Source organism: Snodgrassella sp. ESL0323, from assembly GCF_013346865.1.
GTDB lineage: Bacteria > Pseudomonadota > Gammaproteobacteria > Burkholderiales > Neisseriaceae > Snodgrassella > Snodgrassella alvi.
Genome location: NZ_JAAEDT010000028.1, coordinates 115,343 through 171,658, shown reverse-complemented (window position 1 = coordinate 171,658; position 56,316 = coordinate 115,343). Strand labels below are relative to the sequence as shown.

At 41.4% G+C, this 56,316-nt stretch carries 67 protein-coding genes, 1 tRNA gene and 1 pseudogene (2 of these 69 only partly in view); 56 read left to right on the top strand and 13 right to left on the bottom strand.

Annotated elements, in window-relative coordinates; genetic code table 11:
- Positions 1-1,129, top strand: the 3' portion of a protein-coding gene (gene dld / locus GY065_RS12215) for a D-lactate dehydrogenase (RefSeq protein WP_100115734.1). 572 nt of this gene lie to the left of the window's left edge; 1,129 of the gene's 1,701 nt are visible here — the last part of the coding sequence; the start codon falls outside the window, past its left edge; its stop codon occupies positions 1,127-1,129.
- Positions 1,130-1,375: 246 nt separating this feature from the next.
- Positions 1,376-2,365 carry an aldo/keto reductase gene (locus GY065_RS12210; protein WP_084548633.1) on the top strand — a complete coding sequence of 330 codons (990 nt, stop codon included), beginning with the start codon at positions 1,376-1,378 and terminating at the stop codon, positions 2,363-2,365.
- A 35-nt stretch (positions 2,366-2,400) separates the two neighbouring features.
- Here GY065_RS12210 and GY065_RS12205 read toward each other — a convergent pair whose 3' ends face one another.
- Positions 2,401-3,294, bottom strand: coding sequence for a LysR family transcriptional regulator (locus tag GY065_RS12205; protein WP_078475196.1), 894 nt, complete (start codon positions 3,292-3,294; stop codon positions 2,401-2,403).
- Positions 3,295-3,640: 346 nt separating this feature from the next.
- Between GY065_RS12205 and mgtE the strand changes: the two genes are divergently transcribed.
- Both mgtE and prmC read left to right on the top strand, forming a co-directional pair.
- On the top strand, positions 3,641-5,074 hold the full coding sequence (gene mgtE / locus GY065_RS12200) for a magnesium transporter (protein ID WP_025331738.1): 1,434 nt from the start codon (positions 3,641-3,643) through the stop codon (positions 5,072-5,074).
- Positions 5,075-5,113: 39 nt separating this feature from the next.
- On the top strand, positions 5,114-5,926 hold the full coding sequence (gene prmC, locus GY065_RS12195) for a peptide chain release factor N(5)-glutamine methyltransferase (RefSeq protein WP_371731968.1): 813 nt from the start codon (positions 5,114-5,116) through the stop codon (positions 5,924-5,926).
- A 149-nt stretch (positions 5,927-6,075) separates the two neighbouring features.
- On the opposite strand, the gene GY065_RS12190 is transcribed toward prmC, so the two are convergent.
- From GY065_RS12190 to GY065_RS12180, 3 genes are all read right to left on the bottom strand, one after another.
- Positions 6,076-6,726, bottom strand: a complete 651-nt coding sequence (locus GY065_RS12190) for a site-2 protease family protein (protein WP_174834293.1) — start codon at positions 6,724-6,726, stop codon at positions 6,076-6,078.
- Positions 6,727-6,791: 65 nt separating this feature from the next.
- The gene (locus tag GY065_RS12185; RefSeq protein WP_084551647.1) at positions 6,792-7,412 is read right to left on the bottom strand and encodes an L-threonylcarbamoyladenylate synthase; all 621 of its coding nucleotides are present in this window, start codon (positions 7,410-7,412) and stop codon (positions 6,792-6,794) included.
- Positions 7,413-7,585: 173 nt separating this feature from the next.
- On the bottom strand, positions 7,586-7,729 hold the full coding sequence (locus GY065_RS12180) for a hypothetical protein (protein ID WP_174834292.1): 144 nt from the start codon (positions 7,727-7,729) through the stop codon (positions 7,586-7,588).
- 497 nt (positions 7,730-8,226) lie between these two features.
- Here GY065_RS12180 and GY065_RS12175 point away from each other — a divergent pair, with 497 nt between their 5' ends.
- From GY065_RS12175 to GY065_RS12155, 5 genes are all read left to right on the top strand, one after another.
- The gene (locus GY065_RS12175) at positions 8,227-9,363 is read left to right on the top strand and encodes an RNA ligase RtcB family protein (RefSeq protein WP_174834290.1); all 1,137 of its coding nucleotides are present in this window, start codon (positions 8,227-8,229) and stop codon (positions 9,361-9,363) included.
- Positions 9,363-9,971, top strand: coding sequence for a peptide chain release factor H (gene prfH, locus GY065_RS12170; RefSeq protein WP_100115739.1), 609 nt, complete (start codon positions 9,363-9,365; stop codon positions 9,969-9,971). The genes GY065_RS12175 and prfH overlap by 1 nt, the downstream gene beginning before the upstream one ends.
- A 371-nt stretch (positions 9,972-10,342) precedes the next feature.
- Complete coding sequence (locus GY065_RS12165; RefSeq protein ID WP_174834289.1) at positions 10,343-10,780, top strand: hypothetical protein; 438 nt, start codon at positions 10,343-10,345, stop codon at positions 10,778-10,780.
- Positions 10,781-11,286: 506 nt separating this feature from the next.
- Positions 11,287-11,937 (top strand): DUF421 domain-containing protein, encoded by a 651-nt coding sequence (locus GY065_RS12160; RefSeq protein ID WP_025331730.1) that lies wholly within the window; start codon positions 11,287-11,289, stop codon positions 11,935-11,937.
- Between the two features lie 202 nt (positions 11,938-12,139).
- The gene (locus GY065_RS12155) at positions 12,140-12,640 is read left to right on the top strand and encodes a GNAT family N-acetyltransferase (RefSeq protein ID WP_174834287.1); all 501 of its coding nucleotides are present in this window, start codon (positions 12,140-12,142) and stop codon (positions 12,638-12,640) included.
- A gap of 359 nt (positions 12,641-12,999) precedes the next feature.
- Here GY065_RS12155 and GY065_RS12150 read toward each other — a convergent pair whose 3' ends face one another.
- The 3 genes from GY065_RS12150 to mutS all read right to left on the bottom strand — a co-directional run bounded on the left by GY065_RS12150 (position 13,000) and on the right by mutS (position 17,141).
- Positions 13,000-13,692, bottom strand: coding sequence for a DUF2461 domain-containing protein (locus GY065_RS12150; protein ID WP_174834285.1), 693 nt, complete (start codon positions 13,690-13,692; stop codon positions 13,000-13,002).
- 689 nt (positions 13,693-14,381) lie between these two features.
- Positions 14,382-14,458: transfer RNA gene (locus GY065_RS12145), tRNA-Met, on the bottom strand.
- Between the two features lie 70 nt (positions 14,459-14,528).
- A complete protein-coding gene (gene mutS, locus GY065_RS12140; RefSeq protein ID WP_174834278.1) occupies positions 14,529-17,141 on the bottom strand; it encodes a DNA mismatch repair protein MutS in 2,613 nt (870 codons plus the stop codon).
- 194 nt (positions 17,142-17,335) lie between these two features.
- Between mutS and GY065_RS12135 the strand changes: the two genes are divergently transcribed.
- The 9 genes and pseudogenes from GY065_RS12135 to GY065_RS13425 all read left to right on the top strand — a co-directional run bounded on the left by GY065_RS12135 (position 17,336) and on the right by GY065_RS13425 (position 25,878).
- The gene (locus tag GY065_RS12135) at positions 17,336-18,664 is read left to right on the top strand and encodes a murein transglycosylase A (protein ID WP_174834277.1); all 1,329 of its coding nucleotides are present in this window, start codon (positions 17,336-17,338) and stop codon (positions 18,662-18,664) included.
- Between the two features lie 140 nt (positions 18,665-18,804).
- Complete coding sequence (locus GY065_RS12130; protein WP_174834276.1) at positions 18,805-20,256, top strand: hypothetical protein; 1,452 nt, start codon at positions 18,805-18,807, stop codon at positions 20,254-20,256.
- Complete coding sequence (locus GY065_RS12125; protein ID WP_174834275.1) at positions 20,253-21,401, top strand: alpha-glucan phosphorylase; 1,149 nt, start codon at positions 20,253-20,255, stop codon at positions 21,399-21,401. Before GY065_RS12130 ends, GY065_RS12125 begins: the two co-directional genes overlap by 4 nt.
- A 20-nt stretch (positions 21,402-21,421) precedes the next feature.
- Positions 21,422-21,958 carry an ATP/GTP-binding protein gene (locus GY065_RS12120; RefSeq protein ID WP_100116584.1) on the top strand — a complete coding sequence of 179 codons (537 nt, stop codon included), beginning with the start codon at positions 21,422-21,424 and terminating at the stop codon, positions 21,956-21,958.
- 5 nt (positions 21,959-21,963) lie between these two features.
- Positions 21,964-22,623, top strand: a complete 660-nt coding sequence (locus GY065_RS12115) for a peptidase M23 (protein WP_174834274.1) — start codon at positions 21,964-21,966, stop codon at positions 22,621-22,623.
- Between the two features lie 21 nt (positions 22,624-22,644).
- A complete protein-coding gene (locus tag GY065_RS12110; protein ID WP_100091176.1) occupies positions 22,645-23,010 on the top strand; it encodes a roadblock/LC7 domain-containing protein in 366 nt (121 codons plus the stop codon).
- Between the two features lie 628 nt (positions 23,011-23,638).
- Positions 23,639-24,010, top strand: coding sequence for a hypothetical protein (locus GY065_RS12105; RefSeq protein ID WP_174834273.1), 372 nt, complete (start codon positions 23,639-23,641; stop codon positions 24,008-24,010).
- A 1,023-nt stretch (positions 24,011-25,033) separates the two neighbouring features.
- A pseudogene (locus GY065_RS13430) lies at positions 25,034-25,360 on the top strand (gamma-glutamyltransferase); the annotation flags it as partial.
- The gene (locus GY065_RS13425; protein ID WP_198218774.1) at positions 25,324-25,878 is read left to right on the top strand and encodes a gamma-glutamyltransferase; all 555 of its coding nucleotides are present in this window, start codon (positions 25,324-25,326) and stop codon (positions 25,876-25,878) included. The pseudogene GY065_RS13430 and the gene GY065_RS13425, both read left to right, overlap by 37 nt.
- A 358-nt stretch (positions 25,879-26,236) precedes the next feature.
- Here the strand turns inward: GY065_RS13425 and GY065_RS12095 are convergent, their stop codons facing one another.
- Complete coding sequence (locus tag GY065_RS12095; protein ID WP_174834272.1) at positions 26,237-27,634, bottom strand: RtcB family protein; 1,398 nt, start codon at positions 27,632-27,634, stop codon at positions 26,237-26,239.
- A 205-nt stretch (positions 27,635-27,839) separates the two neighbouring features.
- Positions 27,840-28,061: a hypothetical protein gene (locus GY065_RS12090; protein ID WP_174834271.1), complete on the bottom strand. Its 222-nt coding sequence runs from the start codon at positions 28,059-28,061 to the stop codon at positions 27,840-27,842.
- A gap of 650 nt (positions 28,062-28,711) precedes the next feature.
- Here GY065_RS12090 and ybeY point away from each other — a divergent pair.
- From ybeY to rpoH, 4 genes are all read left to right on the top strand, one after another.
- Positions 28,712-29,227, top strand: a complete 516-nt coding sequence (ybeY, locus tag GY065_RS12085) for an rRNA maturation RNase YbeY (RefSeq protein WP_037473570.1) — start codon at positions 28,712-28,714, stop codon at positions 29,225-29,227.
- A gap of 2 nt (positions 29,228-29,229) precedes the next feature.
- Positions 29,230-30,066: an HlyC/CorC family transporter gene (locus tag GY065_RS12080; protein WP_174834270.1), complete on the top strand. Its 837-nt coding sequence runs from the start codon at positions 29,230-29,232 to the stop codon at positions 30,064-30,066.
- 252 nt (positions 30,067-30,318) lie between these two features.
- Positions 30,319-31,860 (top strand): apolipoprotein N-acyltransferase, encoded by a 1,542-nt coding sequence (gene lnt / locus GY065_RS12075; protein WP_244621539.1) that lies wholly within the window; start codon positions 30,319-30,321, stop codon positions 31,858-31,860.
- A 230-nt stretch (positions 31,861-32,090) separates the two neighbouring features.
- Complete coding sequence (gene rpoH, locus GY065_RS12070) at positions 32,091-32,939, top strand: RNA polymerase sigma factor RpoH (protein ID WP_174834269.1); 849 nt, start codon at positions 32,091-32,093, stop codon at positions 32,937-32,939.
- Between the two features lie 102 nt (positions 32,940-33,041).
- Here the strand turns inward: rpoH and GY065_RS12065 are convergent, their stop codons facing one another.
- Complete coding sequence (locus GY065_RS12065) at positions 33,042-33,884, bottom strand: DUF3579 domain-containing protein (protein ID WP_174834268.1); 843 nt, start codon at positions 33,882-33,884, stop codon at positions 33,042-33,044.
- A 539-nt stretch (positions 33,885-34,423) separates the two neighbouring features.
- Here GY065_RS12065 and GY065_RS12060 point away from each other — a divergent pair.
- Both GY065_RS12060 and GY065_RS12055 read left to right on the top strand, forming a co-directional pair.
- Positions 34,424-34,762 (top strand): P-II family nitrogen regulator, encoded by a 339-nt coding sequence (locus GY065_RS12060; RefSeq protein WP_100116898.1) that lies wholly within the window; start codon positions 34,424-34,426, stop codon positions 34,760-34,762.
- A gap of 31 nt (positions 34,763-34,793) precedes the next feature.
- Positions 34,794-36,119 (top strand): ammonium transporter, encoded by a 1,326-nt coding sequence (locus GY065_RS12055; RefSeq protein ID WP_174834267.1) that lies wholly within the window; start codon positions 34,794-34,796, stop codon positions 36,117-36,119.
- A 104-nt stretch (positions 36,120-36,223) separates the two neighbouring features.
- Here the strand turns inward: GY065_RS12055 and GY065_RS12050 are convergent, their stop codons facing one another.
- Genes GY065_RS12050 through orn form a run of 3 tightly spaced genes read right to left on the bottom strand, consistent with a single transcriptional unit; the run spans position 36,224 to position 38,933 of the window.
- Positions 36,224-36,697 (bottom strand): CinA family protein, encoded by a 474-nt coding sequence (locus GY065_RS12050; RefSeq protein WP_096766391.1) that lies wholly within the window; start codon positions 36,695-36,697, stop codon positions 36,224-36,226.
- Positions 36,678-38,339, bottom strand: coding sequence for a glucose-6-phosphate isomerase (gene pgi, locus GY065_RS12045; RefSeq protein WP_174834266.1), 1,662 nt, complete (start codon positions 38,337-38,339; stop codon positions 36,678-36,680). Before pgi ends, GY065_RS12050 begins: the two co-directional genes overlap by 20 nt.
- Positions 38,340-38,384: 45 nt before the next feature.
- Positions 38,385-38,933, bottom strand: coding sequence for an oligoribonuclease (orn, locus tag GY065_RS12040; protein WP_037473631.1), 549 nt, complete (start codon positions 38,931-38,933; stop codon positions 38,385-38,387).
- 356 nt (positions 38,934-39,289) lie between these two features.
- Between orn and GY065_RS12035 the strand changes: the two genes are divergently transcribed.
- The 32 genes from GY065_RS12035 to miaB all read left to right on the top strand — a co-directional run.
- Positions 39,290-40,576, top strand: coding sequence for a M48 family metallopeptidase (locus tag GY065_RS12035; RefSeq protein ID WP_174834265.1), 1,287 nt, complete (start codon positions 39,290-39,292; stop codon positions 40,574-40,576).
- A 2-nt stretch (positions 40,577-40,578) separates the two neighbouring features.
- Positions 40,579-41,463, top strand: coding sequence for a ribosome small subunit-dependent GTPase A (rsgA, locus tag GY065_RS12030; protein WP_174834264.1), 885 nt, complete (start codon positions 40,579-40,581; stop codon positions 41,461-41,463).
- Positions 41,464-41,691: 228 nt separating this feature from the next.
- Positions 41,692-42,336: a 50S ribosomal protein L3 gene (rplC, locus tag GY065_RS12025; protein ID WP_174834263.1), complete on the top strand. Its 645-nt coding sequence runs from the start codon at positions 41,692-41,694 to the stop codon at positions 42,334-42,336.
- Complete coding sequence (rplD, locus tag GY065_RS12020; RefSeq protein ID WP_025331819.1) at positions 42,336-42,956, top strand: 50S ribosomal protein L4; 621 nt, start codon at positions 42,336-42,338, stop codon at positions 42,954-42,956. Before rplC ends, rplD begins: the two co-directional genes overlap by 1 nt.
- Positions 42,953-43,267 (top strand): 50S ribosomal protein L23, encoded by a 315-nt coding sequence (gene rplW / locus GY065_RS12015; protein WP_025331706.1) that lies wholly within the window; start codon positions 42,953-42,955, stop codon positions 43,265-43,267. The genes rplD and rplW overlap by 4 nt, the downstream gene beginning before the upstream one ends.
- A 5-nt stretch (positions 43,268-43,272) precedes the next feature.
- Positions 43,273-44,109: a 50S ribosomal protein L2 gene (gene rplB, locus GY065_RS12010; protein WP_174834262.1), complete on the top strand. Its 837-nt coding sequence runs from the start codon at positions 43,273-43,275 to the stop codon at positions 44,107-44,109.
- Positions 44,110-44,114: 5 nt separating this feature from the next.
- Positions 44,115-44,390 (top strand): 30S ribosomal protein S19, encoded by a 276-nt coding sequence (gene rpsS / locus GY065_RS12005; RefSeq protein ID WP_025331704.1) that lies wholly within the window; start codon positions 44,115-44,117, stop codon positions 44,388-44,390.
- A 10-nt stretch (positions 44,391-44,400) separates the two neighbouring features.
- On the top strand, positions 44,401-44,730 hold the full coding sequence (gene rplV, locus GY065_RS12000) for a 50S ribosomal protein L22 (protein ID WP_037394611.1): 330 nt from the start codon (positions 44,401-44,403) through the stop codon (positions 44,728-44,730).
- A gap of 9 nt (positions 44,731-44,739) precedes the next feature.
- Positions 44,740-45,444, top strand: coding sequence for a 30S ribosomal protein S3 (gene rpsC / locus GY065_RS11995; protein ID WP_037394614.1), 705 nt, complete (start codon positions 44,740-44,742; stop codon positions 45,442-45,444).
- Positions 45,428-45,844, top strand: a complete 417-nt coding sequence (gene rplP / locus GY065_RS11990) for a 50S ribosomal protein L16 (protein ID WP_037394618.1) — start codon at positions 45,428-45,430, stop codon at positions 45,842-45,844. Before rpsC ends, rplP begins: the two co-directional genes overlap by 17 nt.
- Positions 45,844-46,035, top strand: coding sequence for a 50S ribosomal protein L29 (gene rpmC, locus GY065_RS11985; protein WP_025331702.1), 192 nt, complete (start codon positions 45,844-45,846; stop codon positions 46,033-46,035). The genes rplP and rpmC overlap by 1 nt, the downstream gene beginning before the upstream one ends.
- Entirely contained in the window at positions 46,035-46,298 is a 264-nt protein-coding gene (gene rpsQ / locus GY065_RS11980; protein ID WP_025331701.1) for a 30S ribosomal protein S17, read from the top strand. Before rpmC ends, rpsQ begins: the two co-directional genes overlap by 1 nt.
- Positions 46,299-46,530: 232 nt before the next feature.
- Complete coding sequence (gene rplN, locus GY065_RS11975) at positions 46,531-46,899, top strand: 50S ribosomal protein L14 (protein WP_025331700.1); 369 nt, start codon at positions 46,531-46,533, stop codon at positions 46,897-46,899.
- Between the two features lie 11 nt (positions 46,900-46,910).
- Positions 46,911-47,234 carry a 50S ribosomal protein L24 gene (gene rplX, locus GY065_RS11970; protein ID WP_025331699.1) on the top strand — a complete coding sequence of 108 codons (324 nt, stop codon included), beginning with the start codon at positions 46,911-46,913 and terminating at the stop codon, positions 47,232-47,234.
- A 10-nt stretch (positions 47,235-47,244) separates the two neighbouring features.
- Positions 47,245-47,784, top strand: a complete 540-nt coding sequence (gene rplE / locus GY065_RS11965) for a 50S ribosomal protein L5 (protein WP_025331698.1) — start codon at positions 47,245-47,247, stop codon at positions 47,782-47,784.
- Positions 47,785-47,786: 2 nt separating this feature from the next.
- Entirely contained in the window at positions 47,787-48,092 is a 306-nt protein-coding gene (gene rpsN, locus GY065_RS11960; protein ID WP_025331697.1) for a 30S ribosomal protein S14, read from the top strand.
- Positions 48,093-48,106: 14 nt separating this feature from the next.
- A complete protein-coding gene (rpsH, locus tag GY065_RS11955; protein ID WP_037474546.1) occupies positions 48,107-48,499 on the top strand; it encodes a 30S ribosomal protein S8 in 393 nt (130 codons plus the stop codon).
- 9 nt (positions 48,500-48,508) lie between these two features.
- The gene (gene rplF / locus GY065_RS11950) at positions 48,509-49,042 is read left to right on the top strand and encodes a 50S ribosomal protein L6 (RefSeq protein ID WP_037474543.1); all 534 of its coding nucleotides are present in this window, start codon (positions 48,509-48,511) and stop codon (positions 49,040-49,042) included.
- A 13-nt stretch (positions 49,043-49,055) separates the two neighbouring features.
- On the top strand, positions 49,056-49,409 hold the full coding sequence (gene rplR, locus GY065_RS11945) for a 50S ribosomal protein L18 (protein ID WP_025331694.1): 354 nt from the start codon (positions 49,056-49,058) through the stop codon (positions 49,407-49,409).
- Between the two features lie 19 nt (positions 49,410-49,428).
- Positions 49,429-49,947 (top strand): 30S ribosomal protein S5, encoded by a 519-nt coding sequence (rpsE, locus tag GY065_RS11940; RefSeq protein ID WP_025331693.1) that lies wholly within the window; start codon positions 49,429-49,431, stop codon positions 49,945-49,947.
- A complete protein-coding gene (gene rpmD, locus GY065_RS11935; RefSeq protein ID WP_025331692.1) occupies positions 49,940-50,125 on the top strand; it encodes a 50S ribosomal protein L30 in 186 nt (61 codons plus the stop codon). The genes rpsE and rpmD overlap by 8 nt, the downstream gene beginning before the upstream one ends.
- Before the next feature lies 1 nt (position 50,126).
- Positions 50,127-50,561 carry a 50S ribosomal protein L15 gene (gene rplO, locus GY065_RS11930; RefSeq protein ID WP_037474011.1) on the top strand — a complete coding sequence of 145 codons (435 nt, stop codon included), beginning with the start codon at positions 50,127-50,129 and terminating at the stop codon, positions 50,559-50,561.
- Between the two features lie 13 nt (positions 50,562-50,574).
- The gene (secY, locus tag GY065_RS11925) at positions 50,575-51,891 is read left to right on the top strand and encodes a preprotein translocase subunit SecY (RefSeq protein ID WP_100116885.1); all 1,317 of its coding nucleotides are present in this window, start codon (positions 50,575-50,577) and stop codon (positions 51,889-51,891) included.
- Positions 51,892-51,896: 5 nt separating this feature from the next.
- On the top strand, positions 51,897-52,115 hold the full coding sequence (gene infA / locus GY065_RS11920; protein WP_003684714.1) for a translation initiation factor IF-1: 219 nt from the start codon (positions 51,897-51,899) through the stop codon (positions 52,113-52,115).
- An 18-nt stretch (positions 52,116-52,133) separates the two neighbouring features.
- Positions 52,134-52,247: a 50S ribosomal protein L36 gene (rpmJ, locus tag GY065_RS11915; protein WP_003697674.1), complete on the top strand. Its 114-nt coding sequence runs from the start codon at positions 52,134-52,136 to the stop codon at positions 52,245-52,247.
- 57 nt (positions 52,248-52,304) lie between these two features.
- Positions 52,305-52,667: a 30S ribosomal protein S13 gene (gene rpsM / locus GY065_RS11910; RefSeq protein WP_037475048.1), complete on the top strand. Its 363-nt coding sequence runs from the start codon at positions 52,305-52,307 to the stop codon at positions 52,665-52,667.
- Positions 52,668-52,683: 16 nt separating this feature from the next.
- The gene (gene rpsK / locus GY065_RS11905; RefSeq protein WP_025331688.1) at positions 52,684-53,076 is read left to right on the top strand and encodes a 30S ribosomal protein S11; all 393 of its coding nucleotides are present in this window, start codon (positions 52,684-52,686) and stop codon (positions 53,074-53,076) included.
- Between the two features lie 15 nt (positions 53,077-53,091).
- Positions 53,092-53,712, top strand: a complete 621-nt coding sequence (gene rpsD, locus GY065_RS11900) for a 30S ribosomal protein S4 (protein WP_037475045.1) — start codon at positions 53,092-53,094, stop codon at positions 53,710-53,712.
- A gap of 24 nt (positions 53,713-53,736) precedes the next feature.
- Positions 53,737-54,723, top strand: coding sequence for a DNA-directed RNA polymerase subunit alpha (gene rpoA / locus GY065_RS11895; RefSeq protein WP_025331686.1), 987 nt, complete (start codon positions 53,737-53,739; stop codon positions 54,721-54,723).
- Between the two features lie 18 nt (positions 54,724-54,741).
- Positions 54,742-55,125 (top strand): 50S ribosomal protein L17, encoded by a 384-nt coding sequence (gene rplQ, locus GY065_RS11890; protein WP_025331685.1) that lies wholly within the window; start codon positions 54,742-54,744, stop codon positions 55,123-55,125.
- A gap of 448 nt (positions 55,126-55,573) precedes the next feature.
- Entirely contained in the window at positions 55,574-55,960 is a 387-nt protein-coding gene (locus tag GY065_RS11885; RefSeq protein ID WP_174834261.1) for a hypothetical protein, read from the top strand.
- Between the two features lie 14 nt (positions 55,961-55,974).
- Positions 55,975-56,316: the beginning of a tRNA (N6-isopentenyl adenosine(37)-C2)-methylthiotransferase MiaB gene (miaB, locus tag GY065_RS11880; protein ID WP_037394635.1), read on the top strand. It continues 987 nt past the right edge of the window; 342 of the gene's 1,329 nt are visible here — the first part of the coding sequence; the start codon lies at positions 55,975-55,977; the stop codon falls past the right edge of the window.

Genomic DNA, 56,316 nt, shown 5'->3' with positions numbered 1-56,316 from the left:
ACTGGGCGATGAACCGGAAACTATTTTACAGAATCTGCAAAATCATAAATACAGCGATCAAGATATCAAACATGATGCCGGTATGGGACATGACCACGAATACCGCAACCATGTACGCGAAATAGATGCAGATACGCCGGCACGTTTTAATGCCGATCCGGCACGGCATTATGAAGCTTCCGGCAGCGCCGGACGTTTAATGGTCTTTGCTGTTCGTCTGGATACTTTCCCGCTGGAGAAAAAATCTGCGGTTTTCTATATCGGCAGTAATGATACCCACGAGCTGGATGATATTCGCCGCCATATTCTCAGCAAGTTTAAAAATCTGCCGGTTTCCGGTGAGTACATGCACCGTGAGGCTTTTGATATTGCTGCGGCATATGGTAAAGATACTTTTGTTGCCATTCAGAAATTCGGTACGGATGCCATGCCGCGTCTGTTTGCCTTTAAGAATTTTGTTGATCGTATCATGGCGAAAATTCCGTTTTTTCCGAAGAATTTTTCTGACCATTTTGCGGTATTTATGTGTAAATTTTTGCCGCAGCATTTACCTCAGTCCATTCGTGATTACCGCGACCGTTACGAACACCATCTGATTCTGAAAATGGCTGATGACGGTATTGAGGAGGCAGAAGCATTTCTGAATACTTTTTTCCAGCAGAAAACCGGTAGTTATTTCCGCTGTAATGAAAAAGAGGCCGAAGCGGCAATGCTGCATCGTTTTGCCGCAGCCGGCGCAGCGACTACCTATCGTAATGTGCATAGCGATACGGTAGAAAATATTGTTGCACTGGATGTGGCTTTACGGCGTAATGACAGCGAATGGTTTGAAACCCTGCCTGACAGTATTAATCAGCATTTCATCCATAAAATGTATTATGGCCACTTTTTCTGTCATGTTTTCCATCAGGATTATATTGCCCGTAAAGGTACCGATTGCAACAAAGTTGAAGATGAGATGCTGGTATTGCTTGATCAGCGTGGAGCCCAGTATCCGGCTGAGCACAATGTTGGTCACTTGTATCATGCCAAACCGGCTTTAAAGCAATTTTACCGGCAGCTGGATCCTACCAATAGCTTTAATCCGGGTATTGGTAAAACTTCAAAGAAAAAATACTGGGCTGATTAAGCTGACAAATAAATCAGTATTTTCTGAAAATCATTGCTGATAAAGGTATTTGGAAAAAATAGTATTTACGTCTGAAATATACCGCTGAGCGCCTGCTGATTTGTCAGGCGCTTTTTTTTGACTGATGAAAAGGCTGGTTGATTATTTATGAATAGTATTAATTAACCTTAGTAATTCAGACCTCTTAATCCTGTTGCCTGCAAAGACTATGCTGTTTCTGCGATTAATCACAAAAGGAATAGTACGATGCAACAACGTTATTTAGGCAGTAGCCGTCTGGCTGTTTCTGCTTTGGGGCTGGGATGTATGGGGCTGAGTTTCGGATATGGTGCGGCAACAGAAACTGGAAAAGCCATTGAGCTGATTCGTTCTGCAGTGGCACAAGGTGTGACTTTTTTTGATACGGCAGAAGTCTATGGTCCTTATCTGAACGAAGAATTAGTCGGTGAGGCTTTGAAACCTTACCGGCAACAGGTAGTGATTGCCACTAAGTTTGGTTTTACGTTTGGTGATGATAATAAGCAGCAGATTTTAAACAGCCGTCCGGAGCATATTCGCCAGGCAGTCGAAGGTTCATTGCGACGGCTGCAAACAGATGTGATTGATTTATTGTATCAGCATCGGGTCGATCCTGATGTACCGATTGAAGATGTTGCCGGTACGGTTAAGGATTTGATTGCTGAGGGAAAGGTAAAACATTTCGGTTTGTCTGAAGCCGGTGCTGCTACCATTCGCCGGGCTCATGCAGTACAGCCTCTGACTGCGTTGCAAAGTGAATACTCAATGTGGTGGCGCGAACCGGAAAAAGAAATTTTGCCATTGCTGCAAGAGCTGGGAATTGGTCTGGTACCGTTCAGCCCGCTGGGTAAAGGCTTTTTAACCGGTACCATTAATTCATCTACCGTATTTACTGCCGATGATTTCCGCCGGCGTGTACCGCGCTTTACTCCTGAAGCGCGGGCAGCAAATGAAAATCTGACCACTCTGATCAATAAACTGGCTCAGGCTCATCAGGTTACTCCGGCTCAGATTGCTCTGGCATGGCTGCTGGCACAAAAACCATGGATTGTTCCGATTCCGGGCACTACCAGACCAGACAGACTTCAGGAAAATCTGGCTGCGGCCGATATTCAGCTAACCGCCAGTGATGTTGCTGAAATTAATCAGGCTCTGGAGCGTATTTCTATTGTGGGTGAGCGTTATCCTGCTGACCAGCAGGCACGTGTAGGGCGTTAATCAGGAAAGGATAAGGGAGGCTTATATGGTTTCCCTTATTCAACTAGTCGTAAAGCATCAATCATCATAGCAAAGGCACGGGGGTGCTGTTTGCGGCTGGGATAATAAAGGTAATAGCCCGGAAAAGCAGGGCACCATTCTTTCAGTACTTGTACCAGCTGACCGGATGCCACCAGTGCTGTGACCATATCCTCGGGCACGTAGCCAATACCAAAACCAGATAACACGGCGTCTATGCGCTCAGGCAACTGATTGAAAGTGAGTTGTCCGTTTACTTTAATGCGCAGTGGTTTGCCGTCTTTTTCAAACTCCCACTGGTAAAGTGCGTTGGCACTGGGTAAGCGTACATTGATACACTGATGATGCTGTAAATCATATGGGGTGGCTGGTATAGCATGAGTCTTGAAATAATCTGCTGATGCCACAACGGCCAGACGTATTTCAGAACTCAGTTTAATAGCTACCATGTCTTGTTCGAGGCTCTCTCCAAGGCGTACTCCGGCATCAAAACCATCCTGCACGATATCTACAAAATGGTTATCGATAAATAACTCAACATTAATTTTCGGATGTTCTTTCAGAAATGGTTTCAGTTTTGGCCAAAGTACCGTATTTGCCGCATGTTCACTAACAGACAGCCGAATATTGCCGCTGGCCGTACCATTTTGTTCAACCAGATTCTGTAATGTAAATTCAAGCTCATTTAATCGTGGTTCCAGATAAGCAATAATCTGTTCACCTATATCAGTAGGCGCCACACTGCGTGTTGTCCGGGTCAGTAAACGTGTTTGCAGTTTTTGCTCCAGAACTTTAATCGCGTGGCTGAGCGCAGACTGTGTCATTCCCAGTTTACGGGCTGCTCTGGTAAAACTTCGCTCTTTGGCTATTGTCAGTAAATACTGAAATTCATTGAAATTTTCTCTGAGCATGTTGCTATTCCCCCTGCTGAATTTAAGCATGATTTGCAGCAGTAATGTAATTTATACATTAAAACAATGTGGTGTTATCAGCAACCTTCTTCTGTGACAGAGAATATATAAACCTTGCCGTGAAATACACTGATTATGCAGCTTAGCAATATAGTTTGTGGTGATAAACGCAAAGAAGGAGAGGCGCGAACAGGTAAAATCCGTGTACAATATTATTAAAGACAGCCTGCTCAAGCAGGCTTTAATTTATCATAACAGGCAAAATGCTGTTTTATCAGGATATACTGCTGGCATTGCAGCGGTAACATTCCGGTTTGGATGATGCAACACACAGGATAACAATACAATGGATAGCCACAGCAATCTCAGCGAACTGGAACGCCTGCATCTGGATACCGATCACATATGTGAGCTGGTTGCTATTCTTTTGCCGGTTGCCGAGCATATCCATTCGCATACTCAGTCATACCTGCAAACACCGGAGCAGGAACAGGCACTGACTGAACTGATTGCTGCTCTGCACGAGCTGCATCCTGCCGATATGGCTACCCTGCTGGAGTCACTGCCGCTACAGGAACGTATGCTGGTGTGGAAGCTGGCTACACCTACTGAAGATGGTGAGGTATTACTGGAGGTTTCTGATCCGGTACGTGAAACTCTGATTGAAAGCATGGCGCAGCAGGAACTGCTGGCCGCTGTGGATAATCTGGATGCAGACGAACTGGCCGAGCTGGCTCCGGATTTGCCCAAAGAAGTTGTTTATGAAGCCATCAGCAGCCGTGATGAAGAAGAGCGGGCACAAATTACTGCGGCAATGTCATTTGAAGACAATCAGGTTGGCGCACTGATGGATTTTGAGCTGGTGAGTATTCGGGCAGATGTAACCTGTGAGGTGGTCTTGCGTTATTTACGCCGCTTTGAACGTTTGCCCGACCATACCGATAAAATCTTTGTAGTCGATAATTACGATGTTCTGCAAGGCGTTTTACCTATACGCAGTCTGCTGGTTGCCGATCCGGATTTACTGGTCTCGACAGTTATGGCCGATGATGTGGTTACCTTCCGTCCTGAAGACGATGCTGAAGAAGCAGCAGCGGCATTTGAGCGCTATGATCTGGTCACTGCACCAGTAGTAGACAGTAACCGCAAACTGATCGGACGTATTACCGTTGATGAAATGGTGGATGTGATTCGTGAAGAATCAGAAACCGATATGCTGAATATGGCCGGTTTACGTGAAGAGGAAGACCTGTTTGCGCCGGTAGTGGATTCAGTAAAAAACCGCTGGATATGGCTGGCTGTCAATTTGTGTACGGCTTTTGTTGCCAGCCGTGTAATTGGTATGTTTGAAAACTCAATTGAAAAAATTGTTGCGCTGGCAACACTGATGCCGATTGTGGCCGGTATTGGCGGTAATTCCGGTAATCAGACCATTACCATGATTGTGCGCGCCATGACCTCCGGACAAATCAGTAACAGTCAGGCATGGCGGTTACTGCGCAAAGAAGAGGGTGTTGCTCTTGTAAATGGTATTATCTGGGGTTCTGTGATGGGGCTAGTTTCCTATTTCCTGTATCACAGCGTAGGTATTGGTCTGGTTATGGTGGCTGCAATGACACTGAATCTGTTACTGGCTGCCACGGTCGGCGTACTGATACCGGTAATTATGCAAAAATCCGGCCGCGATCCGGCACTTGGCAGCAGTGTGCTGATTACTGCTGTTACAGATTCCGGCGGCTTTTTTATTTTTCTTGGTCTGGCCACCCTGTTTTTGTTATAAACCTGTCTTAAAGAATAGATAATGAATACAGATACGCCAATCACTCTTGATAGCTGGTTACACAACTGCGGTTTGCCGCGACTGGAAGCACGAATGCTGCTTCAGCAGGTACTGGATATCAGTCATGGCTATATTATCGCCCATGGTCAGCAGCTAATCAGCAGCAGTGATCAGACCAGACTGAATCAACTGGCACAACGGCGGCTGGCTGGTGAGCCATTGGCCTATCTGCTCGGATGGCGTGAATTTTACAGCAGGCGTTTTCAAGTTACAGAAGCGGTACTGATTCCGCGTCCGGAAACGGAACATCTCGTAGAAGCGGTTTTAGCACATTTACCTGAGCACGGAGTTGTGTGGGATTTAGGTACAGGCAGCGGAGCCATTGCGATTACCGTAGCCTGTGAACGTCCTGATGCACAGGTATGGGCAGCTGATATCAGTGCAGAAGCACTGGCAGTTGCGCGTACCAATGCTGCTGCCCTGCAGTCAGACGTATCTTTCGGACAAGGTTCATGGTATCAGGCTCAGCCGCAGCCGGCAGGTAACAGTGTGGACGTAATTGTATCCAATCCTCCTTATATTGCCGTACATGATCAACACTTGCAGCGGGGGGATTTGCGCTTTGAACCGCAGCATGCGCTCACCGATAATCACAACGGTCTGACTGCATTTCAAACCATTATTACCGGCGCTGCACATTTTCTGCGTCCTGATGGCTGGTTATTACTGGAACATGGCTTTGATCAGGGAGAAGCAGTCCGCACAATGTTAGCGCAGAATAATTTCAGTCAGATTCACACACAGCCTGATCTGGCTGGTCTGGAAAGAGTAACACTGGGACAGAGAAAATAATTTTCAGGTAAATCAATGAGCCAATCATTTATTCACCAGAATTAATTTTAAATTGATGTAATCAGTATAATTCGGCAAGAATATAAAAATATTCTTGCCGAATTAAATATTTCAATTGAATTTTCTAATAATGAAAACTACATCTGATCTCAGAAGAGATTAATTATTAAAAACATCAGTGACGTAACCATTTCAAGAAATGGTCGCAAAATAAACGAGAATATGCCGCTTACAATCAGAAGCAGAATAATCCATGTTCCATATGGTTCCAGCTTACGATACTCCATCGAAGCTTTTGGTGACAGAAAACTGTCAATAAAGCGTGCACCCGGTTGCGGAGGAATCGGCAGAAGACTGAAAAAACAGAACATGGCATTAACACGGACACCTATGATTCCCATCATCGCCAGTGGTTCCTGAAAATATTCCGGCACCCACCGACTGATAATCACAACAATGGTCCAGCACAGACACATGAGCAGGTTAGCCAGGGGGCTGGCAATGGCTACCAGACGCTCTCCCTGACGTCTGTTTTTAAAATTTCGCGGGTCAATTGGTACTGGTTTGGCCCAGCCAACCATAAGAAAGCCTGACAAAAGAATCATGGTTGCCAGCGGGATAATAATTGTTCCGACAATATCAATGTATTTAGCCGGATTCAAACTCAGCCGACCCATCGTTTCAGCTGTACGGTCACCGCAAAAGCGTGCCATATAACCACAAACTGCTGCCGGGAGGGTAATCCCAAGTAGAATCGGCAAGATTGCCAGAAGTAAGTAAGCCAGATCAAATTTCAGCAAAGTAAAATCCTTAAAATACAAATAGAAGATTCTAAATCAAAACAGTTATGATACCAGTGAAAATTTTACAAACCAAATAGTGCAGTATCCCCTTTACCCTGCCGTATCAGCGTAATATCCTCGGTCATATCAATGACGGTTGTAGGCTCAGTACCGCACCAGCCACCGTCTATCACCAGATCCACTTCATGTTCGAGCTGATCCCGGATATCATAAGGGTCAGTTAACGGTTCATCATCATGAGGCAGCATCAGTGTACATGACAGCATGGGTTCATTCAGATTCTGCAATAAAGCCAGAGCTATACGATTGTCTGGAACACGTAAACCGATGGTTTTGCGTTTAGGGTGAAGAGTACGTGCTGGTACTTCTTTGGTGGCCTGCAAAATAAATGTATAACTTCCGGGCGTTGCTGCTTTGAGCAGCCGGAACTGGCTATTATCTACACGCGCATAAACACCCAGCTGGCTGAGATCATGACACATCAGGGTTAGATGATGTTTCTGATCAATGCCGCGTATACGTAAAATTCGCTCCATTGCCTGTTTATTGCCCGGCAGGCAGCCCAGTGCATAACAGGAATCCGTCGGATAAACAATCACTCCGCCACCACGAACAATATCTGCTGCCTGATTAATCAGTCGTTCCTGAGGATCAGTAGGATGGATAGCAAAAAACTGTGCCATAAAAATTCCTCATTTTGTATTTATCAATCTAACCAGTTATTGTAAACATAAGCCTGCCACACCAACAGTGAATAATATGTCCGACTAACTATTTATTTAGAAGTATTACCAGCAGTAAACATCCAGCACATATTCAGACAGATATCAGCACAAATAGAAAATTACTGAAAAATTCAGCATTCAGCCTGAAATTCGCTACCAGTGTCGGTAAACTGTCTTATCAGAGCACATAATTTCTGTACGGCATCAATATATTGCGGCGTTACCGTTCCATTCCTGCCTGAGTTACTGCGACCATAAATATCGTTAATCCCCATCACTATGTTTCTACTGCGGTTCCGCTGACGGGCAGCAGTTCTGGAAGTTTTAACCCGGCGCAGATTTTTAAATTAATGCAGGAAATGTGGTTACCGATTAATATCAGAGTATGAATTATTATTAATGATTAATTTTTATTATTTTCAATTGAAAATAATTGTGTACAAAAGTACCGGATTAGTGTATTAGTGGTGAAATAACTACAGAACACTAATTATAATCAGCTCATTGACATAAAAATCGCTGATTATTTTTGACTACCTGTAAAACCTGATTTACAGTACGCCACTCTGTCAAATTATCAACATTGCAACGGAAAGGAATAATTATGTTTGTACTACCTATCCCTTGCAGGTCAATCCAGGGCTGATTACATCCTGATCCTTGGCTACGGCCTGCCAATTTATTACTCAGCATGCAAATCCTGTTCATTTATGATGAACATGGCTGACTATTGCTTGCTTATTACCAAATAAAATAATTGGAATGGATCAGAATGGGCAATTCTATTCAGCAGCTGGCGGACAATATTACCCTGATAACATCACCAGAACTCTGGTTAGAGGGCGAAGCCATCCGGCAGCTAGAGACAACTGCAAAACTTCCCGATATTAAATACGTTGCCGGTATGCCGGATTTACATCCCGGCCGTGGTTATCCGGTAGGTGCAGCTTTTTTTACTACCCAATATCTTTATCCGGCACTGATTGGCGGGGATATTGGCTGCGGAATGGCATTATGGCAAACCACAGTCAAAATCCGGGCAATGAATCAGGCAAAGCTGATTAAGCGTCTGGATAATATTGACCAGCCGCTATCAAGCACAGAATGTACAGATTTATGGCCGGAAATTCTGCCATTAAATAATCATACCTATGCTTCAGGAACCATTGGCAGCGGTAACCATTTTGCAGAACTGCAAATGCTGGAAACAGTTTATGCACCGGAAATCGCCCGGGAGACCGGACTGGATAAACATTACCTGCAACTGATGGTACATAGCGGTTCACGCGGGTTGGGCGGCATGATTCTGGATAAACATACCCGCCAGTACGGGCATCAAGGATTAATCGCCGATAGTCCTGCCGGTAAAGAATATCTGATGCAACACAATCTGGCTCTGGATTATGCACAGCAGAACCGCGAGCTGATTGGCAGACGTATTCTGGCTAACCTGCGTGAGCAGGGGCAAAAACTGCTGGATATCAGCCATAACTTTATAGAACCGGTAACAATCAATAAGGAGTATGGCTGGTTGCACCGGAAAGGTGCTGCGCCTGCCAACAGGGGATTAGTGATTATTCCCGGTTCACGTGGTGATTTCAGCTATCTGGTACAGCCACTGGAGACCGTTTCCTCACTATATTCACTGGCACACGGTGCAGGGCGTAAATGGCAGCGCTCTGCCTGTAAGGGCAGGCTGGCAGAACGCTATACAGCAGAACAGCTAACCCGTACAGCACATGGCAGCAGAGTAATCTGTGGTGATCGTGAACTGCTATATGAAGAAGCCCCTCAGGCATATAAATCAATTGAAAGTGTAATCGCAGCCATGGTTCAGGCTCAGCTAATCAGACCGGTAGCACGCCTTAAACCAGTGATTACTTATAAAGTTCAGACGGAGAAGAAATAATGCAACTTTTGCAATTATCTGCTGCTTACGGACCGGCTGAATGTTGTCTTGCCGTTGTCAAAGCATTAGCACGTTTACAATATGAAGCTAAACAGAAACAGGTTGAAGTACAAGTTCTGGAACAGGAACCGGCTAAACACGGGCTGCATTCAGTACTGGTGAGTTTAGAGGGCACTCAGGCCAAAGCACTGGCTGATATGTGGCAGGGTACTATTCAATGGGTTTGTACCAGCCCTTATCGCCCGCAGCACAAACGAAAAAACTGGTTTATCGGAGCGAGTTGTTTTAATCCGGTTGTTCAGCAGTACTCTGATGAAATTGTATTTGAAACCATGCGTTCATCCGGAGCAGGCGGACAGCACGTTAATAAAACAGAATCAGCTGTCAGAGCAACACATACAGCCAGTGGTATTAGTGTTAAAGTGCAATCAGAGCGTAGCCAGCATGCTAATAAAAAACTAGCTGTGCTGTTGCTTCAGCATAAGCTGTTACAGCAGGAACAGCGATTGCAGGCAAGAAATAAGGCAGCTCATCATAAACACCACCATCAGATAGCCCGCGGTAATCCGGTACGAATATTTACCGGCATGGATTTCAAAGCTTTGTAGTAGTAAGCAGGCAACCAGATATCTTCATAGTTGCCTGTTTTATTTTCAACATTAATCTACCGAGTATCCGTTTAGAATAAATTTACCAAAAAAGTGAATATTGAAATATGTCATATAAATAAATCTGGTTTTTGATAAAATAAATTAATTTACATAATTAATTAAATGTCATAATAAAAAAATATATATTAGAGCCTTATGTTGCTTTCGATCCTGATACGGCAACATATTTATTTACCAAGAATATTAAATTAGAAGAAAATCAATCACCGGCGCCTCAAATATCCCGGGAGATATTTAAAATATATTTTCCTAAAAAAATTTTTTTTAGCGGCGTAATTATTTATATCATCTATATTGCATGTTTTTATTTGCAAAAATTTTTTTTAGAGGAAAATACAATACCTAGAACAGCTATAGAATCTATTCAGATACTCGCGGTTATATTTTTACTGATATCTATAGCACAAATTGTCGGAATAATTCGTGAAATCAGAAGATTAAAAAAATTATACCAAGAAATTAACTGGCCTGCTGAATATCATTATGTGTTTTTTGAAGAAGGAATCTTAATCAAATCAGTTGACATGGAAGGTATTTTTTATTGGGATGATTTTATGAGCATTATTTTAACGTCGAATACATTAGCGTTTAATTTATGCCCGGCCGGAACCCAAAAAGGCAATATATTTATCAAACACTATCCGCGTTTACATAATTTCTATCTTTTTACTGATATAGATGAGCAAATAAAAACATTAATTACTTCAATAAGTCAGAGATATAAAAAATTAGTTGTATTTATATAGCATTTGTTTCATTAACTGATAATGAAAACTTTTCCGTAAATTCTTAGCTGCTTTAATGCCATGATAGCTATTGGTAATCTTATCAGTGCCGTTATATAACATGATGCGGGTAACTAAGTCTGGTTTTCTCCGCATCAGAATTCAAATTTTTAAAACCTTCGTCTGAAAATATCTGGCAAGAACGATAAAAATATAACTAAAATAATCCAGCCAAAAACAATATTGCCTTATCAAGACCAAATTTCAACCAAAAACATTCTTAATTAATTACATAATTTTAAACAAATTAAAAATTGAAATTTACCTTAAAATTACAATATAAATCATTGATAATAAATATATATTTTATTATTGTGTTTCTAATATTATAAATATTAATTACTTTAGGATATTGAGCGATATTCAGAATAATATCTTTTATTGATTTCATGATACATTTATTAAAATCAATAATTTATATTTATTTATCTGAAGCTGCGGTTATTATTGTTTAAAAGGAACCGTTAATGAATCCCATCTATCTCAATATCATTTTCAAAATGCTGGTCGCATTTTGTATTCTGTTAGTGTACATCAACTTATCCGGTAAAGGGTCTCTGGCGCCCATTTCTGCTATTGATCAGGTAGGTAACGTGGTTTTAGGGGCAATTATTGGCGGTCCGCTATATAACCCGTCCATAAGTATCACCCTACTTATGAGTGCTTCCATTTTTTGGGCAGGATTACTGTTACTGGTACGTTACACCACATTTAAGCGCAATATTGCTAAAGATTTTGTTGACGGTACCTCTATACGCTTAATGGAAAATGGAATCGTGCTTTCACAGAATTTTCGTAAAGCAAAACTGTCTATCCGTGATTTTATTATGTTACTGCATCAGCGTGGCTACAACAGTCTGGAAGCGCTCAGTGATGTCTGGTTTGAATATAATGGTCAGATGACCGTAGTAAAAAAAGGTGATCCCTCCATGGCCGTTGTTGTAGTAGAAAATGGAGTAGTGAATTACCCAAGTTTAAAATCTCTGGGGCATGACGAAAAATGGCTGGAAAATGAACTGAACCGGTTAGGAGAAAAACTGGATGATGTTTTTCTGGCAGAAGTGCATGATAATAAGCTTTGGGTTTATCCAGATGTGCAAAAAAGTAGCGGAAACTAGTTTGATTAAACTTAGTTTGTAAATTTTATGCCATTTATCATGTGGCATCGTATTAAGATAAAAAGTTTTTCTGATTTTTAGCTGGCTGTTACCGGCAGCAATACCCGGTATTTTGCAGTGATAATGAATTTCTCAGCAAATATGCGATAACATATCAATGTTGGTGATAATGAAGTGCAAAGTCTTGCTGGAGCAAATCATAATGAAAATAGAAAACAAGTTGGGTAATGCTGCATCTGAAATCGAAGTAAAACCATACTCTCCACTCTATGCCAATGAAATATGCGATTTGTTTCATTCGACTATTCATGCTATTGATACCGATATTTATAGCAAAGCAGAGCAAGAAGCATGGTGCCCAACACCACCAGATTATCAGATGTGGTTAAAACGTTTAGATAACACTCAGCCTTGGATGGCTATCTTTGGCTCACGCCTTGCGGGGTTTATTGAACTTAAAGATGATGGTTACATAGACTGTTTTTACGTGCATCCTGATTTTCAAAAGCGTGGCATAGCCAGAAAACTCTATGACCATGTGCTTGACTTAGCCTACCAGAAAAAGCTTTCACAATTAAGTGTAGATGCTTCAAAAGTAGCCATGCCAATTTTCAAAAAATGGGGTTTTAAAATAAAGCGGGCTAACAAAATATCCCGAAAAAATCAGATACTGATAAATTACCATATGTATAAACAACTTTGATTTTTATTCAGACCTTTGTTAAGTAGAAAACTTTATAAAGATAACAGAAAAGGAAATACACATCTGGTTTACCTTTGATGAGGAAATAAATCTCGATTTTGCTTTGACCAGATACGTCCAATTTTTGAATCATCAGGAATTGGAGCGTGGTAGAAATTATGCTTTGACAAGTATAAACATCAATATTGGGTAACCCGAATGTTAGTGCGTGATGTTATGAGCAGATATCTACAAGGTATTCCTGCCGAAAATATAGAATTCATAACTAATGATTATAAGAAGCCCTATAGCTATATTGTTTCAGAAATTAAAAGCTATAACGGGAAATAATAAAAATCATTTTATATTGATGAGAATATTTATAACTTGGAAATATTCTTAATGAATTCTACATCCATTAAAAAATCATAAAGTGGTAATAACTGTTTAAAGCCTTGGGTCAGTTTATTTGGTAAATCCCTGTCAAGTATATCTTCGATATGATGATTGGTTGCCATTACAGCAATACTTTTCCGGTTGTACCATGTTGCAATCTTTTTATCCTGCTCTTTAACTAAAGGACGTTTATAACTATCACCAACAAGCTCAAACGGTTTCTTCACACACCTCATCACTTTTAAAAACACTTCTGGTTTATTCAGTATTTCTTCACGGAAAATATCCATGGTTTGTTTGGGTGCACAATAATAACCAAGCCCATATCGATAAGTATCTGGACTAATTTCAAAAAAATAGGTAGGTGCCTCTTTCCAGTCGCGGCTTGGACGTTTGAATGTCAGCCATAAACGGCTGCGATAAAGAGATTTATCTTTTGAGAAACGGGTATCACGATGAATACGTGATATCGTTTTACCAATAGCCGGGCGAGTTTCAAATTCTTTGTCGATTTTCAACATTTCAGGGGTTAACTGTTCAACCAGTGCCCGAAATGGCTGTATCAATTCATGATCATAAACTGAACGATGCTCATCAAACCACGGCTTACTATTATTAATCCGGATATCTTGTAAAAAATTGAGTCCAGCCTGCGTAAATCCGTTGAATTTATACATTAATCACCCTTTAAATATTCCAGAAAACGCACGGAATTTTCGGATTACTTACTTCATTTTTATCTTACCTAAGTAATTAGAGTTAATCCAGTATTCAGGCAGAGTAAATAAACTGGTTGAAAATTAATTTTTAATGTAATTTCTGATTACCGAGCACATCAGAATATAACACTGCTGATTACATTCCAGTGTTTTCGTGTCGAGTCTCATATAATTAATCGTAAGTTTTGCGGATATCTGATATTAATCATGGAAGCTTTGAACCGGTAACCAATATTACTAAAACTTTGAAAGCTTTAATAAATATCTATACCGTGCAGTGATGCATGTGAAAATAATATTGTTAATTTTACAGGTTTACATGTGATTGATATGCTTAATTAAAATATTTTTCAATATCTGAAAATATTCTCAGTACAGAAAGATTTTGCATATTTTTCTGCCTTTATATATTCAAAGCCATTAAACCTGCGTTTTTGATATTGTCGCTTTACATTTATTAGTCAGATATTAAATCTGGTTGTATCAATCAGCTTGTTATGAAATGGATAATTAAGATAAATCGCAACGACTAATAAAAAAAATAAGTAAAATCGGCAATCGAAAACCAGAAATATCTATTTTTGAAAAGATGTTCAGAGAATGAATAAAACAAAATGTCCTGTTTAAAACAGGACATTTTAGAAATCTGGATGCGGGGGCAGGATTCGAACCTACGACCTTCGGGTTATGAGCCCGACGAGCTACCGTGCTGCTCCACCCCGCGTCTGGTAAGGGAGCTATTATACGGATAATCAGCCTTATGTCAACTAAAAAACCGATTTTCTATGCATTTTTTATGATGACTGATGATTTTGCCAGCAGTTCACCAGATCATAAATAGCAGCCAGTGCTGCTTTAGGTGTCAGTTCATCAGGCTTTAGTGCATTTAGCTGAGCGCATAAATCAGCAGGAATTGCCGATATAGCAACATGATTAATATCAGTATCCATCATGGTTTCTTCTTCGCTGTCTGCTGCCTGAGCCTGAAACATATCCAGTTGCGGCTGCTCGGAAGCTGCATGCTGTTCAAGTGTTTGTAAATGGCGGTAGGCGGCATTTAGTGCCCGCGCCGGCAGTCCGGCCAGTTTCGCTACTGCTATCCCATAACTTTTACTTGCTGGTCCGGATTCAATATGATGCAGAAAAACAATATCCTGTCCTTGTTCCAAAGCCGCAAGATGCATATTGAATGCGTGTGCATGCTGCTCAGGTAAGCGGGTTAACTCAAAATAATGGGTAGCAAAAAGAGTGTAACTGCGATTTCTTTGCAGTAAATGTTCTGCAATGGCCTGCGCCAGAGCCAGACCATCAAAGGTAGATGTGCCACGGCCAACTTCATCCATTAATACCAGCGATTGTTCCGTTGCATGATGCAGAATATAAGCCGTTTCCGACATTTCTACCATAAAAGTAGAGCGGTTACCTGCCAGATCATCCGAAGCACCAATACGGGTAAATATCTGGTCAAATTCTCCCAGTGTACAGTTGTCTGCAGGTACCGGAGCACCAATATGCGCCAGTAACACAATTAAGGCTACTTGTCGCATATAAGTAGATTTACCCCCCATATTCGGGCCGGTTAAGAGCATCAGGCGCCGTTTTTCATCAAGACGCGTATCATTAGCTGTAAACTGTTTAACTTGTGCAGCCACTACCGGATGACGGCCATTTTTAATCTGTAAACATGGATAGTTTACCAATTCCGGAAAACAATAATGTTCGGTGCATGCATATCTGGCCAGTGTATTTAATACATCCAGACTGGCTGCCGCACGGGCACAGCGCTGTAATACCGGCAGTTCACTTTGTAATTGCAGTAACAGCTTGTCATATATCTGTTTTTCCCGTTCCAGTGCATTTTGCTGTGCACTTAATACTTTTTCTTCGAAATCTTTTAATTCAGGCGTGATATAACGTTCTGCATTTTTCAGAGTCTGACGTCGCTGATAGTCTGCCGGAGCCTGTTCAGACTGCACCTTACTCAATTCAATATAAAAACCATGCACACGGTTGAATTCAACTTTCAAACTGGATAAACCTGTGCGTTCCCGCTCCCGGTTTTCCAATTGCAACAAAAACTCATCTGCATGATTCTGTAAACGGCGTAATTCATCCAGTTCCTCATCAAAGCCATCATTAATCACTCCACCGTCGCGCAACCATATCGATGGTTCAGGCATAATCGCCATATTTAACTGTTCGGCAATAGGTGCGGCAGGAGGAAACTGTTCCAGTAGAGTTTGTATCAGGCTGCTACTCTGGCCGGATTCTTCTAAACGAAATTCTGCCAGAATAGTCAAACTATCCCGTAAAGCAGATAAATCACGAGGGCGGGCACTGCCAATAGCAATTCGTGCGGCAATACGTTCAATATCTGCTACCTGATTTAGCATGGATGTTACTTGTGCCTGCTGAGAGGCCAGCTCTGCAACGGCCTGTTGCCGGGCTATAATTTGCTGACGCTGACGCAATGGTTGATGTAACCATTGTGCCAGCAGACGACTGCCCATATGAGTTGCACACTGGTCTAAAACAGAAAATAGTGTCGGAGCTTTTAAACCGCTTAAAGTCTGAGTTAGTTCCAGATTGCGGCGGGTTGCCGCATCCATACCAATATAAGCAGACTCCTGTTCCAGTGACAGGCTGTCTAAATGTTTAGGTAACTGCATTTGAGTTTGCTGCACATAGTTCAGCAAAGCACCCGCTGCACCGATTGCTGCATCATGTACTCCTGGTTGTAAACCGAAAGCACGTAAGTCCTGACTGCCAAAATAACGCTCAATCATACGGGCACCAGTATCAGCAGCAAATTGCCATGCGTGTAACCGGGTTAGTTGCCGGTCATAGCCACTAAGATTCAATTTTTCCTGAGTCTGATCAGAAAGCAGTATTTCTGCAGCCTGCAAACGTGCCAGCTCATTAGGCAATGCTTCAGGAGTAATGATTTTGCATCTGAATTCTCCGCTTTGCAGCGAAAGCCACGCTATGCCAAGCTGTTTTTTCAATAAAGAAACGGCCGCAATACGGTTGGTCTCTTTATCTTCAAGTAATGCCGTATCAGTCACCGTACCCGGTGTAACTATACGCACAACCTGCCGTTCTACCGGTCCCTTATTTGCCCCTACTTCACCCGTTTGTTCACAAATAGCTACACTTTTACCCAGTTTTACTAGCTTTGCCAGATATTGTTCGGCTGCATGATAAGGTACACCGGCCATTCTGACCGGTTCCCCGTTAATCTGTCCGCGAGTAGTCAGCGTTATATCCAGCAGACGGGCTGCTTCAACGGCATCTTCCAGAAACAGTTCATAGAAATCCCCCATCCGGTAAAACAGTAATTTGTCCTGATGTTCAGCCTTAATAGACAGGTATTGCGTCATCATCGGTGTGAGGGTGGGTTTACTCATAATGTGGAGAATATTTGAATTGATTAAAAAAAAGCTATTGTAACAGAGTGTTTACATTCAGTTGATACAACGCCAGATATCACTGCCTAAAATCAGTTATTCAGTAGTTCATTGTTTAAAAGCGTGACTGACTGTCATAATGGTGTAAAAATATAGTTTATATTTTCTGTATCGATCTCAATTCCTATTAAAAAATGTCAAAAATCTTGCCATCAAAGAAATTCAGCCTAATTCGCTGCTGGATACTGTGCTTCTGTGTTTTATTTCTGAGTGCCTGTCCTCATGTCCGTAAACCTACAGATAAAATTCCTCCGAGCGAAACCGGTTCAGTAACACCGGGTAAACCGTTACCCCAGAATTATGTCTTTACCCCAGGGAAAGGCGGCGTCAGCTACCGAGCTGTTTCTTATCAGGAATTGCCGCAATGGCCGATTCAGTCATTTGTTGATAGTCTGGATGCATTCAAAACCAGTTGTAGCAAACTACAAATGCAGCCAGCCTGGCAGCCAATATGTCAGCAGGCAGCACGCACATCCAGACACAACCAGCATGCCAGAGTATTTTTTGAAACTTATTTCACGCCATGGGAAGTCAGCCAGAACGGACAGCTGGCCGGTACTGTAACCGGCTACTATGAACCAATGCTGCCGGGCGATACCAGACAGACTGCACAGGCGCGCTTTCCTATTTATGGTATTCCCAGCGATTTTATCGTCGTTCCTCTTAATGCCGGACAGCGTCAGGGTGTTGTACGTATCCGACTTACCGGAGCAAATAGCGGCGTCATTACACCTAACGGAGATTACACCGCTAATCTGGCCTCCTTTCCCCTGAATGAGAAAACACGGGCACTAAAAGGCCGCATCAGTGGTAACCAATTGATTCCATATTACACCCGTGCCCAGATTAATGCAGGCGCACTTAATGGCAAAGCCCCTGTTCTGGGTTATGCTAATGATCCGGTAGAATTATTTTTTCTGCATGTACAGGGGTCAGGGCAGTTAAGAACACCTGACGGTCGGATGCTGCGCCTCAGTTTTGCCGATAAAAATGACTACCCTTATGTATCAATTGGAAAATATATGGCTAACAAAGGTTATCTGCCACTTGCACAAACTTCAATGCAGGGTATTAAAGCCTGGTTACAGCAACATCCGCAGCAATTGGCTGAAGTCTTAGGACAAAATCCAAGCTATGTCTTTTTTCGCGCATCTGCAGAGCCGGCCAGCGGACCAACCGGTGCATTGGGTGTACCGCTTACCAAAGGATATTCTGCTGCTGTCGACAGCCACTTTATGAATCTGGGTGCCCCGTTATTTGTTGCCACTACCCATCCCGCTAATGGTTTTGGTTTAAACCGGTTAATGATGGCTCAGGATACCGGCAGTGCCATTAACGGTGCAGTAAGAGTAGATTATTTCTGGGGTTATGGCGATGAAGCCGGTGCTTTGGCGGGTAAAATGAAATACCCCGGATACGTCTGGCAACTATTACCTAACGGAATGTTGCCCCAGGTTAAATAAAAATCTGGCGAACAAATGCAAGCTAAGGTAAAATAGTTACAGTATTGACAATTGTATGTGAAGCGTTACCGTAAATGAAAAACATGCATTTAACCATGCGCTCATGCATCTGGCAGCTAATTATAAAAGGGATGTAAATTATGGAATTATATTTACCTATTGCCCTTTTGGTTATCTTGCTGGCTGTATTGCTCGTGCTGAAAAAGCGGCAGAAAGCGGCTGGACATGCCAAAAGCAAAAAATCAGCCCGCAGAAAACAATCTGCATCTAAGCGTAATACAAAGACAGAAAAGAAAGCTACTGAGACTCAGGAAGCATCTGAAACTGAGGAGGCTGCTCCGCAGGCAGATGAGGATTGGGACTGGCAGCCGGCAACACCAGACAAAACCACTGTTTCTGTTGCTACAGTAGATCATCTCACTGAATATAAAGTTTATAAACAGTTTGGTTACTTCCAGAAAGCTGCAGATTCACTTGGTGCATATCTGGAACAGAATATTGCTCAGCAGAGTCCTGCTATGGCAAATACTCTGGTCAATGAACTGGCTGAATTATGTCTGGATGCTAAAAATACCGATAAACTTGCGGAAATAATCGATCAGTATCGTAATTATTTTCAACGGCCTGAACTGGAGAACCTGATTCGGCAAGGTCTGGCACTGGATGAAAATCATCTGGGGCTGCGCGTGCTTGCAGAAGATCTGCTGCAATGGGATGTTAAGGAAACGGAAAAAGAAGTTGGTATTAATCCGGATAAAAAACCTGAAGATACCCAGTCTGAATCTCAGTCTGATATTAATGCCCAGGATATTACTGAGCAGCCACATGAATTGCTGGTAGAAGGTAATGTAGGTAGTAATTTTAAAATTCATGGCGATGAGCGTGATGTTCTGCTGAGTTTTTCCAAACCCGAAAACAGCTATGTTTTATTAAAAGAACAGTTGCCCTATGATGCTGCTATTCGTTGTCTGAATAAGGCTATTAAGACATCCAGAAAACCGGCAAGTATGATTATTGATGCTCTGGCATTAGACTACCGGAACAATAATATCAATGTATTTGCACAGCATTTATGGCGGTTGTATTATACTTTGGGAAAATATGGCAATGTCGTAAAAGAGCGTATGTTAGGCTGGGGATACAGTCTTGGCGAACATCCAATGTTTGAGCAGCTGGAGACTAAACCCAGTGAAACGATATTACGTGATATTGGCGTAGCTCAGGGCTATCTGCCTGTGAATAGTAGTGCACTTAAGGCCAAACGTCTGTCATTGGTCGATAAAGCTTCCTCGGAAAATGATGTGGCTGAAACGCCGGCAGATCATGTATTGCGTGATGTGGAATCGCTGCTTACCTTTGGTCAGTTTGATGAAGCAATGGATTTACTGGAAAAATCAGTTCTGCTTTATCCGCAAGAGTCACAACTTTATATTACTTTATTTGACTTATATGAACGTGCAGAAGAATGGTCACGTCTGGAAAAAATGTTACAGGTAATTCGTGCTGAAATTCAGACGCCACCTGAAGAAGTTGTACTTGCTATGAGTCAATTATTGAAACGTATTAACCACGGTGGTGTGCAAAATCAATGATGAACAATTCAATACCCAAAGTAAAAACTGCCTATGTTTTGCTCGTCAATGTGGATGATCGCCAGACAGCCATGTTGCGCATGGCATTTAAGATGTACAATAGTGTAAATTACCAGTTGGTTCAGCCTGAAGATAATTTACAGCCCGAACTAATTTTGGTAGATGGTGATGCTGACGACGGCGAAGAGCTCTGGCATAAGGCAAAAAAGAAATTTCCTGATGCTGTAGTAGTCTTTTTTGGTCGTAATGCACCATCTTTTACAGCACCCTACCTGATGAAACCTATCCGATTCGATACGCTGTTTCAGCATCTGCGTAATTTGCAGCAGGGGAACGGGGTCTGGCTTGCTGATAAAGCAGCTGCACAAAAAGAATCAGTTAGTGAAAAAATTGAATCAAATGCTGAACATAAGGCAGACAAAATTGCTGAGCATGCACATCAGTCGGTAACTGTAGTGCGCTTTCATACTCAGGGAACCTTACTGGGTACGGTACAAAAGCTTGCTCAGCAAACTGAAGATACAGCAATTCTGTTTGATAATAAGCCTGTATTAATTGTATTTCCCAGTATTGAAAGAGTATTACTGGCAGCTGAAAGTGATGCTTTGCAACAATTGTGTATGCAAACTGATGCAGAATGGCAGACTAAAACTGTACCTGCATCCGCATCAACGGCACAGTTGCATGATAAGGCTAAGCTAACCTTACAATCCTGTATTTGGCAGTTATCAATCTGGACAGCACGCGGTCGTCTGATTGAGCCTATTACGCCGGATACGGTGATCAGACTGAAAGCATGGCCAAATATGACTCGTCTGGCTTATTTGCCTGAAGCTATGCGTCTGTCAGCTTTTTTGGTGCGTACACCTGTGGCACTGAATACTCTATATAAGTTATTACCAGTTTCTTTAGAAGATGTTTTAAACTATATAGCAGCTACATATTCAATTGGTGCCCTGATTATTGAGCAGCAGTTGACTCCTCCTACTGCACAACAGGAGAAAGAAATGGTTCTGACAAGAAAAGCACCACAAGCTGCTAAACCAGCAAGTGGTACACAAGAGGCAGAATATGATGAGAGCGATGAAGACAAGCCGAAAGGTGGTTTACTGGCACGTTTGATGGGTCGCTTGCGTGGCAATTAATACCTAAGTAGGGAGTAATCATGGTTGAAAATAAAATTATATTTACCGGCCCGGTTGGGGTGGGAAAAACGACTGCCATTGCTGCATTATCGGATGATCCTCCGGTACAGACTGATGCCAGTGCGTCGGATATGACACAGGATAGAAAAGGTCATACTACTGTAGCCATGGATTATGGTGTTATTCGGCTTGATGAACATACAAAAGTTCATTTATATGGTACACCTGGTCAAGAACGTTTTGACTTCATGTGGAGTATTTTAAGTAAGGGGAGTATGGGTTTAATTCTGCTGCTGGATAATACCCGCCAGAATCCATTAAAAGATTTGAAATTTTTCCTTACCTCTTTTCATGATTTACTGGAAGAGGCTCCGGTTGTCGTTGGTGTAACTAAAATGGATATCAATCCTCAGCCGGGCGTGGATGTTTATCAGCAGTATCTGGCGCAGCATAAACTTAATGTACCTGTTTTTGAGGTGGATGCCCGTAATGAAGATGATGTAAAACAACTGGTTACTGCTATGCTGTACTCAATTGATCCAGGTTTAGAAGGGTAGTTAGTATGGAATCTACATTACAGCTACATCATGATTTGTATCCTAAAGTGATGCCAGCCGGTGCATTTTATGCGGTATCCAGCCCCAGCCAGAGTGCCAGTCGTATGTTGCTGGCCAATATTCTGCAGGCGGATATTAATGCGAAGTTAACCGAAGAGCGTTTGAAACGATGGGCTGAAACAGATGATGTTCACACAGCGTTGAATTTGTTATATCGCTTACAACGTCTGGAATTCTTATACGGAGAGGCTAAACCCAGTTCTCAGCTGGTTAAGGTTACCTCTGATGAATTTGAAAACATTCTGGGGCAGCTATCAGACAGCCATAAAGCACTGTTGGTTGATCAGGATGGTTTTTATTTTGCTAACGTCGGTTTTAATCATGAAACTGCCGAAGAGGTAGCTAATCTGGCTAGTGAGGCAACACGTCTGACAGAAAAACACAGTTTACTGATTAAAAATAACCTTAATATCTACAACAACGCTATCGGGATATGTGATCCTGCCGGTCAGAGTGAATTAACATTCTTCCCTCTGTATATAGGCAATACCAAAAATATTTTGGTAACAGCAGGATTGCCGCTACTAAATGGTGAAGCTTTTGTCACGATGGTACGTGGTTTGTACGTATTGGCGGGTGAAGACATTCATGTGGTAAATGAATAACATCAATAGAAAGACATCAAGATGCAAGAACAATTACTGGTTTCGGTATTAAGTGATTTAAACAGCTCTTCGGCTGATATTACCGCATCTGCTGTAATTTCCTCCGATGGTCTGCCGGTAGCAACCTTGTTACCGAATGGTGTTGATCCAGACCGCGTTGGTGCAATGGCAGCAGCTCTGCTTGCTTTGGGAAACCGTACCTCCCGTGAGTTACAATGTGATGAACTGGAGCAGGTTATGGTTAAGGGTAAGCATGGTTATATTCTGCTGATTCAGGCAGGTGATACCAATGTACTGGCTGTTACAGCTAATGAGGGTGCCAAACTCGGTCTGATTTTACTGGATGCCCGTCGCGCAGCCCGTAGTATCGTAGATATCTTACGCTAATTCATCATACACAATGAAAACCCTGTTTTTAAATAGCTAGGCAGGGTGAATAATTTGTTGTACCAAAGAGGTAGGTTGATAAATAGTTTGAAATCGCAATATGGTTCAAAACTATTTAGAACAGATCAATTTACCAGATGTCTTTTGCCATAAATAAACTCAATATTTAGAATAAATACTGAGTTTATTTATGGATTTTGTTTGTATTAAAGAAACAGCTATTTTAATTATTATTGAATTAGCTTAATCAGTTTCACAAAGAATCAGAATCTTGTTTTTAAATATTTGTATTTAATTTATACAATTTAAATAATAAATATATTAAAAAAATAAAATAATTTTATATAAAAATAGTGAATCAGTAATTTATACTTTTGGCAAAGAACAAGCAAATTATTGAAACGATAAATATTGGAAAGATGTTTAATTCTATTTTTTTTCTTAGGGTTACAATGAAATTTAAATTAGTAATGTTTATATTATTAGGTTTAATTTTTACCCTGCAAAATGTTTATGCTAATTCTGATGTGGATTTAGATACCATTCCGGAAGAATATCGATTTCCCAATATAATAACATTGCTCATCCGCCCATTAATGTTGAATATAAAGGCCATAAAGGAACAGCGATGTTTCTTAGTAATACTTTTGAAGACGGAAGGCGTAATTTAGAGGTGTATTTTTTAACAAATAATAATAAAGAATTGAATAAAGCATTAGAACTTTATACATATCAATATGGTGATGAAGAACTAGTAAGTGCTTTTGAATATACTGATAAAAAAACAGGTGACAAATACATTTACATTTTACTTAAAGATACTTTAGAGCTAAACATATCATACAGTTATGGCTTTATTGAATTACCTTTATATATAGAAGATGATGGTATATTAAGAGCATTATTTTTTTTGGGGATAATAGAGTCATATCAAAAACGATTTGTATCGATAATTTTCAAACCGACGAACGCTGTGAATTTTCAACGAAAGAGGGATTGATAAAATATCTTAATAAAGTGAATGAATGATAAATGGGACTGAATTATTATTTTTTATTAATCAATTAAGTAAAAGATTAAAAAATGGGATGAAGTAAATTTACTGAATTGTATTAAATCTTAAAAGATAAATCGGTTAATCAAGAATAATATATTGATTAAATTTAGATTAATACATTTATTTGTTTTGCTTAGAATCTTAAACAGACATAAATGTACACCACCAAAAATAATTCTTCAAAATTCATAATTAAATTACTTTATTGTTGATAAAAGGTAGAATTAAATGGTAATAAAGTTTATTATGAAAAAACAATAAAAGTGCTTGTGTTATTGAAAGGAAAGACAATAAATTTTTATTCATCACATTGATTTATATGCTATAAATTTCAGGGTAATATCTATTTGTATGTTATTCGTGATGATATTTTGGAAATCTTGCATAATAAAGAATTATTATAACAAATTTCATTATGTTCATTAATCGTAGTAGGGCTAAGTTTTTTATTAACTTTGTTCCTTACATTGGCGGTTTTGTATTACTCATTTTATGTACCTGAAAGGAACACTTGGCAGTGATCGTTTTGGCGAAGATTAACTCGCAAGTTCTAACAGCAGTTTAATGTAATATTTTAGTTATATCGTCTAATCAAAAGAAAGGTTTAATTAATAAAGCAGGCTCTTTTTTATATTCAACACACACTATATAAATAAATTATACTTATCTGTATCACGATGCAGATATTTGATGAGCCGGCAAATTTTCTCCAGCTATTTGAAAAAAGATAACTGATAACTAATTATATCTTCTTTATTTTCAGGAATATAAAATTGAACTTCACACGGATACTCAGGAAACTGTAATATTAGCTTTGCAGTATAAATTTCTTTAAGTACTTTACCTAAAGCAACTACTTTGTCACTCGTTATTTGTTCATTTCACTGAATATCGGCGATGTGAAGGTGGTTAACAAGACACTTACCGAGTAACGCGTAGCCCCTTCCTTAAAACGATGGTGACGTCTATCAAATCGACGAAATTCTCAAACAACCTGATTTAGCAACTTCATTAAAGTCTATTGCCAATGACGGTGCAACGGTATTTTATTGTGGTCATATTGCTCAGAAAATCGTTGATGATTTAAAGCGTCACGGTGGTCTGTTGACCTTAGATGATTTTGCTAACCATAAAGCAACATGGGTTTCTCCTATTCATGCTAACTATCAGCGATATACTGCTTATAATTTGCCTCTTAACACACAAGGGATGGCTTCTTTAGAGATTTTTAATATATTAAATAATTTTGATGTTAAATCATTAGGGAAGGTAGTGCTGATTATTATCATTTAATTATTGAGGCCACCAAGCAAGCGTTTGCCGATCGTGATAAATATTTGACGGATCCTGATTTTAATCCTATCCCGCTTGAGTTCTTATTATCCTCTCAACATGGTCAACAACAAGCTAAACAAATTGATGTGCAAACTGCACGCATCTATATTAAGCCATTAGATCCGAAAGGGGATACAGTTTGGTTTGGCGTTGTTGATGCAGAAGGGAATGCGGTTTCTATCATTCAAAGTATTTGTCATAATTTTGGTTCAGGAATTGTAGCCAAAGATACCGGGATTTTGCTGCAAAATAGGGGAAGCTTTTTTTCACTCGACCCCAATCATATTAATCGTTTAGAGCCGAATAAACGAACCTTTCATACCTTAAATCCAGCTATGTTATTTAAAGAGGGTGCATCGTATCTGGTTTATGGCACCATGGGCGGAGAAGGTCAGCCACAAACTCAAGCGACCATTGTCACGCAAATTGTCGATCTTAATATGTCCCCTCAAAATGCCATTAATGCACCACGATAGTTACATGGGCGAACTTGGGGAGCATCGTCCAATGATCTTAAAATAGAAGGGCGAGTCGCTAAGAATATAACCGATACTCTTAAATCAAGTGGACATAATGTGAAAGTCGTTGACAATTATACCGATACAATGGGACATGCAGGGTGCTATTTTAATTGATGCCGATAATCATAGATTAATGGGTGCAACCGATCCTCGTGGTGATAGCTTAGCTGCGGGGTATTGATGATTTATTAAAATAACAAATCAAATCAGAAATGATAAAACTAATATAATAAAGATAATGACATCAATCATTATCTTTATTAACTCGCTATATAGATGTCATTTTTTTTTAAAAACTGACATCTTTTTTACATCATACTTTAAAGGTTATCCACGGTTTAAGTCTCACAGCGGTTTGGATTAAACCGGCATTCTCTTGTGCTTGAATGACTGGCGTAATCGGTTTATATGCTGCAGGCGCTTCCTCAAATAGTCGCTCTTGTTTTAAAGTAACGCATTGCCATGGCAATAAGGCGTTATCAGAGGCCAATTTTTTACTGCGCATCGTTTGCCTTTTTTCAGCTCGTCCAGCACCATGCGAACAAGACCATAACCAATCAGGATGACCTTTTCCTATTGCAACATAAGAATAATCACCCATAGAGCCTGGTATCAATGCTATTTCACCTAAATGTGCGGGTGTTGCACCTTTCCGATGAATATTCATGCCATTCTCAGGAAAAATGACATTGTGTGAGATATCAACCAATAATTGACTAGCATCTTGCTTAAAGAGTGTACTAAACGTTTTACGCACTAGCTCTGTGATCACAATACGATTTATCCAAGCATAACGAGCAGCAACGCCCATCGCTTGCAAATACTCTTGAACATAATTGTCTGTCAAAGCAAATAAACCTGATTTAGGGTATTTTTGATCGACCGGCCATAATGCTTTAGCTTTATCTTGCCAACGCTTGCCAATATAAAAACCGACATCACGTGATCCGGTATGAATCATCACCACAATAGCATCTTTCTTTAAACCTAATTGATAAGCAACATGGCGATCAATAATTTCATCAACAATTTGTAATTCAACAAAATGGTTACCTGAACCTACTGTGCCTAGACTTGCCGGACGAATAATCGCTCGTTTTTCAAAAAAGGCTTCGGGAGCATACTGACTATCTGCTGAAAGTAAATTATTGCCAGAAATTTTACTAATTTCATGCGATAGCCGATTAAAATCGACACTATTCCATAAACCTTGTTGCGGTAAGGCTTCTAACCAAGCTGCAAGACCTTCATCAAAAAGAGCCTGAAAAGAAGTGGGGGTAACTGGCACATCGCGCTTATCGTGCAATAACACCTGTTTCAATTGTTCAATGAGAATTGATTTTTGTTCATCCACCTCATTAAGACTTAAGCCTGTAGTAAACAGGCGCATCCCACAATTAATATCCGTGCCTATCGCCGCAGGAATAATTAAATCAGGAGTCGTGGCAACAATACTTCCAACTGGTGCAATCGTACCGGGATGAAAGTCTGGCGTAGCCCTTGCAGCGCAAACTTTGCCATCACTATTGGGCTTTGTTACCGATGCAAAATCAAGTAATTGCTCAACCGCTTTTTCTTCTAAAGGTAACGGATTAGGTAACAGTACTTGTGCCGTAATATCTTGTTTATTAAATGTGTAAATATCATTATTAAAATGAGTTTCAATCCCACTTCGGGATAAACGTTTTTGTAAACGGGTAAATGTAGACATAATAGCCACCTAGAAAACAATAAAATACCGTCCTCTCAATTTGAGAAGATAATTACTGTTTCCTGCAGCAGCACTATTCAGGAAAGTGGCCGTATTCTAGACTAAAGTTTATTAAAATGTAAATTGATAAATCATTTTTTTATTGGATTATCAATTATTACTATGTATTATTTCCCAACTCAGGCCAAATTTAGCTAAGTATTTTTTAGGCGATCAGCATCGTTACTGCGTTGCTTTTTGGTTCGGGATATGGCAAATAATTATCGGCTTGCTTCTGATAAACTACTACTTTTTTGCAGATTTCTATCACTTTTTCCAGTTGATAACGATCAAATTCATCAATTTCATCAGGTATCAGGTCATCATAACTATTTTGTGTAGAAATCACCCAACTATTGAGATAATTTGCTGTGAGCCCTTCTCGCACAATATAGTCATCAATTCATTGAAACGTTGGCCAAAATAATGTGCAATAACTCATGGCTAAATCATAACTCCCCATATAGTCAATGCAACTTTCTAAATCAATGCCTGTTCCATTATTTCATGTGCCTAGCTCTTGCTGTATACTTTCAGGAATGTCCATTATGAGCCCCATCTACTAGTAAAATAATATAATCATATCATAGCAAAGTGCTTGTTTAATTAAAGGTGCTCTTAGTACTTTCTCAAAAAAGACATTAACCACATTAATAGTCGGTGGCTTTTTGGTTAATAACACATCAAATCTTAAGAGAACAGTGGATTAATGAAGATTAATTTAAAAATAAAATTTTAGCATTTTAAAATGCTGGATAATAAAATTTGTACAGTTAAAATTATATGTAAGAAATTGATGAAAAAGTATGATGTTAAAATGGAAAATAACAAACAGGATAATGGGTGATGATACAAAAAATGAACGATTATGTGCAATATAGCTGTATAGATCAAAATTTTAATATAAATATTATCAAATTGAAATTTAAACTTTAATAGTAAAATCCTGATAAAAGCATTATTTCCAGAATCAGTGATGTAGTGCATTTATCAATAGTACTTGTTAAAATATACCTATTAGGATCAAAAATAAATTAGATGAAAATTGCCAAAAAAAAGCCGGTTTTACAGCATTTGAATCAAATATTCAGTTTAAATGTCGATAATCGCAGTAACGCTAGCCTCGTTCCGACTTACAGGCAGTGGCGGCAATGGATATGGCAAACGTGTAAAAATAGTTATAAACAAGCCAATATTGCCATATTACTGTGTAATGAAGATGAGGCAGCCCAATTTAATCATGATTATCGAAACAAAAATTATGCAACTAACGTTCTGAGTTTCGCACTCAACGAAGGCGAAAGCATGTATTTGCCTGATTGTTCAGAACTCAATGGCGATCTGATTTTTTGTCCTTCGGTGATAGAAAAAGAAGCTGCTGACCAACATAAATCAGTGATAGCGCATTACGCTCATCTGACTGTGCACGGTGCTTTACATTTAATGGGTTTTGATCATATTGATGATAATGAGGCTGAAATTATGGAGGCGCTTGAAATTCGTATCCTGCATCAGTTAGGATATGCAAATCCCTATACACAGGATGAATATTGATCATGGACGAAAGTTCATCGAAACCCGGATTTTTTGAGCGATTTGTAAATCGCATATCCGGAGAGACGCCGGATACTGAAGAAGATGTATTGCAAACCCTGCGGGAAGCACATGAACGGCAGGTTTTTGATGCAGATACCTTACAATGTCTGGAAAATGTACTGGATTTTGCTGATCTGGAAGTGCGTGATGCGATGATAACGCGCAGCCAGATGGATGTAATTAAGATTGATGATTCTTTAGACAAAATTATTGCTTATATCATTGATACTACTCATTCACGCTTTCCGGTGATTGGTGAGGATAAAGATGAAATTCTGGGTATTCTGCATGCTAAAGATTTACTTAAATACTGGGGCAGAACAGAACATTTTCAGTTAGAACAGATATTACGTCCGGCTGTATTCGTTCCTGAAGGTAAGTCACTGAATACATTGTTAAAAGAATTTCGTGAGCAACGCAATCATATGGCTATTGTCGTTGATGAATATGGCGGTACTTCAGGACTGGTAACATTTGAAGATGTAATTGAGCCTATCATTGGTGATATCGAAGATGAATTTGATGAAGATGATAGTGCTGATAATATTTTTGCTGTGTCTGCAGAGAGATTTCGCGTTAATGCGGTGACCGAAATAGAAGATATCAATGCATTCTTTGGTACCGATTATTCTGATGAAGAAGTCGACACTATTGGTGGTCTGGTTATTCAGGAAATTGGCCATATGCCAGTACGAGGTGAAAAAATTACCATTGGTAAGTTGAATTTTACGGTAGCCCGGGCTGATGCACGGCGTTTACAGACGCTAATGGTTACTGTTAAGCATAATATAGATTAATATATTGGATATTGCTTAATATTGACAATTATCTGTTTAATTTATTCGTACAACATATTATTTCTTCATTAACATAGAAAATATGTTTGTTTAATGTGGCTTTAAATAGAGTACGTAGTATTTACGGTAAATAATAATATGTTGTGTTAAAAATATTAATATAATAGATGCTTATGTTTGCCTTTAATGGCGGTTGTAATTGTCGAATTTTAATGTAGTTGTCTGAAAGCTGCGGAGATTTATGTGACTCAAATGGAGATAGCTGCATCGCATTCTTCTGTTATGAAATATTTAGCCAAGCCCTGGCTGTACTGGCCATTATTATTTATATCTGCAGCCCTGGTACCATTTACTTTTGCTCCTTATTATCATTACTGGCTGTTACCGGTTTTGCTGGCAGTATTGCTGATTTTGCAGAGTGTACGACCACAATGGCGTATTAGAACGGCTTATCTGTGGGCATTAACCGCATATACATCATTATTATACTGGATAGATATTGCTTTACATGATATTGCCGGATTAGCACAAATTTGGGCCTGGCCGCTGACCATACTATTACCTGCTTATCTGGCTATTTATCCGGCTGTAGTATTCTGGTTGCTAGGTAAATTCAGGTTGTCAGGTACTATTTGTCATGCTGTGATATTACCTTTGTTATGGTGTCTGGCTGAATTTGTTCGTGAACGTGCACTAACAGGTTTTGGCTGGGGCATCTGGGGTTATAGTCAGATAGCAGATTCGGCTTTAGCCGGTTTTGCACCAGTGGGTGGTATTTTTCTGGTTACACTGGTTACTGTAGCCAGTGGTGCCTGGCTGGCTGAGTTAGTACTGGCTAAAAGCCGGAGAGCAAAGATTGGCTGTGGTGTTGCTTTAACAGGTGTATGGTTGCTTGGGGCAATATTATTACAGTTTCACTTTACACAGCCAGATGGAACCCATGCCAGAATTGCTTTGGCACAAGGCAATATTCCACAGTCACTCAAATGGGATGAGCAGTCATTACAGCCAACCTTGCAACGTTATCTGGAGCAGATAGCCAGTACTCATGCTGATATTGTTATTTTGCCAGAGACAGCTATTCCGGTAATGAGACAGGATATGCCTGCAGCACAATTAGATGAATTTACTCAGCTTGCCCGTAGCCATGGTTCAGCATTAGCTGCTGGTATTCCGCAATATACGGCAGACGGAAACAATTATCAAAATGCAGTGATTAATTTTACTGCTGCTCCTGAAGCAACCGGGTTGCCTTTCTATGCTAAAAATCATCTGGTTCCGTTTGGTGAGTATGTTCCTTTGCCGGCTTTACTAGGCTGGTTGTATCTCAATATGGATATGCCATTGTCGGGTTTTTCCAGTGGAGGCATGGCTCAGCTGCCTTTACAACTGGCTAATCAGCGTGTTGCATTTAATATCTGTTATGAAGATGGCTTTGGTGATGAATTAATCGCCACAGCCAGACAGGCGAGTTTACTGGCCAATGTAAGCAATATGGCCTGGTATGGAAAATCACATGCTATGCAGCAGCACTTACAGCAATCTCAGGCACGTGCATTAGAAACAGGACGCTATATGGTTCGTGCAACCAATACAGGAATGACTGCAATTATTAATCCTAAAGGGAAAGTTGTGGCACAACTTAAACCCGATACTGCATCTGTATTAGAAGGTGAAATATCCGGTTATAAGGGTAGTACACCCTATATGCGACTCGGAGGCAGCTGGCCTTTGGCTTTGATCAGTCTGTTTTTACTGTTAATACTAGGTATTTATGGACATTGTCGCCGTTGAATAAACTAAACTAATGTGTATAATGATAAATTTATACAATCATAATTTTAAATATACATGATTTTTCCTATGATGAACAAATCATAAATAGTAATTGAAGTACATTAATATTTTAATTACAATGATAAATTATTAACTCAGTTATTAATTGGTTTTCCTGCGATAAACAATGTGTTATTGTAGGGAACGAAAAATAATTAAATAGCTGGGCACACAGAGAAAGGACAGGCATGAATACCGCTTTTGCATTACCCGTGCTGACCGGGCATGGTAGTTTGGAGCAATACATTCATACCGTAAACAATATTCCTATGCTTTCTCCAGAGGAAGAGCAGGATTTGGCGGTACGCCAGACCGAAGGAGATTTAGAGGCTGCAAAAAAACTGATTTTGTCCCACTTGCGTGTAGTGGTTTCTATCGCTCGTGGTTATGATGGTTATGGCCTGAATCAGGCTGATTTGATTCAGGAAGGCAATATAGGTTTGATGAAAGCGGTAAAACGCTTTCAGCCAAGTCGTGGCGTACGTTTATTTTCGTTTGCGGTACATTGGATTAAAGCTGAAATACACGAATTTATTTTACGTAACTGGCGTTTGGTACGTGTAGCTACTACTAAACCACAGCGTAAATTATTCTTCAATTTACGCAGTATGCGCAAATCTATGGCTGCGTTAAGTAACAAAGAAGCACAGTCGATTGCTGATGATTTAGGTGTGAAACTTTCTGAAGTTCTGGAAATGGAACAGCGGATGACAGGTAAGGATATGTCACTGCTGGCAGAAAATGATGATGAAGATAATTTTGCACCAATAGATTGGCTGACTGACAGTACTACAGAGCCAACACAAATACTGGCGCAGCAGGCGCATTATACTTTGCAGACGGAAGGTTTGCAGAATGCACTGGCCAAACTGGATGATCGCAGCCGGCATATTGTTGAAAGTCGCTGGCTGGCAGATGATGGTGGATTAACTTTGCATGATCTGGCTGGTGAATATGGTGTATCTGCAGAACGAATCCGCCAGATTGAAGCCAAAGCTATGCAGAAATTGCGTGGCTATCTGGCAGAAGCAGAGTAATACTTACGGTCATTTATACAAAAATCTAAAACCAATTTGTCTATAAAAATACAGGATATTAAAATATCCTGTATTTTTATTATGTATGATTATATATATTACTTAGTCAAGTTTCAGGCTGAATTTATGGCTGCATAAAGTAAATCCGTTTTTCAGATATAAATGATGTATATTGCTACTATCTGAAGATATACTTGAATCAGCATGAATGCTGCTGCAATGTTCATGTGTTGCAATTGTTTTTAACTCTGTGAAAATCTGGCTAATTTTGTCATCAGCTATGGGTAAATGAAGGCTGGTTAAATCATCAATATGTAAATGACGTCCGGCAGCAAAATTAGTCACAATACGAAAACCACAAACAGTCACAGCATTTTGTTTGCCTTCTTCAAATATTCCTAAAAGACGATAACCCTCTGCCTGCTGAATTTTTACCAGATCCTGAAACTGAACAATATCACGAATATTGGGATGTAACAGATGCAAAGCTGCAAAAGCAGAACCAGTCTCTGCCGGAGTCAGTTCACGTAATTGATTAACCGGCGTCAGTGGTTCTGTTTCTATTTCTGTATTAATTGTATTTAGTTGTGTTTGTGCTACTTCTGCATTTTTCTGAGATACAGCATCAGTCAGTTTAATTAGTTTATGTTCCCGTTCTTCTAATAAGGCTTTGCAATCCAGAATACGTAAATCGTTATCGCGGGCAAAGTCCATCAGAAAATTGAATGCTGTGCTGCTGATTTCTTCCAGTTTACGATCAACGGCAACACAGCGAATATTATCTATTAAAATGGGACGAACCCATTGATGATAAGACAGGCGATGACCCTGATCAAAAGAGGACAATATCCCGCATAAACGTTCGGCCCAGTCACTGGGTCGAAAACGTTTATTATTATTAGTCATACCTTGAATAACGATTTCATACGGATTGCAAATTAACATGTTGACCTCTTGATAGAAACATGAAGTTTCAATAGCACATATATTTATTTTACCGTTGTTATGGCTAATTATACCTGATAGAGCTGTTTAATGTATGTCGCATGTGTGTGTTTTCTATTGAAATTATTTATGCAATAAGAATGATAAATGTAATTTTATTTCATCTGCTGTTTTTTATTTCTCAGATGTAATTTCTGCTAAATATATCATCAAAAGTTGATATGTATTTGCATTGATTGAAGAGCTGAATTGATATGTATAGCTGGTATTACATATGGTTTATATCGTTATATTATTTATTTTACGGGCTATACAGATAAGATTGGTTTGTACCTTTAACCGAATGGTATTTATGCAGGGAAAAAGATAAATACTCCAGTAATTTTGATACATCTTTGCAGATTTAAAATAAAGATGTATGGTGTAGTAAGAATTATTATATTGCTGCAAATAATAGAACCGGAAGACGAACATTGCTTAATGTTCAGTAATATTGTCCTGGATGATCGAGAATGAAAGATTCAGAAAAGAGGAGTTATATGAAAAAAATTACAGCAATGATTAAGCCATTTAAGCTGGATGATGTGCGTGAAGCACTGGCTGAAATAGGTGTGCAGGGAATGACTGTCAGTGAGGTAAAAGGATTTGGCAGGCAAAAAGGACATACTGAAATCTATCGGGGTGCAGAATATGAAGTCGATTTCTTACCTAAAATTAAAATAGAAATTGTACTGGCGGATGAGCTAGTAGAGCGGGCTGTTGAAGTGATAATGACATGTGCCAGAACAGGTAAAGTGGGTGACGGCAAAATTTTCGTTTCAGCGGTTGAGCAGGTGGTGCGAATACGTACAGGTGAGTCTGGATCGGATGCTGTATAAATAATCTGAATAATTATTTAAGGGAAATACAATGAAGTTGATCGATAAATGTGTAGTAACGACAGCTCTGTTATTACCATTGCCGCTACTGGCTGCTGATTTGTCCGGATGGTGGCGACCGCTGTCTGAGATAAATGCAGGTAATACAGCATGGGTAATGACTTCTGCCGTACTGGTTTTGCTGATGACTGTTCCTGGTCTGGCATTGTTTTATGGCGGAATGGTACGAAAAAAAAATGTACTGGGAACCATGATGCACAGCTTTGTCGTTGCCGCACTGGTGAGTGTGCTGTGGATGATAATAGGCTATTCGTTAGCTTTTACCCCGGGGAATTCATTTATTGGTGGTTTGGATCGTTTTATGCTTGGCGGTATGGGACTGGATAAAACCAGAGAAATGACTACCATTGTTAATGGAGATGGTACTGTTCCTGAATCAGTATTCATGTTTTTTCAAATGACCTTCGCTATTATATCAACGGCTATTGTGACAGGTGCTTTTGCCGAACGTCTGAAATTTTCAGCCTTATTGTTATTTTCCGGTCTTTGGGTTACTTGTGTTTATGCGCCGATATGTCACTGGGTCTGGGGCGGAGGCTTTATGAGTGATACACATACGCCGGTTCTGGATTTTGCCGGAGGAACGGTTGTGCATATTAATGCCGGTGTTGCCGGGCTGGTAGCTGCACTGGTGATTGGCAAACGTCTTGGATACGGTAAAGATGTAATGGCACCGCATAATATGGTACTGACTTTAACCGGTGCTGCAATGTTATGGGTTGGCTGGTTTGGCTTTAATGCCGGTTCAGCAGGGGCTGCGGATGCTTCTGCCGGTATGGCTATGGCTGTAACTCAGATAGCAGCAGCTTCAGCAGCATTAACATGGATGTTATGTGAAAAACTGGCAGGACATAAACCTTCTGCATTGGGTATGGCTTCTGGTGCAGTGTCTGGTCTGGTAGGTATTACACCGGCAGCCGGGTTTGTCGGTCCGCAGGCTGCATTGGTAATCGGAGTATTGACGGCTGTTGCTGCCTATTTTGCCGCAGTGTATTTAAAACGCAGATTCGGTTATGATGATTCGCTTGATGCCTTTGGTATTCACGGCTTTGGCGGTATCGTTGGTTCAATTTTAACCGGTTTGCTGTTCAGTAACGCCATTTTTGGCGGCGAGGCGACTATAGGTAGTCAACTGCTGGCACAGATTAAAGATGTGGCTATTACAATCGTATACAGCTTGATTATGACTTATCTGATTCTTAAAATTGTAGCAATTGTGTGTCGTGGTTTACGTATTGATCATGATTCAGAACGAGAAGGTATGGATGTGAGTATTCATGGTGAACGTATTGAATAATTGTGATTAATTATTTGATTTGTTTGAAATGAAAAACTGGCCAGCTGTGAAAAACCGGTCAGTTTTATTTTATCTGCTGGATTTTGATATGTATATAACCTGGTTTAACGGTATAAATATTGACGTAAAAAACGCAATGCGTATCCCACAGCCTGGGTGCGGATTGTATCTCTGTTGCCGTTAAACTGGTAATTTTTAGCCCAGATACGCTGTTTAGTTGCCAGCCCGAACCATACTGTACCAACTGGTTTTTCGGCACTTCCTCCCGTTGGTCCGGCAATACCGGAAATCGAAATAGCATAATTTGCTTTCGAATTAATCAAAGCGCCCAGTGCCATTTCGCGTACACACTCCTCACTAACAGCTCCATAATGGCGCAAAGTCGTTTCATTAACATTAAGCAATTGTTTTTTTGCCTGATTGCTGTAGGTGACATAGCTCATGTTAAACCAATTGGAACTGCCCGGCAGGCGAGTTAGCTCTGCTGCCAGCAGCCCTCCGGTACATGATTCAGCACAGGTTACAGTGTGTCCCAGTTCGTCCAGTTTGGTGGTGATGTCAATTAAGGTTTGTGTCATGATGGTGTTTTCTGAAATAGTCAATGAGGCCGTTAGTTGAAGCATCATGGTGCAGTGAATCATTGGTACTTAATTCCGGTTCAATATTTTTAGCCAGAACTTTTCCGTACTCTACGCCCCACTGATCGAATGAGTTTATTCCCCAGATAACACCCTGTACAAATACTTTATGTTCATACATGGCCAGCAGCATGCCCAGATTAAACGGGTTAATTTCATCTATTAAGAGTGTATTAGATGGCTGATTACCCGGAAATACTTTTTGCGGAGCCATAATATCGCGTGATTTGTTATCCAGATCAATTAATTCGGCATAAGCTTCCGCCAGTGTTTTGCCACGCATCAGTGCTTCAGTTTGAGCAAAGGCATTAGCAACAAGAACTTTATGCTGAGTACTAACATGATAAAAACTGTTAACCGGAACAATAAAATCGGAGGAAATCAGTCGTGGTCCCTGATGCAGTAATTGAAAAAAAGCATGCTGGCAGTTAACACCTTCCTCACCCCAGATTATCGGACCAGTATCAAAGTCCAGCCGTTCCCCATAACGGCTTACCTGTTTTCCGTTACTTTCCATGTCCAGCTGCTGCAAGTGCGCAGCCAGACGGCGCAGTCCGTGGTCATAAGGAATAATTGCATGGCTAGTTGTGGTATAAAAGGTGTGATACCACAATCCGATCAGGCCGAGTAAAACCGGAATATTATGTCTTAACGGCGCATGAAAAAAATGTTCATCCATCGCTCTGCCACCGGCAAGAAAACTTTCAAAATTTTCTTTACCAATAGCACAAATAACTGATAATCCAATAGTTGACCAAACAGAGTAACGACCACCTACCCAGTCAAACATGGTGAATGTATGATCCGAAGTGATACCAAAAGCCTGTGCTTTATCAACAGCACTGGTTATAGCTATAAAATGGCAGCTGATATCAGCTTCACTCATTCCCTGTTGTAAAAACCAGTTACGTGCAGTTTGTGCATTCAGCAAAGTTTCGGGTGTGGAGAAGGATTTGCTGGCAATGATAAAAATAGTTGTGGCCGGATTAACTTTATTCAATACCTGAATCAGGTTGGCACCGTCAACATTGGCAACATAATGAATATTCAGACCAGTTTGCTGAAACGGGCGTAAGGCCAGTGTCACCATTTCCGGACCAAGATGAGATCCGCCAATGCCAATATTGATAATATCAGTAATACGTTCATTACCGGCTCCGGTATATTCACCATTGCGCACTGATTCGGCAAAGCGGTAGGCTCGTTGCAGTTCCTGATGGATATCCGGTACGATATTGTGATCATCAACATACACTTCAGCATGCGGCGGTAGCCTGAGTGCTGTATGTAATACGGCACGATTTTCACTGACATTAATTTTATCACCGCGGCGCATTTTGTCAGTCCAGCCACGTACGTCTGCGGTATTTGCCAGTTCAATCAATAATGCAAGCGTATCTTCAGTAATACGGTTTTTGCTGTAATCCAGTAACAGACCATTTAATTGTTCATGCATTTGCGCAAAACGATCCGGCTGCTGACGAAATAAATCGCGCATATGCAAGAAACGGGTACTGCGCTGATGCTGATGCAATTGTGCCCAAATGGCTGTCTGATTAATAGGACAGGACGGATTGATCATAACCGGAGTTAATTTCAGCGAAAATGGATGGAGTAGTATACAAAATCAACTGGGTATTGTTAAGAAGTGTTCGCGATAATAAGCCATTTCTTCAATGCTTTCTTTAATATCATCCAGAGCCTGATGTGCGCCTTTTTTACTGATGCCTTTGAGAATGGCAGGATTCCAGCGTCTGGCCAGTTCTTTAAGAGTGGAAACATCCAGATTGCGATAATGGAAGTAAGCCTCCAGTTGCGGCATGTAACGCACCATAAACCGGCGATCCTGATGAATGGAATTGCCACACATTGGTGAGGCTTTTTCCGGTATCCATTCACTGATAAAAGCCAGCAATTTTTTTTCAGCTTCAGCTTCAGTCAGCGTGGAGGCTTTTACTTTGTCTACCAGGCCAGTACGTGTATGAGTGGCGGTATTCCATTTATCCATATAATCGATAATACTGTCTGGCTGGTGAATTACCAGTACTTCAGACTGTGCGAGTACATTCAGATCACTGTCGGTAATGATCATGGCAACTTCTATAATACGGTCTGTATCCGGATTTAATCCGGTCATTTCCATATCCAGCCACGCAAGATTTTTGGCATTTTGCATATCTTCATCTTAGCTAATAATAAAACTTCATTTTAGCTTTTTTCTGTTATAGCTGATAGTTCAAACTGTTTTTTTAATTGCGTTACGACTTAGTATCAAATAACGTAAATATTTGAGAAAAATACAATAAATTAGTTTTGATAATGTTTAATAAATATTTTCAGACAGACTGTTATTAGGAGTAACGGAAATTGTTTCAAATATGGTTTAAGATAATTTATGAGGGAAAATACATATTATCGGAATAGATGAGTAATCATAATAAATTCAAGTAGAGAGGTGTTTATTTGGTTGTTTTTTAGCCAGTAACAGATAAACTCCGTTAAAATGATTATTTTCAGGTACGAAGTGTTTTTATGGCATTTTATCTTTCTGCCCAAACGGTTTATATATTGTTTTTATTATTTTTCATCTGCAGCATATGTGGTCAGTTATATCTTTCGGTTCGCCAAAGTAAAGCTGTACTGGCTCATCGTAGCCATGTTCCGGCGGCTTTTGTACAAAGCGTGTCTCTGGCAGAACATCAGAAAGCAGCGGATTATACTTTGGCCAAGCAGCGTCTGGCTCGTTATGAAATTCTGTTTCAGGCATTATTATTGCTGATATTCACACTTGGTGGCGGTCTTGATCTATTAGCGCATTTAAGTCAGAAATGGGTGCAGCACGATATTGCACAGGGAATTGTGCTTATTGGTCTGTTTGCTCTGGTTAATATGATTCTTGGCTGGCCGATCGCCTGGTATCGCAGTTTTTGTCTGGAGGCAAAATTTGGCTTTAACAAAATGACCATGGTTACTTTTATTGCTGATCAGCTTAAAGGTAGTCTTTTAGCCATTATTGTTGGCTTGCCCTTACTGTATATTATTCTGTGGCTGATGCGGATTCTGATTGCAGCACACTGGTTTGGTGGCGCATGGTGGCTGGCTGTATGGCTGGTATGGGTCAGTTTTTCCTTGTTGCTGATGTGGGCTTTTCCAAAGTGGATTGCGCCGCTTTTCAATAAATTTGAACCGTTGAAAGATGATGCATTGCGAACCCGGATTGAAAATTTGTTGCAGCGTACAGGTTTTCAGAGTGATGGTATTTTTGTAATGGATGGCTCCAGACGCAGCGGGCACGGTAATGCTTATTTTACCGGACTTGGGAAACATAAGCGCATCGTATTTTTTGATACCTTGCTGAAAGATATGCAGATAAGTGAGGTTGAGGCTGTGCTGGCGCATGAGTTAGGTCATTTTGCTCACAAACATGTATTCAAACAAATGATTGTTACTTTTATACTGGCTCTGATAATTTTTGCTGTTTTAGGCTGGCTATTACCGCAGACAGGTTTTTATACTGGTCTTGGTGTGCATGAAGTCAGTCATGCTATGGCTTTATTATTATTTATGCTGGTACTGCCCGTATTTACTTTTCCGTTTTCACCATTGTCGAGTGTTTTGTCCCGTAAAAATGAATTTGAAGCAGACCGTTTTGCAGCAAAATATGCAAATGCCGATGATCTGATTCATGCTTTAACCAAACTTTATCGTACTAATGCCTCCAGTCTGGTTAGCGATATCTGGTATTCGCGGTTTTATGATTCGCATCCGGGAGCACGGGAACGTATTGCGGCATTACAAACAGCCGTAAAGGCAGACTGAGAATGGCGCAGCCTGTGAATGAATTATTAACAGCACAGATTATTACCAGTTTCGGACGCCGCTTCATAGTGCGAACATATGCGGGTAAAATTTATGAAGCCACTACGCGAAAGAAAAGAGTTGATTTTGCCTGTGGTGATGAAGTCCATATTAGTCATATCAATCAGCAGCAGGCTGTAATTGAGGATTATTTACCCCGGCGCAGTCTGCTTTACCGGCAGGATGCTACGCGCAGTAAACTCATTGCGGCCAATGTTACCCTTATGCTAATCGTACTGGCTGCTGTACCGACGCCCAGTGAATTATTATTGCAGCGTGCATTACTGGCTGCAGAGGCTGCGGGTATACTGCCACTGATCGTATTAAATAAAGCAGATTTACCACAAAATAAGCCTTGGCTCGAAAAATTGACGTTTTATCAGAGTCTCGGTTATCAGGTGATCAATATTAGTGCCTTATATAATGTGGCTGAGCTGCGCAGCTATTTACAGGGAGAGCGGGCAATCCTGTTAGGTCAGTCAGGTATGGGTAAATCAACTTTAACCAATTCATTACTGGGTAATGAACAGGCACGGGTAGGTGACATCTCAGCGGCACTGGATTCAGGCCGTCACACCACGACTCATGCGCAATTATATGATCTGGATGCACACAGTCAGCTTATTGATTCGCCTGGATTGCAGGCATTTGGCTTACATCATTTGTCAGTTAGTAATCTGCTGCATTATTTCCCTGATATGCGTCAGTATATCGGGGAGTGTCGCTTTCATAATTGTACTCATCGTCAGGAGCCCGGCTGTGCACTGAAACAGGCTGCGGCAGACGGGAAACTGAAGCCTGAACGACTTCAGTTTCTGCAAAGTATAACTGATGAATTAATCAGATAATATTTATATTCAGGCAGAGTAAAAATGCCCGAAATCCAGATAAATAGTCATGTATAAGGCATAAACGTTGTTTTTTATCTAAAAATCCGTGCTTTACTTGCATAAAAAATTGATTCATGCAGAATAAACATGATACTATCGCCATCTTGCCGATTTTACGTCGGCAAGATTCTTTATTTGTGCGAGGCCAATCAATCGTAATTGGTCCCTTTATAAAAGGAAATAACTATGACTTTAGGTCTGGTTGGGCGCAAAGTAGGCATGACGCGCGTGTTCGATGAGAACGGCGCATCAGTTCCGGTAACTGTACTGGATATGTCTGCTAATCGCGTCACTCAACTCAAATCCGAAGCTACTGACGGCTACACTGCCGTACAGGTAACTTTTGGTCAGAAAAAAGCCAATCGCGTAAGCAAGGCGCAAGCAGGTCATTTTGCCAAGGCAGGTGTTGAAGCCGGTCGTGGCTTGGTTGAATTTGCTGTTTCTGAAGAAAAACTAGCTGAATTGTCTCCCGGTGCTGAAATCAATGTCGGCATTTTTGCAGCAGGTCAGTTAATTGATGTCACTGGTACCAGTAAAGGTAAAGGCTTTTCTGGCACCATCAAACGTCACAATTTTGGTTCTCAGCGTGCTTCTCACGGTAACTCACGCTCTCATCGTGTGCCTGGTTCAACCGGTATGGCACAGGATCCGGGTCGCGTATTCCGTGGTAAACGTATGGCCGGACAGTACGGTAACGTTAAGTCCACCATTCAGAATCTGGAAATCGTACGCGTAGACACCGAACGTCAGTTATTGCTGGTAAAAGGTGCGGTGCCCGGTGCGGTTAACAGCGACGTTGTCGTGCGTCCGAGCGTGAAGGTAGGTGCGTAATGGAACTGAAATTAATTGATGCTCAGGGTCAGGTTGCAGGTGCAGTTGCTGCGTCTGACGCATTGTTTGCACGTGAATACAATGAAGATCTGGTTCACCAGCTGGTTACAGCTTTTCTGGCCAATGCCCGTTCCGGTAACCGTTCACAGTTAACCCGTGCCGAAGTAAAACACTCCACTAAAAAACCATGGCGTCAGAAAGGAACCGGCCGTGCCCGTTCTGGTATGACATCTTCTCCGCTGTGGCGCAGTGGTGGTCGTGCGTTCCCGAATAAACCAGATGAAAACTTTACCCAGAAAGTAAATCGTAAGATGTACCGTGCGGGTATGGCAGCCATTCTGTCTCAGCTGGTACGCGATGAACGCCTGTTTGTTATTGATGAATTGTCTGCTGCTACTCCTAAAACCAAAGCATTTGCTGAACAGGTTAAAAATCTGGGTATGGAGCAGGTATTGTTCATTACCAAACAGCTGGATGAAAACGTTTACTTGTCTAGCCGCAACCTGCCGAATGTACTGGTTCTGGAAGCACAGCAAACTGATCCGTACAATCTGTTACGCTTTAAGAAAGTGGTGCTTACCAAAGCAGCAGTTGCACAACTTGAGGAGCAATGGGTATGAATCAACAACGTTTAATGCAAGTGCTCTTGGCTCCTGTTGTTTCCGAAAAAAGCAACATGCTGGCTGAAAAACGCAATCAGATGACGTTTAGAGTATTGCCGAATGCCACTAAACCTGAAATTAAGGCAGCAGTGGAACTATTATTTAATGTGAAAGTGGATTCTGTAGCCACAACTATCATTAAAGGCAAAAACAAACGTTTTGGCCGTACCATCGGTAAGCGCAGTGATGTTAAGAAAGCTTATGTCAGCCTGGCGGCTGGTCAGGAGCTGGATATTGAATCTGCTGCCGCTTCTGCAGATAAGGAATAAGCACTATGGCTATTGTTAAAATGAAGCCGACTTCTGCTGGCCGCCGCGGCATGGTACGCGTGGTTGCGGAAGGCTTGCACAAAGGTGCACCCTATGCACCATTATTAGAAAAACAGTCTTCAACTGCTGGTCGTAATCATGGCGGACGCATTACAACCCGTCATAAAGGTGGTGGTCACAAACACCATTATCGTATTGTTGACTTTAAACGTAATGATAAAGACGGTATCGCTGCTAAAGTAGAACGTATTGAGTACGATCCGAACCGTACCGCTCATATTGCGTTATTGTGTTTTGCGGATGGTGAACGCCGTTACATTATTGCGCCGCGTAATGTTCAGGTAGGTGCCGTATTGGTTTCCGGTTCTGAAGCTGCAATTAAAGCTGGTAATAATCTGCCAATCCGCAATATTCCGGTAGGTACAACTCTTCATTGTATCGAAATGAAACCGGGTAAAGGTGCACAGATTGCCCGTTCAGCCGGTGCATCTGCTGTATTGCTGGCAAAAGAAGGCGTATATGCACAGCTGCGTCTGCGTTCAGGTGAAGTACGTAAAATTCATGTTGACTGCCGTGCTACCATTGGTGAAGTAGGCAATGAAGAACAAAGCCTGCAAAAACTGGGTAAAGCCGGTGCTAAACGCTGGCGTGGTGTTCGTCCGACCGTACGCGGTGTTGTGATGAACCCGGTTGACCACCCGCATGGTGGTGGTGAAGGTCGTACTGGTGAAGCTCGTGAACCGGTTAGCCCATGGGGTACACCGACTAAAGGCTATCGTACTCGTCGTAATAAACGCACGAACAATATGATTGTTCGCCGCCGTTACTCAAATAAAGGTTAACTGATATGGCTCGTTCATTAAAAAAAGGCCCATATGTCGACCTGCATTTACTGAAAAAGGTCGATGCGGCTCGTGCTAATAACGACAAACGCCCGATTAAAACCTGGTCACGTCGTTCCACTATTCTGCCTGATTTTATCGGTCTGACCATTGCTGTACACAACGGCCGTACTCACGTGCCGGTATTTATCAGCGATAACATGGTTGGTCATAAGTTGGGTGAGTTCTCATTGACCCGTACCTTCAAAGGCCATTTGGCTGATAAGAAGGCTAAAAAATAAGGGATAAAACATGAGAGTTAGTGCACAACACAAAAATGCCCGTATTTCAGCACAAAAAGCCCGTCTGGTAGCTGACTTAGTACGTGGTAAAGATATTGCCCAGGCGTTGAATATTTTGACATTCAGCCCGAAAAAAGGTGCTGAACTGATTAAAAAGGTACTGGAATCTGCAGTGGCCAATGCCGAACACAACGAAGGTGCTGATATCGATGAACTGAAAGTGGTTACTATTTATATCGACAAAGGTCCGAGTCTGAAACGTTTTCAGGCACGTGCTAAAGGTCGTGGTAACCGCATCGAAAAACAAACTTGTCACATCAACGTGATTGTAGGCAACTAAGGAAAAGCGATGGGACAAAAAATTAACCCTACAGGCTTTCGCCTGGCAGTGAATAAAGATTGGTCTTCCAAGTGGTTTGCCAAAAGCGGCGACTTTTCCAAAGTGCTGAAAGAAGATATCGACGTACGTCATTTTTTACGCAAACGTCTTGCAAATGCTTCTGTAGGTCGCGTGGTAATTGAACGCCCGGCAAAATCTGCACGTATTACTATTTACAGTGCCCGTCCTGGTATTGTAATCGGTAAAAAAGGTGAAGACATTGAAGTATTAAAACGTGATTTGCAGAAAATCATGGGCGTGCCGGTGCATGTAAACATCGAAGAAATCCGTAAACCGGAAATCGATGCGCAAATTATTGCGGACAATATTGCCGGACAACTGGAAAAACGCGTTATGTTCCGTCGTGCCATGAAACGCGCTATGCAGAATGCTATGCGCGTTGGCGCTAAAGGCATCAAAATTATGTCTTCAGGTCGTCTGAACGGTATCGAAATTGCGCGTACCGAATGGTATCGTGAAGGTCGTGTGCCTTTACATACCCTGCGTGCCAATGTTGACTACGCTACTAGCGAAGCCAAAACTACATATGGCATTATCGGTATCAAAGTCTGGGTTTACAAAGGTGAACTGACACCAGGTGAAATTCAGGCTAAGCCGGAACAGGACAAGAAACACAGCAGAAAGGCAGGTGGTCGAAATGCTGCAGCCAACTAGAATGAAATACCGCAAACAGCAAAAAGGCCGCAACACCGGTATTGCTACTCGTGGCAATAAAGTTAGCTTTGGTGATTTTGGTCTGAAAGCTGTGGGTCGCGGTCGTTTGACTGCACGCCAGATTGAGGCAGCACGTCGTGCAATGACCCGTCATATTAAACGTGGCGGTCGTATCTGGATTCGCGTATTCCCGGATAAACCTATTACTGAAAAACCAATTCAGGTTCGTATGGGTGGCGGTAAAGGTAATGTGGAATATTACATTGCTGAAATCCAGCCGGGCAAAATGCTCTACGAAATGGACGGTGTTGATGAAACATTGGCTCGTCAGGCTTTTGAACTGGCTGCAGCCAAATTGCCGATTCAGACTGTATTTGTTAAACGCCAGGTAGGTCAATAATGAAAACCAGTGAATTGAAAGACAAATCTGTTGAGCAGTTAAACGAAGAACTGGTTGGTCTGTTGAAAGCGCAGTTTGGTTTGCGTATGCAGCACGCCACCGGCCAGCTGGGTAAAAACAGTGAGCTGAAAAAAGTGCGTCGTAATATTGCTCGTGTAAAAACCATTTTGCATCAGAAGGATGGTGAATAATGACTGAAGCTAAAAACGTACGTACTTTGCAGGGCAAAGTCGTGAGCGACAAAATGGATAAAACTGTAACAGTATTGGTGGAACGTAAAGTGAAACACCCGCTGTATGGTAAAGTAATCCGTCGTTCTACTAAAATCCATGCGCACGATGAGCAAAACCAATACGGTATTGGTGACGTTGTTGTCATTTCCGAGGGTCGCCCGTTGTCAAAAACCAAAAGCTGGGTTGTAACTGAGCTGATTGAAAAAGCACGTAATGTGTAATTAACACAACAATGTGCTGCAATTAGGGAACGAAGTCTTGCGACAATCAGATATTGTCTGTAAACTTCGTTCCTTAACTTTCAGTTTCTTGAAAGTCTCCGGCAGTCGCCGGAACTCTCCCTTCGGGACCCAAGACTGGTTTACTAGAACCGTTAATGGTTTCAGACAGCTATTAAGTGGTAACAGGCTGACTGAAAGCGGTAAATTAAGTTGGATTTTTAAAGGTAATAACATGATTCAAATGCAGACCATCTTAGATGTGGCTGACAACTCTGGTGCGCGTCGCGTAATGTGCATCAAAGTATTAGGTGGATCTAAGCGTCGCTACGCATCTGTAGGCGACATTATTAAAGTGGCCGTAAAAGACGCAGCTCCCCGTGGTCGCGTTAAAAAGGGCGATGTATATAACGCTGTGGTAGTACGTACAGCTAAAGGTGTACGTCGTAATGACGGAGCACTGATCAAATTTGATAACAATGCAGCCGTGCTGTTGAATACCAAACTGGAACCAATTGGTACCCGTATTTTTGGCCCGGTAACCCGTGAGCTACGTACTGAGCGATTCATGAAAATCGTTTCATTGGCTCCTGAAGTACTGTAAGTGAGGTTGCAATGAAAAAGATTAAAACTGGTGATCAGGTGATCATTATTGCCGGTAAAGATAAGGGCAAACAGGGTAAAGTAGTGCGTGTTTTGGGTGATAAAGTGATTGTTGACGGCGTAAATCGTGTTAAACGTCACCAGAAACCTAACCCCATGCGTGGGATTGAAGGTGGTGTAATCACCAAAGATGCGCCATTGGCTATTTCCAATGTAGCGATTTTCAATCCGGAAACCCAAAAAGCTGACCGCGTAGGTATCAAAGTAGAAACTGTAGACGGCAAAGTAGTGCGTACCCGTGTATATAAATCTACCGGTGCCGCCGTGGGAGCCTAAGGAGTAATCAATGGCTCGTTTAAAAGACTTTTATAACACTACTGTTGTTCCTGAGTTGACCAAACAGTTCGGTTACAAATCTATCATGGAAGTACCGCGTATTGAAAAAATTACCCTCAACATGGGTGTTGGTGAAGCGGTTGCCGATAAAAAAGTAATGGAACATGCAGTTGGTGATCTGGAAAAAATTGCTGGTCAGAAACCAGTAGTAACTGTAGCACGCAAGTCAATTGCAGGCTTTAAAATCCGTGATAATTACCCTATTGGTTGCAAAGTAACTTTGCGCCGTGATCGTATGTATGAATTTCTGGATCGTCTGATTGCAATCGCTTTGCCGCGTGTACGTGACTTCCGCGGTGTAAATGGTAAATCATTCGACGGTCGTGGTAATTACAACATGGGCGTGCGTGAACAAATTATTTTCCCGGAAATTGAATACGATAAAATTGATGCTTTGCGTGGTTTGAATATTACTATTACCACTACTGCTAAAACTGATGCAGAAGCCAAAGCACTGCTGTCTCTGTTCAAATTTCCGTTTAAGGGTTAATTATGGCTAAGAAAGCACTTATTAATCGTGAGCTGAAGCGTGAAGCTTTGGCAAAAAAATATGCTGCAAAGCGCGAAGCCATTTTCGCCATCATCAATGACGCTAACGCGACTGATGAAGAACATTTTCAGGCACGTCTGAAACTGCAGGCTATTCCGCGTAATGCTGCTCCGATTCGTCAACGTCGTCGCTGCGCTTTGACCGGTCGTCCGCGTGGTAATTTCCGTAAATTCGGCTTGGCCCGTACTAAAATCCGTGAAATCGCCATGCGTGGTGAAATTCCGGGTGTCATCAAAGCCAGCTGGTAATAGGAGTATAAAATATGAGTATGCATGATCCTATTTCCGATATGTTGACCCGTATTCGCAACGCTCAGCGTGCGAATAAAGCTTCTGTAAGTATGCCTTCTTCAAAACTGAAAGTAGCAATTGCTAAAGTTTTGAAAGAAGAAGGTTACATAGAAGATTTCGCCGTATCTGCTGAAACCAAGGCGACATTGGAAATACAATTGAAATACTATGCTGGTCAGCCGGTAATTGAGCGCATTCAGCGCGTATCACGTCCTGGTCTGCGTGTGTATAAAGGTTCCAACGACATTCCTTCTGTAATGAATGGTTTGGGCGTTGTGATTGTGAGCACTTCTAAAGGTGTAATGACTGACCGTAAAGCCCGTGCTAATGGTATTGGCGGTGAGTTATTGTGCGTAGTTGCCTAAGGAGAAAACATGTCTCGAATTGCAAAACATCCGGTAGTGGTTCCGGCTGGCGTTGACGTAAAGTTTTCTCCAGAGGCTATCATTGTTAAAGGTAAAAACGGCGAATTGTCTCTACATCAGCACGCTGAAGTGAATGTAGCATTGAACGAAGGTCAGCTGGTTATTACCGCCAATGATAATAGTACAAAAGCAAATGCTTTATCCGGCACGGTTCGTGCTTTGTTGCACAATATGGTTGTGGGCGTGAGCAATGGTTTTGAGAAAAAGCTGCAACTGATTGGTGTGGGTTATCGCGCTCAGGCTGAGGGTAAAGTATTGAATCTTTCTTTAGGCTACTCTCATCCGATTAACTACGAATTGCCTGAAGGTATTACTGCTACTACTCCTTCTGCTACCGAAATAATTATTGCCGGAGCAGATAAACAGGTAGTAGGGCAGGTGGCCGCTGAAATTCGTGGATTCCGTCCGCCGGAACCTTATAAAGGTAAAGGTGTACGTTATGCGGATGAGCGTGTCGTTATTAAAGAAACCAAGAAAAAATAATTGAGGCTCACTGATGGATAAAAATGTAGCAAGACTGCGTCGAGCACGTAAAACCCGTGCCAAAATTGCAGCCCTGAACAAAGTGAGATTGTGCGTTTTCCGCACCAATAATCACATTTATGCCCAGGTTATTAGCGCTGAAGGTGACCGAGTACTGGCTCAGGCCTCTACTCTTGAAGCTGATGTACGTGCCAGCATTAAATATGGCAGCAATGTAGATGCTGCTGTTGTGGTTGGCAAACGCATTGCTGAAAAAGCCAAAGCAGCCGGCATTGATGCAGTGGCTTTTGACCGTTCTGGTTTTCAATACCATGGTCGCGTTAAAGCCTTGGCTGAGGCAGCCCGTGAAAACGGTTTGAGCTTCTAATAAACTGGAGACCAGAAATATGGCAAAACACGAAACTGAAGAACGCGGTGACGGCCTGATTGAAAAAATGGTTGCCGTAAACCGTGTGACCAAAGTGGTTAAGGGTGGCCGCATTATGGCCTTCTCGGCTTTAACTGTAGTAGGTGATGGCGATGGTCGCATCGGTATGGGCAAAGGTAAATCTAAAGAAGTACCTGTGGCTGTACAGAAAGCTATGGATCAAGCTCGCCGCAATATGATCAAAGTGCCTTTGAATGGACGTACTATTCATCACGAAGTAATTGGTCGTCATGGTGCAACCCGTGTATTCATGCAACCGGCTAAAGAAGGTAATGGTGTGAAAGCAGGTGGTCCAATGCGTCTGGTATTTGATGCAATGGGTATTCATAATATCTCTGCTAAAGTACATGGTTCAACCAATCCATACAATATTGTTCGCGCAACTCTAGACGGATTATCTAAACTGTATACACCGGCTGAGATTGCTGCTAAACGTGGCCTGACCGTAGAAGAAATTTTAGGAGCAGATCATGAGTGAGCAAAAAACCATACGCATTACTCTGGTTAAAAGCTTGATTGGCACTATTGCCGCTCATCGTGCCTGTGCACGCGGTTTAGGGTTACGTCACCGCGAGCACACTGTTGAAGTGCTTGATACCCCCGAAAATCGTGGCATGATCAACAAAATCAGCTACCTTTTGAAAGTGGAGAAGTAACATGCTTTTGAATACCATTCAACCTGCTGAAGGTGCTAAACACGCGGCCCGCCGCGTAGGCCGTGGCATTGGCAGCGGTTTAGGCAAAACCTGTGGCCGAGGCCATAAGGGTCAGAAAAGCCGTAAAGGTGGTTATCATAAAGTCGGCTTTGAAGGCGGTCAGATGCCTTTGCAGCGCCGTCTGCCGAAACGCGGCTTTAAATCCCTGACTGCTAATCTGAATGCTGAAGTGCGTTTAGATGAGCTAGCTAAAATTGCAGTTGATCAAATTGATGTTTTAGTACTGAAACAGGCCGGACTGGTGCCTGCTACTGCTCTGAATGTTAAAATTATTGCATCAGGCAGTATTGATAAGGCGGTAACTTTAAATGGTATTAAGGCCACCAAAGGTGCGCAACAGGCCATTGAAGCTGCCGGTGGTAAAGTAGCAGAATAAGGCAAGGACTCAAGTGGCTAATCCGCAATCCGCAACAGGACTTTCAAAGTTCGGTGATTTAAAAAATCGTCTGTTATTTTTACTTGGTGCGTTGGTTGTATTCCGCATCGGTTCACATATTCCAGTGCCCGGTGTGGATGGTGCTGCTTTGACCAAATTGTATGAAAGTGCCGGCGGAGGCATATTAAGTATGCTTAATATGTTCTCCGGTGGTTCTCTGCAACGGTTCAGTATTTTTGCAATAGGTATAATGCCTTATATTTCAGCGTCAATTATTATCCAACTGGCTTCTGAAATTATTCCTTCTTTGAAAGCATTAAAAAAAGAAGGTGAAGCTGGGCGTCGTACTTTAACTAAATATACCCGTTATGGCACTGTTTTGCTGGCAACTTTGCAAAGCTTCGCTGCCGCTGCATTCGTTTACCAGCAAAATGTAGTTGTTGCTGGTAAATTTGAATTTTACTTCTCGACTATGGTATGTCTGGTGACAGGAACCATGTTTCTGATGTGGTTAGGCGAGCAGATTACTGAGCGCGGTATAGGAAACGGCATTTCGCTGATTATTACTGCAGGTATTGCAGCCGGCTTGCCAGCCGGTGTTGGTCGTTTGCTGACGCTGACCAGCCAGGGATCCATTAGTTATCTGATGGCTGTTGCTCTGATTGTTGGTGCGTTAGCGCTGGTATATGCTGTTGTATATATTGAAAGTGCTCAGCGTAAGATACCTGTTCAGTATGCCAAACGCCAGGTAGGTAACCGCATTATGCAGGCGCAAAACTCTCATATGCCGTTTAAGCTGAATATGGCCGGGGTTATTCCGCCAATTTTCGCCTCCAGTATCATTTTGTTTCCTTCTACTCTGTTAAGTTGGTTTGGTTCAGCAAATCAGGATGGTTGGTTACAGAAACTGGCAACATTCCTACAACATGGTCAGCCTGTTTATATTTTGTTATTTGCAGCTACTATTATCTTCTTTTGTTATTTCTATACGGCTTTGGTGTTCAGTCCAAGGGAAATGGCAGAAAATCTGAAGAAAAGTGGTGCTTTCGTTCCCGGTATCCGGCCTGGGGAGCAAACCAGCCGTTATCTGGAGAAAGTTGTATTGCGTTTGACTTTTTGGGGCGCAATTTATATTGCTATCGTGTGCCTGATTCCGGAAGTACTGACTTCTGCGATGAATGTACCTTTCTACCTAGGTGGCACCTCACTACTTATTCTGGTGGTGGTGACCATGGATTTTAAAACGCAAATCGCTTCTTATGTAATGAGTAGTCAGTACGAACATCTGATGAAGCGCTCTGCGATGAAATCATTATCATCACGTCGTTAAGTATTATGGCTAAAGAAGATACCATACAAATGCAGGGTGAAATTCTTGAAACCCTGCCCAACGCAACTTTTAAAGTTAAACTTGAAAACGATCATGTCGTTTTAGGTCATATCTCCGGGAAAATGCGCATGCATTACATTCGTATTTCCCCTGGTGACAAAGTGACCGTGGAATTGACTCCGTACGATTTGACTCGTGCCCGCATCGTTTTCCGCGCCCGCTAAGAGTAGAAAGGAAATAATATGCGCGTTCAGCCATCGGTAAAGAAAATTTGCCGTAATTGTAAAATCATTCGTCGCAATCGTGTTGTGCGTGTGATTTGTACTGACCCTCGTCATAAACAACGTCAAGGCTAATTGGATAACCATAAGTCTTTGTGTTATAGTGACAGACTTTTGCCCTAAGGAAAAAATATGGCTCGTATTGCAGGGGTAAATATCCCTAACAATGCCCATATCGTAATTGGCCTTCAGGCTATTTATGGTATTGGTTCGTCTCGCGCTAAACTGATTTGCGAAGCTGCCGGCGTTGTGCCGAGCACTAAAGTAAAAGATTTAGACGAGACTCAGCTTGATGCTTTGCGTGAACAGATTGCCAAATACCATGTGGAAGGTGATCTGCGCCGTGAAGTAACCATGAACATCAAACGTCTGATGGACATGGGCTGTTATCGTGGTCTGCGTCATCGTCGTGGTTTACCGTGCCGTGGTCAGCGTACCCGTACCAATGCGCGTACGCGTAAAGGTCCGCGTAAAGCGATCGCAGGCAAGAAATAATTGATAAGGAATAATAATGGCTAAAGCAAACACAGCTCGTGTGCGCAAGAAAGTACGTAAATCCGTAAGTGAAGGTATTGTGCATGTACATGCATCTTTCAATAATACCATCATTACTATCACTGACCGTCAGGGCAATGCATTATCTTGGGCTACCTCTGGCGGTGCTGGTTTTAAAGGTTCACGTAAGAGCACACCATTTGCCGCTCAGGTTGCGGCAGAAGCAGCTGGTAAAGTTGCCCAAGAGTATGGCGTAAAAAATCTGGAAGTTCGCATTAAAGGGCCGGGTCCTGGTCGCGAATCTTCTGTGCGTGCGCTCAACGCTCTTGGTTTCAAGATTACCAGTATTACAGACGTTACTCCATTGCCACACAATGGTTGTCGGCCACCTAAAAAACGTCGTATCTAACAGGAGTATTTGAGTATGGCACGTTATACCGGCCCGAAATGTAAATTAGCCCGTCGTGAGGGCACAGATCTGTTTCTGAAGAGTGCACGTCGCTCTCTGGATTCAAAATGTAAACTTGACTCTGCTCCCGGCCAGCATGGCGCAAAAAAACCGCGTTTGTCCGGCTATGGTCTGCAATTACGTGAAAAACAGAAAATCCGCCGTATTTACGGTGTGTTAGAACGTCAGTTCCGCCGTTATTTTGCTGAAGCAGCCCGTCGTAAAGGTTCGACTGGTGAATTACTGCTTCAGTTATTGGAATCTCGTTTAGATAACGTGGTATACCGTATGGGTTTTGGCTCTACTCGTGCCGAAGCCCGTCAGTTGGTATCTCACAAAGCCATTACCGTGAACGGTCAGGTCGTAAACATCCCTTCTTTTCAGGTAAAAGCTGGTGATGTGGTTGCTGTTCGCGAAAAAGCCAAAAAACAGGTGCGAATTCAGGAAGCATTCAGCCTTGCCAGCCAGATCGGTTTACCAAGCTGGGTTTCTGTTGAAGAAAGCAAGCTGGAAGGTGTTTTCAAAAACATGCCAGATCGCACTGAATTGAGCGGCGATATTAATGAACAGCTGGTGGTAGAGTTTTACTCTAAATAAAGCTGGTTAAGTGAGGACAGTTAAATGCAAAACACATCCGAATTCTTGAAGCCACGTCAAATTGACGTTGACACCTTGTCTGCTACCCGTGCCAAAGTGTCTATGGAGCCTTTTGAACGTGGTTTCGGCCATACCTTGGGTAATGCTTTGCGTCGTATCTTACTGTCATCAATGAATGGTTATGCGTCGACAGAAGTAACGATTGAAGGCGTATTGCATGAATATTCTACACTTGATAGCGTTCAGGAGGATGTTGTTGATATTCTGCTGAACCTGAAAGGTGTAGTATTTAAAGTGCATGGCCGCACAGAAGTAACTTTAAGTCTGAAAAAATCAGGTGCCGGTGTTGTTACCGCAGCTGATATTGAGTTACCTCATGATGTCGAAATTGTTAACCCTGACCATGTTATCTGTCACCTGTCTGAAGGTGGTAGTATTAATATGGAAATTAAGGTTGAACAAGGCAGAGGCTATGAGTCTGTGTCAGGCCGTCGTAATAAAGACGACCACAAACGTATCGGCGCTATTCAACTAGATGCAAGCTTTTCGCCTATCAGTCGTGTCAGCTTTGAAGTAGAACCTGCTCGTGTTGAGCAGCGTACTGATTTAGATCGTCTGGTTTTGGATATAGAAACTAACGGTGCTATTGACCCTGAAGAAGCAGTTCGCAATGCGGCCTGTATTTTAATTGATCAAATGTCAATTTTTGCAGATTTACAGGGTACCCCAGTTACCGTAGTAGAAGAGAAAGAACCACCGATTGATCCGATTCTGCTTCGTCCAGTTGATGATCTGGAGTTGACCGTTCGTTCAGCAAACTGCTTGAAAGCTGAAGATATTTACTATATTGGCGATTTGATTCAACGCACAGAGACTGAATTGTTGAAAACCCCGAATCTGGGTAGAAAATCTCTGAACGAAATCAAGGAAGTCCTGGCTTCCAAAGGATTGACGTTGGGTTCAAAACTGGAAGCCTGGCCGCCGGCCAGTCTGGAAAAGCCACAAGTTTGATGATTAAAGGATAATGACATGCGTCATCGTAATGGTAACCGCAAATTAAATCGCACCAGTAGTCATCGCGCTGCTATGTTGCGTAATATGGCTAATTCTTTGTTAACTCACGAAACAATTGTAACTACTTTGCCGAAAGCAAAAGAGTTGCGTCGTGTAGCTGAACCATTGATTACTCTAGGTAAAAAGCCTTCATTGGCTAATCATCGTTTAGCTTTTAACCGTACACGTGATCGTGATGTTGTTGTTAAATTATTCAATGAGTTAGGCCCGCGCTTTGCTAATCGGAATGGTGGCTATCTGCGCATATTGAAGTATGGCTTCCGTAAAGGCGATAATGCTCCGCTGGCTCTGGTTGAGTTGGTTGAGAAAGCACCTGAATCTGAAGCTGTAGCTGAGTAATCAGGCTTCACGAACAAGCCAGCCATTAGGCTGGCTTGTTTCATTTTGATTTTTTGCTTTATGGTTTTGTGAATAGGTTGAAAATGCGTATTTATTTAGTAGTTATGATGTATTAATTCTGTATATATCTATAAATTTTAGTAGGTACGATTCACTATTTTATTCATTATTGAGTAAGTTTATTTTTTTGTTATGATGCCGGAAAATGTAGTTATTTTTAGGAATTAATCAATACATAAATAAAAAACTAATTTTCTGAACCGAATTTAAACTATTTGTTTAGTGTAAGTTTATTACTGTAATTCTATTTAAATGTATTTTTTGATTTAATAAGTTTGTATTTATTGTTTTAGCTTTTCAGAATCCTTTTTTTAAAAAGCTGCTGTTTATCTCTCTTCTGCGTATAATTATTGACTCTTAGCTGACTATTGTTATTCAAGGAGAAATCATGAAATATTTACGTTTATTATTGTTGAGCCTGATTTTTATGTCTTCTTCATTAGTATGGGCAGGCCGTGTTTTACCTAATGACATTCATATAGTTGTATTAAAAAAAACGGAAGGTCGACAGGTCGTGGTAGGCACAGCAACAAAGGCATGGTTACGTACTTTGAGCCTGGGTTTGGTTAAAGGTAATAAAACATTACTGTTAAGCAGAAATGTACGTATTCATGACAAAAATAACCGTTTTGTTACTTATAACAATTTATTTCGGTTTGTAGATGAAACGATAGCTGTACGCGTAGACAGAGCAAATCAGATTCAGGAAATCTGGGTACTGACTGATGAAGAGCAGGACGCATTAGTAAGACCTAATAATCCGCAGGTTGAATAATTATTGTAGGTGTTATGAAAAAAGTATTTATACGAACCTTTGGTTGTCAGATGAATGAATACGACAGTGAAAAAATGCTGTCTGTTCTGGCAGAAGGGCAACCTTTAGAACGAACTGACAGGGCTGAAGATGCAGATATTATTCTTTTTAATACCTGCTCGGTTCGGGAAAAGGCTCAGGAAAAAGTATTTTCAGATTTGGGTCGTATCCGACCTTTGAAAGTTAAAAATCCGGATTTAATTATCGGTGTCGGTGGTTGTGTGGCTTCACAAGAAGGTGAGGCGATTATTCAGCGCGCACCTTATGTGGATGTGGTTTTCGGTCCTCAGACTTTGCATCGTTTACCACAAATGATT

Excerpts from the sequence above, each read along its gene's own strand:
- GY065_RS12210 (WP_084548633.1), top strand. The coding sequence starts at position 1,376 with ATGCAACAACGTTATTTAGGCAGTAGCCGTCTGGCTGTTTCTGCTTTG.
- GY065_RS12205 (WP_078475196.1), bottom strand. The coding sequence starts at position 3,294 with ATGCTCAGAGAAAATTTCAATGAATTTCAGTATTTACTGACAATAGCC.
- mgtE (WP_025331738.1), top strand. The coding sequence starts at position 3,641 with ATGGATAGCCACAGCAATCTCAGCGAACTGGAACGCCTGCATCTGGAT.
- GY065_RS12185 (WP_084551647.1), bottom strand. The coding sequence starts at position 7,412 with ATGGCACAGTTTTTTGCTATCCATCCTACTGATCCTCAGGAACGACTG.
- GY065_RS12180 (WP_174834292.1), bottom strand. The coding sequence starts at position 7,729 with ATGGGGATTAACGATATTTATGGTCGCAGTAACTCAGGCAGGAATGGA.
- GY065_RS12175 (WP_174834290.1), top strand. The coding sequence starts at position 8,227 with ATGGGCAATTCTATTCAGCAGCTGGCGGACAATATTACCCTGATAACA.
- prfH (WP_100115739.1), top strand. The coding sequence starts at position 9,363 with ATGCAACTTTTGCAATTATCTGCTGCTTACGGACCGGCTGAATGTTGT.
- GY065_RS12160 (WP_025331730.1), top strand. The coding sequence starts at position 11,287 with ATGAATCCCATCTATCTCAATATCATTTTCAAAATGCTGGTCGCATTT.
- GY065_RS12155 (WP_174834287.1), top strand. The coding sequence starts at position 12,140 with ATGAAAATAGAAAACAAGTTGGGTAATGCTGCATCTGAAATCGAAGTA.
- GY065_RS12150 (WP_174834285.1), bottom strand. The coding sequence starts at position 13,692 with ATGTATAAATTCAACGGATTTACGCAGGCTGGACTCAATTTTTTACAA.
- mutS (WP_174834278.1), bottom strand. The coding sequence starts at position 17,141 with ATGAGTAAACCCACCCTCACACCGATGATGACGCAATACCTGTCTATT.
- GY065_RS12135 (WP_174834277.1), top strand. The coding sequence starts at position 17,336 with ATGTCAAAAATCTTGCCATCAAAGAAATTCAGCCTAATTCGCTGCTGG.
- GY065_RS12130 (WP_174834276.1), top strand. The coding sequence starts at position 18,805 with ATGGAATTATATTTACCTATTGCCCTTTTGGTTATCTTGCTGGCTGTA.
- GY065_RS12125 (WP_174834275.1), top strand. The coding sequence starts at position 20,253 with ATGATGAACAATTCAATACCCAAAGTAAAAACTGCCTATGTTTTGCTC.
- GY065_RS12120 (WP_100116584.1), top strand. The coding sequence starts at position 21,422 with ATGGTTGAAAATAAAATTATATTTACCGGCCCGGTTGGGGTGGGAAAA.
- GY065_RS12115 (WP_174834274.1), top strand. The coding sequence starts at position 21,964 with ATGGAATCTACATTACAGCTACATCATGATTTGTATCCTAAAGTGATG.
- GY065_RS12110 (WP_100091176.1), top strand. The coding sequence starts at position 22,645 with ATGCAAGAACAATTACTGGTTTCGGTATTAAGTGATTTAAACAGCTCT.
- GY065_RS12105 (WP_174834273.1), top strand. The coding sequence starts at position 23,639 with ATGTTTCTTAGTAATACTTTTGAAGACGGAAGGCGTAATTTAGAGGTG.
- GY065_RS12095 (WP_174834272.1), bottom strand. The coding sequence starts at position 27,634 with ATGTCTACATTTACCCGTTTACAAAAACGTTTATCCCGAAGTGGGATT.
- ybeY (WP_037473570.1), top strand. The coding sequence starts at position 28,712 with ATGAAAATTGCCAAAAAAAAGCCGGTTTTACAGCATTTGAATCAAATA.
- GY065_RS12080 (WP_174834270.1), top strand. The coding sequence starts at position 29,230 with ATGGACGAAAGTTCATCGAAACCCGGATTTTTTGAGCGATTTGTAAAT.
- lnt (WP_244621539.1), top strand. The coding sequence starts at position 30,319 with ATGGAGATAGCTGCATCGCATTCTTCTGTTATGAAATATTTAGCCAAG.
- rpoH (WP_174834269.1), top strand. The coding sequence starts at position 32,091 with ATGAATACCGCTTTTGCATTACCCGTGCTGACCGGGCATGGTAGTTTG.
- GY065_RS12065 (WP_174834268.1), bottom strand. The coding sequence starts at position 33,884 with ATGTTAATTTGCAATCCGTATGAAATCGTTATTCAAGGTATGACTAAT.
- GY065_RS12060 (WP_100116898.1), top strand. The coding sequence starts at position 34,424 with ATGAAAAAAATTACAGCAATGATTAAGCCATTTAAGCTGGATGATGTG.
- GY065_RS12055 (WP_174834267.1), top strand. The coding sequence starts at position 34,794 with ATGAAGTTGATCGATAAATGTGTAGTAACGACAGCTCTGTTATTACCA.
- GY065_RS12050 (WP_096766391.1), bottom strand. The coding sequence starts at position 36,697 with ATGACACAAACCTTAATTGACATCACCACCAAACTGGACGAACTGGGA.
- pgi (WP_174834266.1), bottom strand. The coding sequence starts at position 38,339 with ATGATCAATCCGTCCTGTCCTATTAATCAGACAGCCATTTGGGCACAA.
- orn (WP_037473631.1), bottom strand. The coding sequence starts at position 38,933 with ATGCAAAATGCCAAAAATCTTGCGTGGCTGGATATGGAAATGACCGGA.
- GY065_RS12035 (WP_174834265.1), top strand. The coding sequence starts at position 39,290 with ATGGCATTTTATCTTTCTGCCCAAACGGTTTATATATTGTTTTTATTA.
- rsgA (WP_174834264.1), top strand. The coding sequence starts at position 40,579 with ATGGCGCAGCCTGTGAATGAATTATTAACAGCACAGATTATTACCAGT.
- rplC (WP_174834263.1), top strand. The coding sequence starts at position 41,692 with ATGACTTTAGGTCTGGTTGGGCGCAAAGTAGGCATGACGCGCGTGTTC.
- rplD (WP_025331819.1), top strand. The coding sequence starts at position 42,336 with ATGGAACTGAAATTAATTGATGCTCAGGGTCAGGTTGCAGGTGCAGTT.
- rplW (WP_025331706.1), top strand. The coding sequence starts at position 42,953 with ATGAATCAACAACGTTTAATGCAAGTGCTCTTGGCTCCTGTTGTTTCC.
- rplB (WP_174834262.1), top strand. The coding sequence starts at position 43,273 with ATGGCTATTGTTAAAATGAAGCCGACTTCTGCTGGCCGCCGCGGCATG.
- rpsS (WP_025331704.1), top strand. The coding sequence starts at position 44,115 with ATGGCTCGTTCATTAAAAAAAGGCCCATATGTCGACCTGCATTTACTG.
- rplV (WP_037394611.1), top strand. The coding sequence starts at position 44,401 with ATGAGAGTTAGTGCACAACACAAAAATGCCCGTATTTCAGCACAAAAA.
- rpsC (WP_037394614.1), top strand. The coding sequence starts at position 44,740 with ATGGGACAAAAAATTAACCCTACAGGCTTTCGCCTGGCAGTGAATAAA.
- rplP (WP_037394618.1), top strand. The coding sequence starts at position 45,428 with ATGCTGCAGCCAACTAGAATGAAATACCGCAAACAGCAAAAAGGCCGC.
- rpmC (WP_025331702.1), top strand. The coding sequence starts at position 45,844 with ATGAAAACCAGTGAATTGAAAGACAAATCTGTTGAGCAGTTAAACGAA.
- rpsQ (WP_025331701.1), top strand. The coding sequence starts at position 46,035 with ATGACTGAAGCTAAAAACGTACGTACTTTGCAGGGCAAAGTCGTGAGC.
- rplN (WP_025331700.1), top strand. The coding sequence starts at position 46,531 with ATGATTCAAATGCAGACCATCTTAGATGTGGCTGACAACTCTGGTGCG.
- rplX (WP_025331699.1), top strand. The coding sequence starts at position 46,911 with ATGAAAAAGATTAAAACTGGTGATCAGGTGATCATTATTGCCGGTAAA.
- rplE (WP_025331698.1), top strand. The coding sequence starts at position 47,245 with ATGGCTCGTTTAAAAGACTTTTATAACACTACTGTTGTTCCTGAGTTG.
- rpsN (WP_025331697.1), top strand. The coding sequence starts at position 47,787 with ATGGCTAAGAAAGCACTTATTAATCGTGAGCTGAAGCGTGAAGCTTTG.
- rpsH (WP_037474546.1), top strand. The coding sequence starts at position 48,107 with ATGAGTATGCATGATCCTATTTCCGATATGTTGACCCGTATTCGCAAC.
- rplF (WP_037474543.1), top strand. The coding sequence starts at position 48,509 with ATGTCTCGAATTGCAAAACATCCGGTAGTGGTTCCGGCTGGCGTTGAC.
- rplR (WP_025331694.1), top strand. The coding sequence starts at position 49,056 with ATGGATAAAAATGTAGCAAGACTGCGTCGAGCACGTAAAACCCGTGCC.
- rpsE (WP_025331693.1), top strand. The coding sequence starts at position 49,429 with ATGGCAAAACACGAAACTGAAGAACGCGGTGACGGCCTGATTGAAAAA.
- rpmD (WP_025331692.1), top strand. The coding sequence starts at position 49,940 with ATGAGTGAGCAAAAAACCATACGCATTACTCTGGTTAAAAGCTTGATT.
- rplO (WP_037474011.1), top strand. The coding sequence starts at position 50,127 with ATGCTTTTGAATACCATTCAACCTGCTGAAGGTGCTAAACACGCGGCC.
- infA (WP_003684714.1), top strand. The coding sequence starts at position 51,897 with ATGGCTAAAGAAGATACCATACAAATGCAGGGTGAAATTCTTGAAACC.
- rpmJ (WP_003697674.1), top strand. The coding sequence starts at position 52,134 with ATGCGCGTTCAGCCATCGGTAAAGAAAATTTGCCGTAATTGTAAAATC.
- rpsM (WP_037475048.1), top strand. The coding sequence starts at position 52,305 with ATGGCTCGTATTGCAGGGGTAAATATCCCTAACAATGCCCATATCGTA.
- rpsK (WP_025331688.1), top strand. The coding sequence starts at position 52,684 with ATGGCTAAAGCAAACACAGCTCGTGTGCGCAAGAAAGTACGTAAATCC.
- rpsD (WP_037475045.1), top strand. The coding sequence starts at position 53,092 with ATGGCACGTTATACCGGCCCGAAATGTAAATTAGCCCGTCGTGAGGGC.
- rpoA (WP_025331686.1), top strand. The coding sequence starts at position 53,737 with ATGCAAAACACATCCGAATTCTTGAAGCCACGTCAAATTGACGTTGAC.
- rplQ (WP_025331685.1), top strand. The coding sequence starts at position 54,742 with ATGCGTCATCGTAATGGTAACCGCAAATTAAATCGCACCAGTAGTCAT.
- GY065_RS11885 (WP_174834261.1), top strand. The coding sequence starts at position 55,574 with ATGAAATATTTACGTTTATTATTGTTGAGCCTGATTTTTATGTCTTCT.